A 53,752-nucleotide genomic window follows, 5' to 3' on the forward strand; every position below is an offset into this window, starting at 1 on the left:
GACCACCACGCCGAGGTGGCCGCCGCCCACCGCGCGCTGTGGCGCGCCGGGATCGCCTGCGACCTGGTGCTGCCCGGCGACCCCCTCGACGGTTACCGGCTGCTCGTGCTGCCCGCCCTCTACCTGGCCTCGGACGCCACCGCCGACTGGGTACGCGACCACGTCCTCGGCGGTGGCCACCTGCTGGTCACCTGGCTCAGCGGCGTCGCCGACGAACACGGCCGGATCCGCCTGGGCGGCTACCCGGGCGCGTTCCGCGACCTGCTGGGCATCCGGGTCGAGGAGTTCCACCCGCTCGCCGCCGCCGACCGGGTGCCGTTGACCGGCGGCGGAACCGGCCAGGACTGGACCGAGACCGTGCACCTGGCCGGCGCAGAGCCGGTCACGGCGTATCTCGGTGGGGTGCTGGACGGGCTGCCGGCCGTCACCCGGCACCGGCTCGGTGACGCCCTCACCTGGTATGTCTCCACCCGGCCCGACGACGACACCTACCGGCGGCTGCTGGCCGAGGCCGCCCGGCTGGCCGGGGTCGGCCCGGTCTGTCCCGAGGCGCCGGCCGGGGTCGAGGCCGTGCGCCGCCGCGACGGTGACCGGAGCTGGCTGTTCCTGATCAACCACACCGACCGGGCGCAGCGGGTGCCGGCCACCGGGACGGACCTGCTCACCGGAGAGGTCGTCAACGACGCGGTGAACATCCCACCCGGCGGCGTGGCGGTGCTGCGCGAGCCGCCCCGGTGACGGTCCGCCGCTGCGGGACCGTCTGGACGACGGTCGGCCCGTTCGCCGGTCGGCCAGCGGCGCGACATCACCCCGACCGGCCTTCGCGCGGCCGCCGCGCGCGTTCAGCCACGGCCGCGCACGAGCGGCAGGAACACCTCGTCCACGATCTCGACCAGCACCTCGTCGGGCACGGAGGGGATGCCGCGCATCGCGTACTCGGCGCGCAGCAGCATCATCGGCGTCGTCGCCACCCGCTGGTGCACGGCCGCGCCCGACGCCTCGCCCCGGGCCGCGGCCCGTTCCAGCATCGCCAGCCAGGCGCGGTCCATGGTGTCCGCGCCGGACCGCTCCCGCATGAGGGCGAGCAGTTCGGGATCGTCGGCCGCGGCGGCGAGCAGCCCGCGCAGGATCGCCCCGTGCGGCGACGACCACGTCTCGTTCGCCCGCCGCAGCAGTTCCAGCGCGTCGCCCCGCAGGGTGCCCGTGTCCGGGTTCGGCATCACGGCGTCGGACAGGTGACGGTACGCCGCGATGCCCAGTGCCGCCCGGTGCGGCCATCGGCGGTAGATCGCGTTCTTGTTGGTCCCGGCCCGGGCGGCGACCCGGTCCATGGTCATCCCCGCGTAGCCGGAGTCGCGCAGCTCTTCCGCCGCCGCGTGCAGGATCGCCCGCTCCAGCTCCTCGCCTCGGCGCCTCGTGGCCACGCCTTGCAGGGTACTAGACGTACCCTATAGGGTACGCGACGTACCTTATGAACGAGGAGGGCCGATGCGCGTCTTCGGCATGAACTACGACACCGGTTTCGTGAGCGCGGGGTCCACGACCCACGAGCCGTTCGACCACGAGACCGTGCGGCGCGACCTGCGCGTCATCCGCGACGAGCTGCACTGCGACGCGGTGCGCATCACCGGCGGTGTCCAGGACCGGCTCGAACTGACCGCGGGGTTCGCCGCCGAGGCCGGGCTAGAGGTGTGGCACTGCCCGTTCACCAACGGCCTCGACCGCGACGGGCTCATGGCGTTCGTGCTCGACGGCGCCGAGCGGGCCGAGCGGCTGCGGCGGAGCGGGGCCTCGGTCGTGTACCTCACCGGCTCCGAGATCTCCATGTTCACCGACGGCTTCCTGCCCGGCCGCGACCTGGCAGAGCGCATGGCACTGTTCACCGACCCGATGCGGATGCGGGAGGCGGTCCCGGCCGCGCAGGCCGCGGTGCGCGACTTCCTCGCCGAAGCGGTGCCCATGGTGCGGAAGCGGTTCGGCGGGCCCGTCGGCTACGCCTCGATCCCGCTGGAGGCCGTGGACTGGGCGCTGTTCGACATCATCGCCAGCGACGCCGGGTACCGCGACGCGACCAACGCCGCGGTGTTTCCGCAGAGCCTGGCGGCTGCGGTGGGGCAGGGCAAGCCGTACGCCGCGACCGAGTTCGGCTGCTGCACGTTCCGCGGCGCGGCCGACGTCGCGGGCGGGGCGGAGCCGGTGACGTACGACGAGCACGGCCGCGCCGCGAAGCTCACCGCGGGGCTGGAACGCGACGAGGAGGGCCAGGCCCGCTACGTCATGGACCTGCTGCGCGACTACGAGGCCGGCGGGGTGGAGGCGGCGTTCGTGTACACGTTCGCGAACCGGCACCTGCCGACCACTGACGACCCGGAGCGCGACTTCGACCTGGCTGCGCGCGGGATCGTGCGGGTGCTGCCGGACGGCTCGTGGACGCCAAAGGCCGCCTTCCACGCCCTTGCCGCGTACGGCCGCTCGCGCGTGCAGAGCCGGTCGGCCACTTAGGCGTCCAGGATCCGGGTCTCGATACGACGTAGCCCGTAGCCGTAGGACCTTCCTCAGCGTCGCGTCCCGGAACGCCGGCAACCAGTCCTCGCCACGGATGCGGGTGACCTGCTCGTCGGCGTGGTCGAACAACGCCTGGGACTCGACGACCGCGAACGCCCGCCCACGTACGGGCCGGTCAGGGGGTGGCGACGGCGGCGCGGGAGCGGTCCGCGGCGATACGGACCGCGAGGCCGGCCAGCACGCTGCCCATCACGTACCGCTGTGCCCGCGCCCAGGCCGGCCGGCGGGTCAGGAACGCCGACACCGTACCCGCGGTGAGCACGATCAGCCCGTTCACGGTCAGCGCGATGCTGATCTGGGTCAGCCCGAGCAGCAGGCTCTGCACCGCAACGTGGCCGCGCGCCGGGTCGATGAACTGCGGCAGCAGCGACATGTACAGGATGGCGATCTTCGGGTTGAGCAGGTTGGTGACCAGCCCCATGGTGAACAGCCGCCGGGGGCGGTCCGGCGACAGTGGCGTCGGGGTGAACGCCGACCGGCCGCCCGGGCGCAGCGTCTGCCAGGCGAGCCACAGCAGGTACGCCGCCCCGGCCAGCTTCACCGCCACGTACAGCGGGGGCACCAGCACGAACACCGTGGCGATCCCGGCGACCGCCGCGGCCAGGTAGACCAGGAAGCCGACGGCCACGCCGAGCAGCGACACCAGCCCGGCCCGTCGGCCCTGGGTGACCGACCGGGACACCAGGTAGACCATGTTCGGGCCGGGCGTGAGCACCAGACCCAACGCCACCAGGGACATCCCCAGCACCGCACCAACCGAGACCATGCGTCCTCCTCCGTACCCGACTCCCGACCCTACGCCCGGACCCCGTCGGTGGCGTGACGTCCGGGGTCGCCAGGAATGATGGGGCGGGCCAGACTACCGACATGTCGATCGTGCTACACGCCCCGCCCACCCCGTCCGCGCCCGGTCTGCTGCTGCGGCCGTGGCGTGTCGGCGACGCCGAGGCGCTGCTCGCCGCCTACCGGGACCCGGTGCTGCGGAGCTGGACCCGACAACCGGTGGACACCCCGGCCGACGCGCAGGCGTTCCTGCGTCGCAGCCGACAGGGCTGGGCGGCCAACCGCCGGTTCAGCTTCGCCGTGCTGGAGCCGACGCCCGACGGGGAGCAGCTGGTGGCGCACGTGCTGGTCAAGGAGGTCGCCCCGGGCCGGCCGGCGGCCGAGGTGGGCTACTGGACGGCGGCGCCCGCCCGGGGGCGCGGCGTCGCGCCGCGCGCGGTCGACGCGGTCAGCGACTGGGCGTTCGCCCGCTTCGCCGCCACCGGGCTGACCCGCCTCGAACTACTGCACCAGGTCGACAACGCGGCCTCCTGCCGGGTGGCGGAGAAGAGCGGGTACGTCTTCCAGGATGTGCTGCCGGCCCGGCCGCCGTTCCCCCGCGACGGCCACCGCCACGTCCGCCACCTGGCCTGACCGGCGACCGCCGACGTCGGCCCCGCCGGTGCCCCCCCCCGGGTCAGCGATCGGCCGGCTCGGCGCCGGTTGCCGCCGCGCCGGCCGGTGCCGGACCGAGCAGCCGCAGCAACAGTCGTGGCTCACCCGGCCAGGCGTCGAGGAGCACCTGCCGGGGCACCCGCCGACCGGCGTAGCGCAGCGCGAGGGCCACCACGACGATGTCGTCGAGTGGGCCGATGACCGGCAGGAACTCGGGGATCAGGTCGATCGGGCTGGCCACCCAGAGCCCGGCGAACACGATCGCGACCTTCGCCCGGCGCGGCACCCGGGGATCCTTGCGCAGCCGGCGCACCGTGGTCAGACAGTCGGGGATGAACGCGGCCAGATCGCGCAGGATGCCCGGCGGGAGCCGCCGGGCCAGCAGCACCAGCAGCGCCCAACTCGCCAGCAGACAGGCCACCGCGAGGCCGAGCCCGATCAGCCAGTCGCGCACGTCGGTGGTCCTCCCTCCCGCTCTACGGTACGGGCCACGCGGAATGTACGCCGCGTCGCACCCGGCCGCCCACGGGGAACAAACCGCCTGGACCGAGCGCTGCCCCGGCGACGGATACGGTGGGTGCGGGAGGTGACGGCGGTGGTGGCTGGCTGGGACGCGGCGGTCGAGGCGCAGATCCGCTCGGCGCAGGAGCGCGGCGAGTTCGACAACCTGCCGGGCGCGGGCAAACCGATCCCCGGGCGGGGCCTGCCCTACGACGAGTCGTGGTGGATCAAGAGCTTTCTGGAGCGGGAGCGGATCCCGGGCGACCTGCTGCTGCCCACCCCGTTGCAGCTGCGTCGACGGGTGGAGCGGTTGCCCGACGAGGTGCGGGACCTGCCGACCGAGGAGTCGGTGCGGGCGACGGTCTCCGCGTTGAACCAGGAGATCGTGGACTTCCTGCGTTCACCGAGCGGACCACGGGTGGTGGTCCGCCCCGTGAACGCGGAGGAGATCGTCCGACGCTGGCGGGAGGAGCGCGAGCGGGCAGCCGCCGAGCGGGTCGCCACCGCCGAGGCGGCCGACCGCACCACCGTGACGGTCGGCGCCCCGCGCCGGCGCTGGCGGCTGCCCTGGCGCCGGCACTGACCCGCCTCAGCCGAGCGCGGCCCGCCAGGTCCACGCGGTGCGCCGCGGCCGGTCGCCCAGTGGAGCCCGCCCGGTCATCCAGAGCAGCACCGCCACCGGGTCGCCGCCCGGCGCGTCCGGGAACAACCGGCCCAGCACCCCGGCGCACAGCTGCGGCGGCGGCGACCAGTCCAGCCGGAGACCACCGGTGATGTCACAGGTGTGCAGCAGAGTCTCCGCGACCCCCATCGCGGCGAAACCGCCCGGGTCGCACGGCCCCCAGTGCCAGGCTCGGGCCGCTGGGTCGGCACCGTCGACGGCGGCGGCGAGGAGTCCGGCGCTCGCGGTCACCACGGTCAGCAGGTCGGCCGGCGTCGCGTCGGTGCGTACCCGCAGGTCGACGGGGAGGTATTCGTCGGCCGGTAGGCCGGTCAGCTGGGCCGCGTAGGCGAACAGGTCATGGGCCACGTGCGCGGCGGTCGTCCAGCAGGACCAGGTCAGCTCCGCGGCCGCCACGGTCCAGTCCCGGTCCACGGCGGGCCGCAGTACCCGGTTCATCTCGGCGGCGGCCGCCCGTACGTGTGGCCCGGTCATCCCTGTCATGTCGTCGACTCTGCCAGCGCTCGCCGCCGGCCGGCCATCCGGCCCGGCCTGGGATGCCGTGCACCGAAATGCGCTCGCCGGGCGTCTCGCCCGCTTCCTACGATCACGCCCATGGAGTGGACGCGAGGGATCACGCGGGTGGCGGTACTGACCGGCGCGGGCATCTCCACGGATTCCGGCGTGCCGGACTATCGCGGCCCGGACGGAATCTGGACCCGGGACCCGGCCGCGGCGCAGGCCTTCACGTACGACCGGTTCCTGTCCGATCCTGTGCTGCGGGCCCGGTTCTGGGACACCTACGCCGGGCACGCCGCCTGGCTCGCGGAGCCGAACGCGGCGCACCGCGCGCTGGCGGAGCTGGACCGGTCCGGCACAGCGGTGCGGGTGCTCACCCAGAACGTCGACGGGCTGCACCAGCGGGCGGGCCTGCCGGCGCGCAAGGTCCTTGAGCTGCACGGCACGATCCGCGAGGTGCGGTGCACCGGCTGCGGTGTCCGTACCGCTACGGAACGCACGCTGCTCCGGGTCCGGATGGGCGATTCCGATCCGAGGTGCGACGGCTGCGGGGCCATCCTGAAACTGGCCGTGGTGCTGTTCGGGGAGCACCTCGACCCGCGGGTTCTCGACCAGGCCCGGCAGATCGCCGCGGCGTCGCAGCTGCTGCTGGCCGTGGGTAGTTCACTGCTGGTCGAGCCGGCGGCCTCGCTGTGCTCCATGGCGGTGCACGCCGGCGCGCGGCTCGTGATCGTGAACCGGGACGAGACGCCGTACGACGACCTCGCCGACGAGGTGGTGCGGGAGCCGATCGGGGAGGCCCTGCCCCGGATCGTGGCCGCGCTGCGCGCGAACCGGAAGCCCACGCCCACGCCGGCGGAGTGACCCGTCGCACACGCCGTCACAAGGACCGGCCGCGCGGTGTCTCAGGGCCGAACACGAGCGACGAGGGAGACACCATGGCCGGACCTCTGGTGAACGACCGTAACGCCATCAGCGGCCACGCCACTGACCCGGCGACCGAGAGTTTCCTCGCCCACCGGAACCTGCTCTTCACCGTCGCGTACGAGATGCTCGGATCGGCGGCCGACGCCGAGGACGTCCTCCAGGAGACCTGGCTGCGGTGGACCAAGGTCGACCTGGGGCAGGTGCGCGACCGGCGCGCCTTCCTGGTCCGGATCACGACCCGGCAGGCGTTGAACCGGCTGCGCACGATGAAGCGCCGCAAGGAGGCCTATGTCGGTCCCTGGCTGCCCGAGCCGCTGCTCACCACGCCGGATGTGGCCGAGGACGTCGAGCTCGCCGAGAGCGTGTCGATGGGGCTCATGATCGTCCTGGAGACACTGTCGCCGACCGAGCGTGCCGTCTTCGTGCTGCGTGAGGCCTTCGATCTCGGCTACGACGAGATCGCGGCCGCCGTCGGCAAGAGCCCCGCGGCCGTCCGCCAGATCGCGCACCGCGCCCGCCAACACGTCGATGCCCGCCGCCCCCGCGAGGTGGTCTCTCCGAGCGAGGCCCGGGCGGCGGTGGAGTCACTCCAGCGCGCGATCGAGACCGGCGACCTGCAGGGCCTACTTGACGTGCTCGCCCCTGACGTCGTCCTGGTGGGCGACGGCGGCGGCATCAAGCAGGCCGTGCCACGTCCGATCACCGGCGCTGACAAGGTGTCGCGTCTGTTCTTCGGTGGTCTGGGCCGGGTCGACGGCACACTCACCGTTGAACCGACGGTGGTCAACGGCAACCCGGCCCTCCTCGTACGACTAGACGGCGAGATCGACGGCGTCATGGCGATCCGGATCGAGAACGCCCGCATCACCGGCCTCTACTACGTCCGCAACCCGGAGAAGCTGACCCGCATCGAATCCGAGAATCGGCTCACCCTGCGTTGAACACCGGCGGCGGCTGACCCGTCCTGTTCCTCAGGCGCTGATCCCGGTTGCCCTACTGCCGTCACTGGGCCGGCCCACCCGCCCCGCTGTGTCCCCGGGTTACTGGGCAAGGGATACACCGACGCGCTCACCCGGCATGCCCGGGGCGCCAGCGCTCTCGATCGGGTTCCTGGTCGCCGCGGGAGCGGCCGCGTTCACCGCCGCCGCGCTACGGATCCGCCGGACGGCCTGGTAAACCACCTCCGTCGGAAAACCGTTTGAGCCTTCCTTCCGCGTTCGCGTAGGTTGCCTGCGGCCCGTCACTGTGAGGACAGAGGACAAAACCGCGTGACCCCGCCTGCTCTCTAGACCTGACACCTTCTTCCGCTCACCTGTAGCCGACGCTCCCGTCGGTTCTGCCGGGCTGCCCTTGCGCACCCGGTCATACGGCGTTTGAGGCCGCGCGTATTCGGCCTCGTGTCAGGTCTCGAGAGATCAGGTCTAGAGAGATCATGTCTTCACAACCTCATACTGTGCTGCCCTGGGTCGTTCGTCGGACCAGGCTGCCTCTGCTGTCGTTGCGGTGCGTGGACTGCCGCTCGGAGCGGGCCACGACCGGCGAGGGCAGGTTCCGCGTCAACGCCAACGGCAAGCTGCTGGACGTGTGGCTGCTGGTCCGCTGCGTATCCTGCGATCGGACGAGCAAGCTCGCCGTGCACGAGCGAGCGTCGGTCAGCTCCTTCGATCCGGCCGAACTCCATGGCTACCACGTCAATGATCAGGAACTGGTGGCGTCCAGGTTGTTGGACCCGCTACTCGCCCGGCGCGGCCGCTTCGCGCTGGACTGGACGGGGGCCTGGCGGCTCGACACCCCGTCGGGATGCCTCGACGAGGCGTGGCCGGTCCAGGTGGAGGTCGTCTTCGAGGATCCGGTGCCGGTGCGCCCGGAACGGCTTATCGCGCAAGGACTCGGCCTCAGCAGGAACGAGGTGCTGCGCCGGATCAAGTGCGATATCCCGCTGCGCCGTCGGACGAGCGCTGGATTCACCTTCAGCGTGATGGCCGGGGACTAGTGGGAATGTCGCCGGGCGGGCCACCGTGGCCCGCCCGGCGACATTAGTTGGGCTCACCGAACCAGCTGCGGCCCGCGAAGCGATGTCCACCCCCCGATGCCTCGGCGCGTCCACCGTGCCATCCGAGCCTGCCCGGCCTATTTATCGGATTGTCGTTAACAGTAATCCGATAAATAGGCCGGGCAGATGCGGACATATCGGTGCTACATCATAATGACAGTTCTTGTGCGTAAGGCGACAGGATGGTGCACAGGGCGGGCGGTTCAGGGCTTACCGAGGGCCTGGTGCCGGTCGACTGTGGTGGCGGACGCGGGTGGCGTCACAGTTCGGCGACGGCTTCGGCGGTGGCGGGCGGTGTGCCAACGGCTTCGACGGGGATGCGGGCGGCGGGCTGGGTTGTCAGGTGCGCGGCGCTGACGCGGTCGAGGCGGAGCCAGCGGATCGCTTGACGAGTGTGGCAGCGCCCGACGAGGTACCAGTGTCCATGGGTGCGGGCCAGGAGCACGGGATCGAAATGCCGGGTGGTGGGCGTGCCATGCCGATCGCGGTAGTCCACGACCAGGACGCGTTGTGTGTGGAGCGCCTGCTCGATCGCGTGTCGGGTCCGGGCGTCGCCGGGTGTGTCGGTGTGGTCGATCCAGATGCGACCGTTCAACGCGGTGGCGTTCTCTCGTGCGCGGGTGTCCATCACGCTGAGCACCTTGACCAGGGCGGCGCGGGCGTGGGTGTCGAAGGGCTGTCCGCGGTGGGCGGCCACGGCGGCGGCGAGGCCGGAGACCTCGGCGTCGGTGAAGTTCACCGGTGGGAGGGTCGCGGCGGCGTCGACGATGTAGCCACCACCGGGCCCGGGGCGGGCCCAGACCGGGAAGCCGCCGTGTTGTAGAGCGGAGATGTCTCGTTTGATCGTGCGGACGCTGACCTCGAAGACCTCGGCGAGTCGTTCCGCCGAGCGGCCGGCGGGCCCCGCGCGCCGCAGTTCCTCACGCAAGGCGTAGAGACGGTCGGTGCGGTTCATCCAATAAATAGTGACATACCGGTGACATCGCTGGCGCCGACGATGATCCCATGAGCACCTCACGCGATCCGATCATGTTCCTCAGCGGCGCCGGGCTTCCCGCCTGGATCTGGGACGACGTCCGCCGCGAGCTCGGCGAAGGGCAGCAGACCTGTGTCGCCTCCCGACCCCAGGGCGGCCGAGCCCGGTTACGCGACTACGCCCAGGCGGCCATCGACTCGGCCCCGCCGGGCGGGTACGCGATCGTCGCGCACTCGGCCGGTGGTGTGATCGGCGCCGAAGTCGCCCGGCTCGCGCCCGAACGCGTCAGCGCGTTCCTGGCGATCAGTGCCGTGATCCCGCGGCCGGGAGGATCGTTCGTCTCGGCGATGCCGGTGCCGAACCGGTGGGTGCTCAGTGCCGTGATGAGACTCGCCGGGACCCGGCCACCGGACTCGGTGATCAGACGCGGCCTCGCCCATGGTGTGGACGAGGAGGTCGCCGACCGTATCATCGCCGACTTCACCCCCGAGTCACCCGCCCTCTACCGAGACCGGACCGCGCCCCGGTCGTGGAGCGGGTGGCGCGGTTACCTGCGCACCGCCGACGACCATGAGCTGCCGATGGCGCTGCAACAACGATGCGCCCAGCAACTCGGCGCAGCCTGGCAGAACGACGTCAGTACGGGCCATCTTCCGATGCTCGAAGACCACCGAGCCGTCGCGGCTGCGATCACACGATTCCTCGACGCACGGCCGTGACATTTCATCGGCTGAGGGGCGGGCGGAGTCCTCGGTGAGGAGAGACCCCTCGGGCGATCGCCGCCGTGCTTCGCCGGTGGGCGCGGACCGGCGAAGCCGCCGGAGGCCTACTTCTACCCGACGGGCCTGGTCGTCATGCCCCGCAGTCCGGCAACCTCCGTAACAGCCGCCGGCCGGGACGGGTGTTGACCGACGTCACCGGGCCGGCGCAGATCAACGTCCGCCGGGACAGGGCTTGAGCAGGTAGCCGGTGGCGCCGGCCCGGATCAGTCCGGGTCGCGGCCGTACCGGGCTCGGGCCTGCGCGACCTCGGCGGCCCGGCGTTCCCGCCAGCGTCGCTGGGCCTCCTGGTTGCAGATCCGGCACACCTGCCGGTACTGGCCGGTCGCCTCGTCGACCTCCCGGTCGTGCCCGTTGCGGCACCGGTCGCCGCGGCGGCGGGAGCGGCAGTTCTCCGCCCGGCTCAGCTGGCGCAGGTGGGTGGGCTCGATGCAGTCCGGCACGCCGCACCGCTGGTCCACGTCCAGGTCGGGATCGTAGCCGCCGACGAACACCACGTACGCGGCGATGTGCGCCCACGCCCGCCCGGCCAGCTTCTGGTGGATGCCGCGTCGTTCGCCGTATCCGCGCACGATCAGGCAGCCGTCGTCGCGGCGGGCCGACCGGCCGAGCAGGTAGGCGCGCAGGCTCTCCTCGGTGAAGTGACGGGACAGGCCCTTGACCTGCGACAGCATGCGCCCAGGGTAGGGAACGGACGGCAACGGGACGTGGGCGACCCCGCCGCGCGGGGCCGCCCTTCGACGCCGTGCCGTCACCGTTCGGTGCGGTCCTCGATCTCGGTGCCGGACTCCCCGGGGCGGGCCCCGATCGCCTGCTCGGCGGCCCGGCCGCCGGTGCTCTCGTCACCCAGGTTGAGGTCGCTGCGGGGCATGCCCTCCGTCCCGGAGACCGTGCCGGTGCCGTCCGGTGGGCCGGCGGCGCGGGAATCCCCGGTACGACCCCGCGTCACGCCGCGGTCGTCGATGCGCCCGTGCGCGGTCTCGCCCGCCAGGTGGTCGGCTCGGGCCTTCGCCACGCGGTTGATGTCGTCGCTCATGTCGCCTCCCGTGTGGTGGCTGTCGAACTGGTCGGCAGCGCCGGTCAGTGGTCGGTGCCCGAACGTCCCGGTCTCGGCGTACCCGTTCGGGATGCGGCCGTCTGCGCGGCGGGGCCACCGACGGACTCGCGTCGCCCCACGCCCTGGCCGTGGTGAACGCCCTCGTTCGTGCCGGGAGCACCCGGTTCAGTCAGACTTGTGTCGATCGGCCCGCCGGTCGGCTCGGCCAGGCCGGCCCGGCGCAGCGCGGCGACGAGGTCGTCGTGTGGCATCCGGTCGCTGTCCGGGATCCCGGCGGCGTACGCGATGGCCCGCAATGTCGCCAGGTCTTCGTCTACGAAAGAATCGGCCATGCCGGTGCGTTCCCGGGCCTCGGCACGGGAAACCCGCCGGCGGTGGTTCGGTGCTCGACCCCGCCGCGCAGGCGGGCTCAGTTCTGCGGTGCGGGGCCGGTCGAGTCGCGTACGACCAGGGTCTGGCCGGTGGACCGGCGGCGCGGGCGGGTGGTGCGTGGCTTGAGGGCGAGGCCGAGCGCCATGCGCCCCATCTGCGTCATCGGTAGGCGTACCGTGGTGAGGCTCGGCGCGAGATCGGCCGCGACGGACACGTCGTCGAAGCCGGCCACCGACATCCGTTCGGGCACCGGCACGCGGTGGGCCCGTAGGGCGGACAGCACGCCGATCGCCATCGCGTCGTTGAGGGCGATGATCGCGGTGCTCTCCGGATGCTCGCGCAGGATCTGTTCGGCCGCGATCCGGCCGCCGTCGCGGGTGAAGTCGCTGTGCACGACGGGCAGCTCGTCGAGGGTCAGCCCGTGTTCGGCGAGCGCGGCGGCCACGCCGGTGAGCCGGTCGGCCACCGTGGTAAGTCCGGGGATCCCGGCGGCGACGGCGATCCGCCGGTGCCCGAGCTCCAGCAGGTGCGCGCCGATGGCGCGGCCGCCGGCCTCGTTGTCGGGTAGGACGGCGTCGACGCCCAGGCTGTGCCGGCCGACGACGGCGACCCGGCCGCCGGCGCGCTGGAACTCGGCGAGTTCGGTGCGCGCCTCGGTCTCCATGCGCTGGTCGTCGTAGCCGGACCCGGCGATCAGGATGATCCCGACGCGCTGGGCGATGAGGTGGCGCAGTTGGCGCAGCTCGTGGTCGGGGTCGCGGCCGGAGTGGGCGATCTGGACCAGCAGCCCCTCCTCGGCGGCGAGTTCGAGCACCCCGCTGGCGATCTCGGAGAAGTAGGGGTCGTCGATCTGGTGCACGATCAGACCGACGGTGGAGCTGGCCCCGCCGGCGAGGGTGCGGGCGTACGGGTTGGCGACGTAGCCGAGTTCGCGGGAGACCTGCCGGACGCGGTCGGCCACCTCCTCGCTGACGCCCTCCCGGCCGGCCAGGGCGCGTGAGGCGGTGGCCAGCGAGACGCCGGCGCGTTCGGCCACGTCGACGAGGCGCAGCCGGGGACCGGGTCTGGGCATCCTTGACTCCTCGGAAAACATTGATCCGCACCGCGCTCTTGCCTGTGGCGTAAGGCACAGCATAGGCTACGAAAGCGCTTACGTAAGCGCTTTCGTAGCGCGCGGCACCGCCGTTGCTCAACCGTCGCAAGGCGAGCCTCACCTCGGCCGTACGGCGACTGAGCGGTCATCAGTCCAGTTCAGACGTATCCTCCGACGCCAGCTACCGAGCACGGCCCCGCGCCTGGTCACGTAAGCGCTTTCGTCAGCGGCCATCACCGCGTACCGACGAATGGAGCACCGTCCGATGAAGAGAAGCAGACGGGCCGCCATCGCGGCCACCGCCCTGCTGGGGCTGGCCCTGACCGCCGTGGCGAGCCCCGCCCGCGCCGACCGGCCCGGGCCGCACGACGTGCACCCCGCACTGTGGTCACACCTGGTCGCCTTCTACGACTTCGACCACCCGGTGCCCGGCGACGCCGCGCTGGAGCGGGACCTGGGCCGCTCGGGCACCGAGATCGAGCTGGTCAACGGCGGCGCGGACATGCGGGTGCCGGATCGCGCGTACAAGGGCAGCGGCAACGCGCTGCAGACCCGGCAGGTCAACCCGGAGGTCGCCGGCAACGACGACTGGAAGGCCGGCATCTGGTCGTCCAGCGGCGTACGGACGCTGCGCGCGTTCAGCGGCGCCGAGGGCACCACCGTGATGGGCTGGTTCAAGCGCGAGATGGACGGCCCGGCGCTCAACTCCAACACCGCCAACCCGACCGACCGGTACAACGCGATCGGCCTGGCCGGTGTGCTGACCGGCGACTCCGACGGGCACGCCGTACGGGCGCTGCTCGAGCTCATCGACGTCAACGGCGAGCTGCGCCTGGTCGCCCTCGGCCGACGCCTCGACGGCGGGTCCTCGCAGACCTTCGCCGCCGTCGAGGACTGGCGAAACCTGCTGCCGAAGGGGGAGTGGGTGCACCTGGCGGCCACCTTCGACTTCACCAGCGGCACCATGGCGCTCTACCGCAACGGCGAGCCGGTCGAGGGCTTCTACACCACCGCCGGTGATCCGTGGAAGCTGTCCGGGCCCGGCCCGTACGTCACCAGCGCCACCGATCCGCGCGGCATCAAGATCGGCGGCAGCTTCCCGCAGAACACCCGTGAGAACAACCCGTGCGACTGCCGCATGGACGGCCTCATGTTCCTCGACAGCGTCATCCCGGCCGGCGACATCGCCAAGCAGTACCGCTACATGGCCCACTGACCGTCCCTCGGCACCGTTCCACCGAGAAGGAGAAACCGCGTGTTCATTCGCGCTGGCAGCGCCGGCCGGCTCCGCAGAGCCGCACTGACCGCCGGAGTCACCGCCGCCACCCTCGTCCTGTCCACCCTGGTCGCCAGCCCCGCCCGGGCCGCCGGCGCCGTCTACGACCCGATCCCCGAGACGCCGGACCAGTCGCGGCTGGGGCTGGTGCTGCAGGAGTACGCCAGCTTCCCGCAGTCGGACCCGAACCCGGCACCGACCGACCAGCGCCTGGTACGCAAGGCCCGGATCAACACCATCAGCGAGTTGCCCGACGGCTCCGGCCGCCGGGCCGTGCCGGACCTCAACGGCAACCTGTACCTGGTCGAGGACGGCGTGCCACACGTCTACCTGGACGTGGCGGCGGCCTTCGCGCCGCAGTTCTTCTCCGGCCGGGGCCTCGGCCAGGGCTTCGGGTACGTGGCGTTCCACCCGGACTTCGCGCGCAACGGCCGCTTCTACACCATCCACACCGAGCAGGCGTCGCTGGCCACCAGGACGCCGGACTACGCCCAGCCGAACACCATCTACCAGGGCGTCATCACCGAGTGGACGACCACCGACCCGGCCGCCGACACCTTCACCGGCACCCACCGGGAGCTGCTGCGCATCGGCTTCGGCGGCCAGATCCACGGCATCCAGGAAATCAACTTCAACCCGACCGCCAAGCCGGACGACGCCGACTACGGGATGCTCTACCTGGCCGTCGGCGACGGCGGGCAGGGCTACCGCAACGGCGACCCGCAGGACATGGGCCTGCCGCACGGCAAGCTGCTGCGTATCGACCCCCGCGGCACCAACTCGCCCAACGGCCGGTACGGGATCCCGGCCGACAACCCGTTCGTCGGCCAGGCCGACGCGCTCGGCGAGATCTACGCGGTGGGCTTCCGCGACCCGCACCGGTTCAGCTGGGACCGGGCCACCGGCCGGATGTTCCTGGGCCACATCGGCGAGCACGCCGTCGAGGCGATCTACGAGGTCCGGGCCGGGGACAACTTCGGCTGGAGCGAGCGTGAGGGCTCGTGGGTCTTCGACAAGGCGTCCACCAAGCCCTGCGACAAGCTCTACCCGCTGCCGGCCGACGACGCGAGCCACGGCTACACGTACCCGGTGGCCGCGTACGACCACGACCCGGCCCCGGGCTGGAACTGCACCTCCGACGTCGGCGTCGCGGTGGCCGGCGGGTTCGTCTACCGCGGCAGGGCGCTGCCGGCGCTGAAGGGCAAGTACGTCTTCGGTGACCTCGTCGACGGCCGCGTCCTCTACACCGAGGCGAACGAGATGCGCCGCGGCACCGGGCTCGCGCCGATCCACCGTCTCGCCCTGTACACCACCGCCGGTGACCCGGTGCGAATGCAGGACCTCTCGGCGCCCGGCGCGCCCGGCGATCCGAACCGGGTCGACCTGCGCTTCGGCACCGACGCGGCTGGCGAGCTCTACATCCTGGCCAAGGCCAATGGGAAGATCTGGAAGGTGGTCGGCACCAGGACGGTCGCGGAGGGCGAGGTGGGCAAGAGCAAGGTGGTCCACACCGGCGGCGCGGCGAACTGGGCGCCGGTGACCCCGTCGAAGTGGCAGTTCGACGGCGACCAGGTGATCCTCGCGGAGGAGGGCGTGAGCCGCCCCGGCCCGCGCCGGCCGTTCGAGTACGCCATCCTGACCAAGGGCCCGGCCTGGTCGTCGATGCAGATCGACGCCCGGGTACGCCTCGACACACCGGTCGAGGTCACCAACCGGGACGTGATCATCGTGTTCGGCTGGCAGTCGGACACGCAGTACTACTACGCGCACCTGTCCACCGACAACTCGATCTACCCGCACAACGGCATCTTCAAGGTCGACAACGCCGACCGGGAACGCATCGACCAGCAGTGGAACGGGCGCTCCCGCGGCGCCAACCCGGCCATCACCGACGCCGACTGGCACAAGGTGCGGGTCGTGCACCTGCCCGCCACCGGTGAGATCGCCGTCTACGTCGACGGGCACAAGGATCCGCTGCTGACCGCGAAGGACAGCACCTTCACCTCCGGCCGGGTGGGCTTCGGCTCGTTCGACAACATCGGCCGTACCCGTCTGTTCACGGTGACCGGTACGCCGGCCGCCTGACCGGCGACCAGCGCGGGGCGGCGGCGCGGATGTGCCGCCGCCCCGCCGCGTCTGAGCGAGGCGGGTGCGGTGGCGGCGGATGGGCACCCTGTTGGCCCCGTACGGCCGCGACGGGAGGTCGTTGACGCCGGTCCCGGTACCCTCACTCCATGATCGAAAAGGTGAGGGTCGCCGTCGTCGGGGTGGGTAACAACACGTCGGCGCTGGTACAGGGGATCTCCTTCTATCGCGACACCGGCAGCCTGGTGGGCATTCACCGGCCGGAGATCTCTGGACTGGGCGTCGGTGACATCGACGTCGTCGCGGCCTTCGCCATCTCCGACGCCAAGGTGGGTAAGGACCTCCACGAGGCGATCTTCCTGCCGCCCAACAACTTTCCCCGTCTTGCCGCGGAACTTCCGCCTTCGGGCGTGACGGTGCAACGCGGTCTCGTGGACTCGACGGAGATCGAGCGGGTGGCGCACGCCCTGAAGGGCGCCGAGGTGCTGCTCTACTCGGCGCCGAGCGGCAGGCCGCAGACCGCTCAGGCGTACGCCGAGGCGGCCCTGACGGCGGGCGTGGCGTTCGTCAACACGACCTCGGACGCGGTCGCCCGGGAGCCGTCATGGCTCCGGCGCTTCGAGGAGGCCGGCCTGCCGTTGATCGGCGATGACCTGGCCAGCCAGTTCGGCACCTCCGTGCTGCATCACACCCTGCTGCGGCTACTTGAAGAGCGCGGCCTCACCCTGGTCAGTTCGTATCAGGTCAACCTGGGCGGCACCGAGGACTTCCGTAACCTGGTCGAGAACTCCAACACCAAGAAGCAGTCCAAACTGAACGCCCTGGGGTCGGACAAGGTTCAACTGGCTCCCCTCGGGTATCTGCCGCAGCTGGGATCTGAGAAGATCGCCCACCTCAACATCGAGGCGAAGGGCTGGGGCGAAACCGCGGTGAGCCTGGACGTGCGGTTGAAGGTGCACGACCCCAGTGGCGCCGCCGGCGTCAACATCGACCTGATCCGTATCGCGGCCACGGCCCTGCGGGCGGGGCGCGGCGGCTACCCGGCCGAGGCGGCGACGCTGTTGAAGTCCCCTCCCGGGACGGCGGTCTGACGCCCCGACGAGCGGAGGCCGGCCGGGCAGCGATCCGGCGGCTAACAGCCGACGGCGGACATCTGCTCGTTGCCCAGCCGGCCTGCCAGCACGGCACCGGCCTCGGTCAACCACCGGGCCGGGTCGTGCAGCGCCGCCTCGACGGAACCGGCGAGTTCCACCAGGGACACCGACGCCGACACCGAACCGGGGACCGGCCCGCTGACCTGTCCGGCGGCCACCCCGACGCGAAGTCCGGCAGCCTCGGCCGCCGCCAGCAGTGACCCGACGACCTTGCCGGTCAGTGAGGTCTCGTCGAACCGGCCCTCCCCGGTGAGAACCAGGTCCGCGTCGGCGAGCGCGTCCGGCAGCCCGACCAGTTCCGCGATGGTCGTCGCGCCCGGGACGATCCGCGCACCCCACAGCGCCGCCAGCCCGTACGCGGTGCCGCCCGCTGCGCCGGCTCCCGGCTTGTCGGGGTCACCGCCGACCAGGCCGGCGAGCCGGCGCAGCGCCGCGTCCAACAGCGTCACGTCGGCCGGTTGCGCGCCTTTCTGCGGCCCGTACACGGCGGCGGCACCGGCCGGCCCGGCCAGTGGCGCGGTCACGTCGACCAGCAGTTGGACACCGCCGGGCGGCGCGGGGAGCAGTTCGCCGGTGTCGACGTGGGCCAGGTCGGCCAGCGCGGCGCCGCCGAGCGGCAGTTCCCGGCCCCGCGTGTCGCGTAGCCGCAGGCCGAGGGCGCGCAACGCGCCGGTGCCGCCGTCGGTGGACGCGGAGCCGCCGAGGCCGATGACGAGGCGGGTGGCCCCGGCGTCGAGGGCGGCCCGGGCGACCGCGCCGAGCCCGTACGTGTGCGCGCCGAGCGGATCCGGGGCGGCCATCAGCGGCAGGCCGCTGGACTGGGCGAGTTCCAGCACGGCTGCCCCGTCGGGCAGCGCCAGCCAGACGGCGGTCACCGGACGCCCGTCGGGTCCGGGCACGGTCACCGTGCGGCGTTCGGCCTCGGGCAGGGCGGCGGCGAAGGCGTCGACCGTGCCTTCGCCGCCGTCGGCCAGGGGGATCAGCCGTACGTCGTCGCCGGGCCGGCGGGTGAGCCAGCCGCCCGCCAATGCGCGGGCGGCGGCGTCGGCGGTGACGCTGCCCTTGAACGAGTCCGGCGTGACGACGATCCGCATCAGTCGGCCAGCACCAGCCGGACGTAGCGGTCCTTCATGGTGGCGAGGACCTCGTCGGGGTTGGTCGCCCATACCTCGGCGTTGAAGATCTCGACCTCGGTGTCGCCGGTGTAGCCGGCCTGTTCGACGGCCCGGCGGAACGGCGGGAAGTCGATGTGGCCGTCACCCATCATGCCCCGGCCGAGCAGCACGTCGGCCGGCAGCGGGGTGAGGAAGTCGCACACCTGGAAGCTGGCGATGCGCGCACCGGCGCGGGCGATCTGCCGCCACACGTCCGGGTCCCACCAGATGTGGAAGGTGTCGACCACGACGCCGACCTGCTCGACCGGGAACAGCTCGGCGAGGTCGAGCGCCTGCCCGAGGGTGGACAGCACGGCCCGGTCGGCGCAGTACATCGGGTGCAGCGGCTCCAGGGCCAGCCGGACGCCGTGTTCGCCCGCGTACGGGGCCAACTCGGCGAGCGCGTCGGCGACCCGCTGCCGGGCGCCACGCAGGTCGCGGGAGCCCGGCGGCAGCCCGCCGACGACCATGACCAGGCAGTCCGTACCCAGGCCGGCCGCCTCGTCGATCGCGCGCCGGTTGTCCGCCAGCGCGGCCCGGCCGGCGTCGCCGTCGGCGGTGAGGAAGCCGCCGCGACACAGCGACGACACCCGAAGCCCGGCGTCGGCGACGAGTTTCGCGGCAGCCCGCACCCCGATCTCGGCCACCGGTTCCCGCCACAGCCCGATCGCCGGGATGCCGGCGCGCACGCAACCGGCGACGGCCTCGCGCACCGACCACGACTCGGTGGTGCGCTGGTTGAGCGACAGCCGCGCCAGGCGCGGGTCGACGGCGTTCACGCCGGGGCTCCGCTTCGCCACGCGCCGCCGCTGGTCCGCTGACTCACGCGGTCACCCCCGCGACGGACAGGTACCCGCGCATCCGCGCCACGGCCAGGTCGGGGTCGAGCAGGAGGCCGGCGGCGTCGGCGAGGCGGAACGCCCGTACCAGGTGCGGCACACCGCGCCCGCTGTGCAGCCCGCCGACCATGGTGAACCCGGGCTGGAAGCCGTTGAGCCAGGACAGGAACGCGATGCCGGTCTTGTAGTACTGCGTCGGCGGGGCGAAGACGTGCCGGGACAGCGGCACGGTCGGGTCCAGGATCTCCCGGAAGCCCGCCGTGTCCCCGGCGTCGAGGCGGTGCAGTGCCGCCGACGCGGCCGGGGCGATGGCCGCGAACGCGCCGAGCAGGGCGTGGCTGAACCGCTGGCCGTCGCCGGCGATCAGCTCCGGGTAGTGGTAGTCGTCGCCGGTGTAGACCTTGACGGTGGCCGGCAGCAGCGCGCGCAGCCGTACCTCCCGCTCGGCGTCCAGCAGCGACACCTTCACCCCGTCGATCACGTCGGCGTGGGCCGCCACCAGCGACACGAACGTCTTGGTCGCCTCGTCGAGGTCGGTCGAGCCCCAGTAGCCGGTCAACGCCGGGTCGAACATGTCGCCGAGCCAGTGCAGCACCACCGGTGCGCTCGTGCCCCGCAGCACCTGCTCGTAGACGCGCAGGTAGTCGTCCGGGCCGGTCGCGAGGGCGGCGAGCTGCCGGCTGGCCATCACCACCGCGGTCGCGCCGCACTCCTGCACGAAGGCGACCTGCTCGGCGTACGCGGTGACGACCTCGTCGAGGGTGTCGGGCACGCCGGTGAGCTGGTCGGTGGCCGCCCCGGCGACGATGCGTCCACCGCAGGCGGCGGCCTCGGCGGCGCTACGCCGGATCAGTTCCCGGGTGGCGGCCCAGTCCAGCCCCATCCCGCGCTGGGCGGTGTCCATCGCCTCGGCGACGCCGAGCCCCCACGACCACAGGTTGCGCCGTACGCCGAGGGTGGCGTCCCAGTCCAGCCGGGCGGGCTGGCCGGGGGCGTTGTCGGCGTACGGGTCGGCGACCACGTGCGCCGCGGCGTACGCGATCCGGCTGGCCGGCGGCCCGGCCGGCCGCTGCCAGCCGGCCGGCTCCCGCAGGGTCAGCACCTCGGTCCCGCCACCCGTGCCGGGCAGGGTGATCCGGGCGGTCACAGGCTGATCTCCTCGATCTCGACCCGCCGCCCCTCCCGGGCCGAGCGCAGCCCGGCCTCGGCGAGCTGCACGCCGCGGGCGCCGGCCAGGAAGTCCCACGGGAACGGCTCGTCGTCGACGACGTGGCGCAGGAACGCCTCCCACTGCACCTTGAAGCCGTTGTCGAAGTCCTCGTTGTCGGGGACGGTCTGCCACTGGCCGCGGAAGTTCTCGGTGGCCGGCAGGTCCGGGTTCCACACCGGCATCGGGGTGGCGCCCCGGTGCTGGATGCGGCACTCGCGCAGCCCGGCCACGGCGCTGCCGTGGGTGCCGTCGACCTGGAACTCGACCAGCTCGTCCCGGTAGACCCGCACCGCCCAGGACGAGTTGATCTGCGCGGTGATGCCGCCGGCCAGCTCGAAGATGCCGTACGCGGCGTCGTCGGCGGTGGCCCGGTAGGTCTGGCCGGTCTCGTCGACGCGCTCGGGGATGTGGGTGGCGATGTGCGCGGTCACCGCGGTAACCGGGGCGAAGATCTGCTCCAGCACGTAGTGCCAGTGCGGGAACATGTCCACGACGATGCCGCCGCCGTCCTCGGTGCGGTAGTTCCAGCTCGGCCGCTGGGCGTTCTGCCAGTCGCCCTCGAACACCCAGTAGCCGAACTCGCCGCGTACGGACAGGATGCGGCCGAAGAATCCGCCGTCGACCAGCCGCTTGAGTTTGCGCAGGCCGGGCAGGAACAGCTTGTCCTGCACCACGCCGTTCTTGACGCCCCGGGCGGCGGCGAGCCGGGCCAGCTCCAGGGAGCCGGTCAGCCCCTCGGCGAGCGGCTTCTCGGTGTACACGTGCCGGCCCGCCTCGATCGCCGCCCGGATGGCCTTCTCCCGCTGCGCGGTCACCTGGGCGTCGAAGTAGATGTGGTGGGAGTCGTCGGAGAGCGCGGCGTCCAGGTCCGTCGTGTACGACGTCAGCCCGTGCCGGGCGGCGATCTCGGCGAGCTTGGCCTCGTTGCGGCCCACCAGGGTCAGCTCGGGCCAGATGCGGCTGCCGTCCCGGGCGGGCAGGCCGCCCTGCTCGCGGATGGCGAGCAGGGACCGGACGAGGTGTTGCCGGTATCCCATCCGTCCGGTCACGCCGTTGAGGATGATCCCGATAGACGTGCGCTCCACGTGTGTTTCCTTCCCAGGTCCGGTGGTTATTCGGCGGTCGTCGTCGCACCCAGGAGGTCCCGGATGCGTCCCGTGGCGTGCGCGAAGGCGGGCTCCGACATCGTCTGGCCGTAGTCGCGCTCGACGGGGAGGTCGACGTCGATGACCTCGGCGACGGTGCCGGGTCGAGGGGTCATGACGATCACCCGGTTGGCCAGGTAGACCGCCTCGGCGATGGAGTGGGTGACGAGCAGGACGGTGGTGCCGGTCTCCCGCCAGATGCGCCGCAGCTCGACGTTCATCTGCTCGCGGGTGAGGGCGTCCAGGGCCCCGAACGGCTCGTCCATGAGCAGGACCGGGGGGCGGTGCAGCAGCGCGCGGCACAGGGCCACGCGCTGCTGCATCCCGCCGGACAGTTCGTTCGGGTACGCGTCCTCGAAGCCGGTCAGTCCGGTCATCGCGATCAGCTCGTCGACCCGCTGGCGGGCCTCGGCCCGGGGCATGCGCCGCATCTCGGCCTGGAGCAGGATGTTGCGCCGGGCGGTACGCCACTCCAGCAGTGCGGCGCGCTGGAAGACGTACCCGATGTCGCGCCGCGGCCCCCGCACGTCCTCGCCGTGCAGGCGGACCTGGCCGGACGACGGCCGCAGCAGGCCGGACACCAGCTTGAGCAGCGTGGACTTGCCGCAGCCGGAGGCGCCGACGATCGAGACGAACTCGCCGGGTTCGATCCGCAGCGAGACCTCGCGCAGCGCGGTGACGTCCTTCTTCTTGGTGCGGAAGCGGACCGCGACCTGGTCGATCTCGACCGCGGCGCCGGTCGCCGTGGCGTCCGTGGGCCGCTGCGTGGTGGTGTTGCCGACCGTCATCGGGTTCATCCCTTCGGCGCGAAGCTCGCGTCCCAGTAGGTCGCCGGGGACTCGGCCTTGCTGATCACGCCGGCCTCGGCGAAGACGTTGATCGTCTTCGTCCAGTCGGATTCGTCGTTGACGCCGGGGGCCTTGCCCTTGGTGGCGTCGGTGTGCAGCAGTTGCAGCGTGGCGTTGAACTGTTCGGTGAGCACCTTCTCCGAGGGCAGCTGCTGGGAGGCGCCCTGCATGGCCTCGACCGCGCCGGTCGGGTTGCCCTCGGCGGCCGCCCAGGCCTCGCTGCTGGCGGCGACCATCCGCTTGACCAGGTCCTGCTTGTTCTTGATGGTGTCGGCCGAGGCGATCAGGCCGTTGCTGAAGAAGGTCAGGCCGTGGTCGGCGAACTTGAGGTAGGAGACCGGCTTGCCGGCCTTTTCCTGCATGGTCGGGCCCTGGTCGGTGGCGAAGCCGAGCAGCGCGTCGGTCTTGCCCGACATGACGGCGGCCATCTTGCCGGCCGGGTCGGTGTTCTGCAGGGTCACGTCACCGTCGCTGAGGCCGTTGGCCTTGAGGAAGGCCGGGAAGGTCTTGCTCAGCGCGTCGCCGGCGGTGGAGGCGATGGTCTTGCCCTTGAGGTCGGCGGGGGAGTTGATGTTCTTGTCGGTGAAGAACTGCACCGACGACGGGGTGGTCTGGAGGAAGACGCCGACGCTTTTGACGTCCATGCCCTGGCCGACGGCGGAGAGCAGGGCGGGGGTGTCGGCCCAGCCGAAGTCGGTCTGCCCGGCCGCGGTGGCCTGGATGGTCTTCTGCGAGCCCTGCCCGGCCTGGATGGTCAGGTCGATGCCGTGCTTGGCGAAGATGCCCTGCTTCTTGCCGAAGTAGAACGGCGCGTGCTCGCCGTACGGGTACCAGTTGAGGGTCAGGGTGACCTTGTCCTGGCCCTGGGCGTTCTTGCTCTGCTCGTCGGAGGACGAGCCGCAGGCGGTGATGGTGACCAGTGCGAGGGCCGGCACGAGCGCGGCGGCGATGCTGCGCAACTTCATGGGGCGGGGTCTCCTATTCAGAGCGACGTCGTAGCGGCGTCGGTACGGCGGCTGGCGTGCCATGGAAGGACGAACTTTTCGAGCACTTCCACGACCACGAACAGGACGACGCCGAGCAGCGACATGATCAGCAGCCCGGCGAAGAGCGTCGGGGTGTCGAGGTTGCCGTTGGCCTGCAGGATCACGTAGCCGAGGCCCTCGTTGGCGCCGACGAACTCGCCCACCACGGCGCCGGTGACGGCCATCGTGGCGGCGACCTTGAGGCCGGCGAACAGGTGCGGCAGGGCGGCCGGGAAGCGGATCTTCGCGAAGGTCTGTCCCGGGCCCGCGCCCATGGTCGCCGACAGTTGCAGCATCTCCGGGTCGATCGACTTGAGGCCGGTGACCGTGGAGATGACGATCGGGAAGAAGGCCATCAGCACCGCGACGACGACCTTCGGGGAAAGCCCGAAGCCGAGCCACACGATGAACAGCGGCGCGATGGCGATCTTGGGGATCACCTGGGCGAACAGCAGCAGTGGGTAGAGGCTCTTCTCGACCGTCGGGGAGTAGACCATGACGACGGCGGAGAGCACGCCGACCGCGATCGCGATGGCGAAGCCCAGCACCGTCTCGTAGGTGGTGATCCAGGTGTGGTGGGCGAAGTAGCTGCCCTGGTCGAGGACGACGTCCAGTGTGGCGCCCGGTGAGGGGACGAGGTAGGGCTTGACCAGCTCGGCCGCGGTCACCGCCCACCAGACGACGAAGATCGCCGCGAGCACCGCGGCGGGACGCCAGGTGCCCTGGACGAGGCGGAGCAGGCCGGCGCCGGCCGGGTCCCGGCGGCGGGCGGCCGGCACGGGGGTGCGGGCCGGCGCGGTCGGCTCCGGTTGCTCGATGGTGCTCTGCGCGGCCATGACCCTCCGTTCTCCGTGGCTGGCCGGCGGTTCCGGGATCCCAGCCGTTGGGTAGGCGCGTGCCATCGCTCAGGGCCGAACCGATCCGGGGGAGTCTCGGGGCGACCCTGAATGCGCTTTCAGTAAGCGCTTTCAGGGTGCTACGGTAACCACGCCGAAATCTTCCGGTCAAGAAGTTCCGCAGGGGGAAAGTCCATGCAGCCACGGACGCACGTGACGCTGGAAGACGTGGCCAGAGCCGCCGACGTCTCGCTCGCCACGGCCTCCCGGGCACTCAACGGCATGCGGGTTACCCCGCAGCTGCGGGACCGGGTGCTGGCGGCGGCGGAGCAGCTGGCGTACACGCCGAACGCCCACGCCCGCGCCCTGGCCGGGGCGTCGCACCGCACGGTCGGCGTGATCTGCCACGACGTCAGCGACCCGTACTTCGCCGCCGTGGCCGGCGGCGTCATGCGGGTCGCCGGGGACAAGGACCTGCTGGTGATGCTGGCCAGCACGTTCCGCGACCCGGAGCGGGAGATCGCGTACGTGTCGATGCTGCGCGCCGAGCGGGCGCTGGCCATCCTGCTCATCGGTTCCGGGTTCGAGGACCCGCACTGGGAGCGGGCCCTGGACGCCGAGCTGAAGCCCTACCTGGACGGCGGCGGCCGGGTCGCGGTGGTCAGCCGGCACCGCAGCCTCAAGGTCGACAGCGTGCTGCCGGAGAACCGGGCCGGGGCGGCCGCGATGGCCCGCGCCCTGCTCGACCTGGGGCACCGCCGGTTCGCGGTGCTGACCGGGCCGCCGGCGCTGACCACCGTCACCGACCGGTTGGGCGGCTTCCGCGACGAGCTGAGGAAGGCCGGCGTGTCGCTGGCCCCGGCCGACATCGTGGAGGGCCCGTTCACCCGCGACGGCGGCTACGGCGCGATGACCGAACTGCTGGCCCGGGGACTGACCGCCACCTGCGTGTTCGCGCTGACCGACGTGATGGCCATCGGCGCCTGCGCGGCGCTGCGCGACCACGGACTGTCCGTGCCGGGCGACGTCTCCGTCGCCGGCTTCGACGACATCCCGATCGTCCGCGACCTCACCCCGCCGCTGACCACCGTCGCGCTGCCGTTGCAGCAGCTCGGGGAGAAGGCGATGGAGCTGGCACTCACCGACAACACCGGGCGGCGACGCCGGATCCTGCGGATGGGCGGCGAGGTGGTCGTCCGGGCCAGCACCGCCAAGCTGGCCTGACCGGGACAATCAGGAAAGGTGCCATCATGACCGCTGCCGCCACCGCCCTGGCCGGGCTGACCGTCGACTCGGTACGGACGTACGCCGTCGCACTGCCCACCGTGCGCTCGTTCGGGGTGTCCGGCGGGTCGGTCGCCGTCGCCGGGCGGCCCAGCATCCGCGTCCTGGTCAAGGTCACCGCCGACGGGCTGACCGGCTGGGGTGAGGCCACCCCGATCCCCGCCTGGACGTACGAGACCGCGGAGTCGATCGTCACCACCGTCGACCGGTACCTCGCCCCGGCGATCCTCGGCCGCCCGGCCTGGGATCTCGACGGGGTGACCGCGGCCTTCGACCGGGCGGTCAACCGGGGCTTCACCATCGGCGCCCCGTTGGCCAAGTGCGCCGTCGATGTCGCCCTGCACGACCTGCTCGGCCGGGCGCTCGGGGTGCCCCTGGGTGTGCTGTGGGGGCAGCGCCGCCAGGACACGATCGAGCTGGGCTGGATCGTGTCGGGACAGACCGCCGCCGAGGTGGCCGACGCGGTCGCCGAGGGACGCGCGAACGGATACCGGGCGTTCAAGGTGAAGGTCGGCCTGCACCGCGAGGCCGAGGACGCCGCCGTGGTACGGGCGGTCCGCGAGGCCGCGCCCGACTCCGCGCTCTGGGTCGACGCCAACCAGGCGTACACGGTCGACGCGGCGCTGCGCATGGCCCGCCGGCTGGTCGACCTCGACGTCACCGCGTTCGAGCAGCCGCTGCCGGCCAACGACGTCGCCGGGCTGCGCCGCCTGCGGGAGTCCTCGCCGGTGCCGGTGGCGCTCGACGAGAGCCTGCGCCACCCCAGCGACCTGGCCACCTTCGTCAAGCTCGACGCGGTGGACGTGGCCATCGCCAAGGTGCAGCGCAGCGGCGGGTTGACCCTGTCGCGGCGGTTGTGCGCGCTCGCCGAGGACGCCGGCGTGCGGCTGATGGGTTCCGGTCTCACCGACTCCGACCTGGGTCTGGCGGCGTCGCTGCACCTGTTCGCGGCGTACGGCATCGACACGCCGGTGGACCTCAACGGGCGGCAGTTCCTGGAGTCGTCGTACGCCACCGGGGCGACCGTGGAGATCAAGAACGGCGTCGCGCGGGTGCCGACCGGGCCGGGCCTCGGCGTGGACGTCGACGAGTCGGTGGTGCGGGACCTCGCCGTCGACGTCCTCGCCGGATAGCCGTCGCCAAGCTCCGCGCCGACGGGTTCGAGGTCCGCGAGGAGGACGTCGCCCGCCTCTCCCCATCCGTGCGGCAGCACATCAACATGCTGGGCCGGTACTCCTTCCAGCTCCCGGAGCTGCCCGGCGGGATGCGGCCGCTGCGCGACCCGGACACGTCCGGGGACGAGTGACGAGCGCGGGCCCTCGCGACCGAGCGCCAACGGATCAAGGGTGCCGGCGCGTACGGCGGTGGTCGCCAGAGTGGTGTAGTGCATCGTGAAGCGGCCACCCAGAGCGTCGATAGCGTGTCCTACCGCACCCAGTATCTCGGCCAGCTGATCGGGGCGGAGCCGGGTGAGGCCGCCGGTCGAGGGGAGCAGATCCAGCCACTGGTCGCGCGTGTAGGACTGCTCCCAGTCGAATCGCCACTGTTCCGGGTCGTTGAACTGTTTGGTCTCGCGGATTTTGTCGGCGATCGTCGCGTACCCCGCCTGGTACATCTCCAGCGGACGTCGCGCTGGCTGTCGTGCACCGGCGGCCACGCTGAACCCGGCTTGTAGCCCCCAACGGTCCTTCTCCGGCTTCTTGTGCCGGGACAACCTCTGGCGCGCCGGCGCGCGGTCAGCCGCGGGTGGCGCCGAGGCCGAGCAACACCGCCAGGCCGAGGGCGCTGCGCGGGGCGTACGGCACCCGCCACAGCCCGCCGTGCGCCGCCCCGTACGCTTCGTCACGCCACGGATGGTCCTGGACCGGGCCGCCCCCGGTGCGCAGGTCGTGCACGAGCAGCGCGGCCATCAGGGTGTTGCTGGTGGCCGGCTCGAACACCTCGATGCCGAACCGGTGCGCGCCCGCGTACGCGGCGGCCAGCGCCCGGTTGCGCAGCACCGAGCGGGTCCGCGTCGGCGGGGCGACCTTGAACGACACGGTCGCCCCGGCGGCGCGCGCCTCCGTCGCCCGCCAACGTTGCAGCCGCTTGGCCAGGGCGTAGTTCGGGCCCTGCTGCGGGACCAGGCTGTCGTTGACGCCCGGGTCGGCGCCGGGCGGGTAGTTGCGGTGCAGCAGCCGACCGCCGGAGAGCACGCGCAGCGACCGGCGGGCGAGGCCCCGGGCGGCGTACCCCCGGTCGGCGTGCGCGACCGCCTCGGCCGGCACGGCGTACACGTCGGTGGGGGTGGCGAGGAAGGCCAGCGCCACGTCGTCGCGGTGCCGGCGCAGGTGCCGGGTGAGCGCGTCGACGGCCATGGCGACCCGTACGTTGGTGGCGCCGTCGGCGTAGACGTAGTTGCCGAGCACGAGCCGGCCGTCCAGGCCGAGCAGCCACTCGGCGACCTGGGGCAGGCGGTGCAGCAGGTCCGCGCCGGCGCCCGCGGCGAGGGCCTGGTCGTCGTCGCCGGTGCCGGGGCGTATCGGCAGATGCAGCCGGCCGCCGTACCGGTGGGCGGTGCGCAGCAGCCGCCGCCAGATGTCGGGCCGGGGCAGGTCGACCGCGACGACCTCGCCGCCCCAGCGCAGCACCGACGGCAGCGGGCCCATCTCGGCGCCGGCGCCGAGCACCACGACGCGCTGGTCGCGCAGGTCGAGCCAGTCCGGGTTGGCGATGACCGCGCGGACCGCCTCGGCGCAGGACGGCTCGATCACCCCGGCGGCGACCCAGGCGTCGAGCCGGCGGTGCAGCGCGTCGCCGCGCAGCCGCTGCCCACGGTACGGCAGCGCCAGTTCCCGCTCGGGCTCCCCGACGCCGGCCACGGTGGCGGTGTCCAGCGGTTGCCCGGCGTCGAGGGCGAAGACCTCGTCCAGCGGATGCTCCGCGCCACCCTCGTCGAGCACCCGCATCCGGGTGTGCAGCGCGGCGAGGCCGGCGCGGGCGACGCTGACCCCGGCGTCGCGGGAGAGCAGGCCCGCCTCGACCAGCCGGCGGAAGTGCCCCAGGTAGCCGTGCCGCCAGTTGGTCTCGTGCTCGGCCGAGCGCGCGCCGACCGGGTCGACCGCGCGCAGGGCGTCGGCGACGACGGCCCGGCCGAGCGCGCTGGTGCTGCGCGCGCCGCCGGTCATCGGGAACACCACCCCGGTCGGGCCCTCCACGGCCACCACCTCTCTCACCCCGGCCGATGCCGGCCGCGGCGTCCACTCTGCCGCATCGGGCGCCCAACGGTGGAGCCGGCCTGCCGGGTCGGGGAGGTTCCCACGCGGCCCGCTCGACCGGCTCGGATCACGGCTTGCTCACGGCGCGGTCACGAGGTTCACGCTTGCGTATCGGCTCGGCCACGACGGGCACCGCCACACTGTCGATCTGCGTCAATGGCCGGGACGGGTCCGGCGCGCCGCGTCCGGATCGCCCGCCCCTGCCTACCCCCGGAGGATCAGATGGTCCACATGCGACGAGCGCCGCTGCCGCTGCTGGCGGCGCTGGCCCTCACGATGGCGGTGTCCGCCTGCTCCGTCGGCGGCGCACCGCGAAGCGACTCGGCCGGCGGACCGGTCCGCCACCACGAGGGCGCGCCCTGGTCCGGTGGCGACGAGACGGCGACGAAGGACGACCCACGATCCACCTTTGGCGTCGACGTCGACACCGCGTCGTACGGCTACGCCCGCCGCCTCATCATGGACGGGCGACTTCCCGAACGCACCGCCGTACGACCCGAGGAGTTCGTCAACTCGTTCCGGCAGGACTACGCGGAGCCCGCGGGTGACGGCTTCGCCGTACACGTCGACGGCGCCCGGCTCCCCGACACCCACGAGGCGTCCGGGGCGGTCCGGTTGATGCGGGTCGGCCTGCAGACCCGCGCGGAGGACCGGGAGAGCCGTCCGGACGCCGCCCTCACCTTCGTGGTCGACGTCTCCGGGTCGATGGACGAACCCGGCCGGCTCGACCTGGTGCGCGACGCGCTGCACACCCTCGTGGACCAGTTGCGCCCCACCGACTCCATCGCCATCGTCGCGTTCAGTCGCGAGGCCCGGGTGGTCCGGGAGATGACCCGCGTCTCCGACGCCGAGGAGCTACACGACGCCGTCGACTCCCTCCGTACGCGGGACAGCACGAACCTTGAGGCCGGGCTGGTGCTCGGCTACCGGGTGGCCCGCGACGGGTTCCGAACCGGCGCGACGAACCGGGTGATCGTGCTCTCCGACGGGCTCGCCAACACCGGCCGGACCGAGGCGGAACCGATCCTGCGCCGGGTACGCGACGAGGCGGCGAAGGAGATTGCCCTGCTCGGCGTGGGGGTGGGCAGCGAGTACGGCGACGAGTTGATGGAGCAACTGGCCGACCAGGGCGACGGCTTCGTGGTGTACGCCAGCGAGCGCGCCCAGGCCCGGAAGCTGTTCGTCGGGCAACTGCCGGCCACGCTGAGCGTACGGGCGTTGGACGCCAAGGTGCAGGTGAGCTTCGACCCGAAGACGGTGCGGTCCTACCGTCTCATCGGATACGACAACCGGGCGCTCGACGACGAGGACTTCCGCGACGACTCGGTCGACGGCGGCGAGGTCGGTCCCGGGCACAGCGTCACGGCGCTCTACGCGGTGCGGCTCGCCGACGAGGCGTCCCCGTCGGCCCGGGTCGCCCGGGTGCAGGTGCGCTGGACCGATCCGCACGACCGCAGGGCCGCCGAGGCGTACGAGTCGGTGACCGTCACCGATTTGGACCGGGCCTTCGGCGCGGCGTCGCCACGGTTGCGGACCTGCTACGCGGCGGCCTACTTCGCGCAGGCCCTGCGGGGCGGCCCGTACGGCCGGGAGGTACGCCTGGGCGACCTGGCGGCGATCGCCGAGGAGGCGGCCGCCGCCAGCGAGGACGCGGAGGTGAGGGACCTGGCGCGAGTGATCCGCCGCGCCGCGGAACTCAGCTGATCGCCCGCGGCAGCGCCCCTGGCGCCGGTGCCCGCCGGGGGCGTTCCGGGGTCAGCCGCGCTTCGCGGTGACGTAGTCGCGGGGCCGGGTGCGATCGGGGTCGACGCCGACCAGCTCGGCGAAGCGCGGATCGACGGCGAGCAGCGGGCGCGGCCCGAACACCGCCATCGCGGTCAGCAGGTCCTCGGTGCCCCGCTCGCTCCACGCCGGCCGCTGCTCGGGCGCCAGCTCCGCGTACGCGCGGCGCTGCCGGCGCAGCACCCGCCGGGCGGCCGCACCGGTCTCCGGCACCTCGCACAGCCACCAGCCGGCGAGCAGGGTGGCCAGGCAGCACAGCAGCAGGCCCGCCACGGAGGCCGGGCCGCCGGCCGAGCGCCCCTCCACCGCGCTGTCCACCAGCCGGGTCACCCCGACCACGGCGACCGCGAACAGTGGCAGGGTGCCCAGCGCCAGGCGCCGCCGCTGTCCTCGGGTGAGCAGCCAGCCGTCGCGGACCAGCCGGCCCACCAGCCGGCGCAGCGCGCGGCCCACGCCGGGGTCGGCGAGCACGGCGGCCCAGGTCTGCGGCCGGCGCAGCGCGGTGTGCAGGGCGCGTACCAGCGGGGCGGACCCGGATGGCGCCGGGCCGTCCAACGACAGGGTCGCCAGCTCTCCGAGGTGCACCACCCCAGCCCGGCGCAGCGTCGCCACGCCCACCTGGCAGGCCAGCCCCGCCCGGTCGGTCAGGTACGCCAGTTCGACGGTCGACAGCGGCTCGCCCTGGGTCCGCCACCCCACCAGCGCCCGCACCGCCAGGGCGATCGCGAGGGCCCCGGCCACCCCGGCGAGGTAGTCGAGGAGGAAGACCGGACCGCTGACACCCCACAGCATGTCGACAAGTATTCATCGCCGTCCGGCTCCGGCCCGAACCGCCCGGGTCTACGGCGTCAGGCGGTCACGGGGCGTGACTGTAGCGCCCATGATCAAGGTGCGCAGCGGAATATTGATCAGCCGGCGTGGCGTACCTCGGTGTCCCAGATCTGTGACCACGGCCGCCGCAGCCCCCGGCAGACGTAGACCGGCAGACCGTTCTCGTCGTTGGCGACGTCGACCCGCAGGTCGATCCGGCCGGCCTCGGTGACCTCGGTGAACCAGCCTCGAAGCTGGTCGGGGCGGGCCCAGCCGACGGCGATCACCACGTCGGCGTCGGCCGGCGGGCGGCCGAATCCGGCCATGCTGTTGTGCCCCGAGTACGCCCGCGGCAGCCCCCGCTGCGGCCCGTACCGGGCCACCGCGCCCGCCTCGCCGTAGTTGCCGGTCAGGATCACCGCGCGTGACCGCTGCGGCGGCGGGAGGCCACGGTGGACGGCGGCGAGCGAGTCGGCGAACGCCGGCCAGCCGATGGTCTCGCCGGCGTCGTAGTTGACGTCGACCACGAAACCGGGCAGCCGGTCGGCGGGCAGGGTGGGCAGCAGCAGGATCGCGCTGCCGGCCAACGCCACGGCGGCACCGGCGGCGACCAGCACCCGCCGGCCCCACACCGCGCCCCGGCCCGCCCACTCGGCGGTGACCACCGCGCCGGCGGAGGTGACCGCCAGCAGCAGCGGCGCGTCGTAGTAGCCCTTGCCGCCGCCGAGCAGCACGATCGCGAACACCACCGGCCAGGCCCAACCGATCGCCCGGTACGCCCGCCAGGCCGGCCGGCGCAGCAGCGCCACCAGCCCGGCGACCCAGATCGGCACCGCGCACGGGCTGATGATGACCAGTTGCAGCACGACCGCGTCGAGGCGGCCACTGTAGGAGCTGTCGCCGCCGGCGATCGAGGACGCCACGGACAGCTGGGGGAAACCGTGCGCCGCCTGCCACACCAGGTACGGCGCGGCGAGCACGACGACGATGCCGGCGGCGGCGTACAGCCACCGGTCGCGCAGCAGCCGGCGCGGCCCGGCGATCACCACCCCGGCCAACAGACCCACGGCGAGCAGGGCGGGCAGCAGCTTGTTGAGCATGCCGACGCCGAGCACCACGCCAACGCCGAGGAGCCACCGGCTGTCGCCGGTGCGCAGCATCCGCACCACGCACCAGGTCGCGGCGAGCCAGACCACCAGGTCGACGGTGGTGGTGCTGAGCAGGTGGCCGGGGCCGAGGACGATGCCCGCGACGGCGCCGAGGAACGCGGCCAGCAACTGCGCGCCCCGGCCGCCGCCCAGCTCCCGCGCGATCGCCGCGACCAGCACCACCGCCGTGCCGGCGAGCAGCGCCGACGGGGTACGCAGCACCACCAGGTTGCCGGGCGCGATCGTGTCCATCAGCCGGGCCAGGGCCGGCACCAGGGGCCCCTGGTCGGCGTATCCCCAGTCGAGGTGCCGGCCGCAGAGCAGGAAGTACAGCTCGTCGCGGTGGTAGCCGTAGCGGCCGGCGAGTAGCAGCAGCACGGCGGTGACGGCCGCGCCGACCAGCCACGGCCCGGCGGCACGCGGACCGGGCGCCGGGGGGAGCACGTTCGCCGGAGGCGTTTCGGTCGTGGAGCGGTCGAGTTCGCTGACGGGTTCGGCCACGTGCCCATCTTCGTCGTCTTTCGCCACTGTGGGGGTCCGTGGCCGGTCCCCTGTGGTCACGGATTGGGAAAACCGGATCGCGGACGGTCAGGCGGGCGGATAGCGTGCCCGGAATGCGGATCCGCGAGTTCACCGAGTCCGACTGGGTGCAGGTCTGGCCGATCATCGAGGACGTCATCACCGCCGGGGAGACGTTCCCGTACGACCCGGCGTGGCCCGCCGAGGTCGCGTACGACGTGTGGGTGGAACGACCGCCCGGACGCACGGTGGTCGCCGACGAGGACGGCCGGATCCTCGGTACCGCCAAGATGGGCGCCAACCGGTCCGGCCCCGGCTCCCACGTGGCGACCGCCAGCTTCATGGTCGCCGCCGACGCGCGCGGCCGTGGCGTGGGCCGGGCCCTGGCCGAGTACGCCCTGGACCGGGCCCGCCGCGACGGCTACGCGGCGATGCAGTTCAACGCGGTGGTGGAGACGAACGAGGCGGCCGTGGCGCTGTACCGGCGGCTCGGGTTCGCGGTGATCGGCACCGTGCCGGAGGCGTTCACCCACCCGAGGCTGGGCCGGGTGGGCCTGCACGTCATGCACCGCCCGCTGTGACCCGGACGAGTTTGCCTTCCGGCGTGTCGACCGGCCAGCCCAGCCGGCGTACGCCGGGCACGGCGGCGGTGCTGACGCAGGCGAGCAGCACCAGCGGCGCCGCGTACGTGGCCAGGGCCAGGTTGCCCAGCAGCACCCGCCCTCGCCGGCGACCTGCGCATGGCCCCCGCCTCGATCACCGCCCGGGTGGACGCGCTGGTCCGCCGCGGGTTCGTCCGGCGGATCCCGTCCGACGTGGACCGGCGGCGGGTCGACGTCGAGCTGACCGACGCCGGGTCGCGCCGCCTGGCAGCGCGCCCTCGCCGTGGTCGGCGACGAGGAGCACCGGGTGCTCGGCGCGCTGACCACGGACGATCGGCGGCTCCTGTCCGACCTGCTACGCCGGGTCATGCTGGCCGCCGAGCACCGGCGAGCGCGACCGCCTACTTCGACGCGCCGCCGGCCCGGCCCTGACCCGGCAGAGGAGCGGCTCGGGTAGCTCTTTCCGGTCGGACGGAGGCGGGGGCGGCATGCTCAAGGGGTGGCACGGCTGGATCGGCACGTTCACTGGCGTGGCACTGATCACGGTGGCCATGCTGCCGTTGGCCGCGCTGACGGTGTGGGCTCTGGCACGCGGTCGGCGGGCCACCGGCACCACGCCGACATGGGCGTGGCGGAGGTCGCTGGCCGAGGTCGGCATCGTCTACGGAACGGTGCCGTGGGTATGGATGATCATGTTGCCGGGCGACCGGGCCGGGGCCGTGTCCGGTCGGGTGAGCCTGGTGCCGCTGCGGGATCTGCTGACGATCGCCACCGCCGGGCCGCTGACGGCGGCGGTCCAGGTCGTCGGCAACCTGCTGGTGTTCGCGGCGCTGGGGTTCCTCGCCCCGCTGCGGTTCGCGGCGCTGGCGTCGGTACCACGGATCCTGGCTCTCGCGGCGGGCTGCTCGGTCCTGGTCGAGGCCGCGCAGTACGTCCTGCGGCTGGACCGGGTGTCCTCGGTCGACGACGTACTGCTCAACGCCGCCGGAGCCGGGCTGGCCGCGCTGGCGTCACGGCCCTGGTGGCGCGCTACGGCCAGAGCGTCGTCGGATCGACTCCGATCGGCCCCGGTGCCGGGCCGCTGAGCCGACCACGTGGCCCTGCTCCGACATCTGGTCGACGACCTGCCCCTCGCCGGCGACCGCGGCCGTGACCGGAAAAGCCGTTGACCGTCCGGCGAGGATCAGGCGGTGACGACCTGGACCACGAGCCTGACCTCTCCCGACGCCCCCGACGCGGCGGCCCTGCTGCGCGAGTACATGGCGGAGATGGTCCGCCGCTGGTACGGCCGCCCGGAACGCCCGGACGAGGTGACCGAGGCGCTGGCCGAGATGCCCAGCGACGACCTCGCCCCGCCCACCGGGCTGCTCCTGCTGGCCCGCCACGACGGGCAGCTCGCCGGCTGCGCCGGCCTGCGCTGGTGTCCCGGCTGGGCGGAACTCACCCGGGTCTACGTCCGTCCCGCGCACCGCGGCGCCGGCGGCGGGGCCGCCCTGCTGGCCGCCGTCGAGGCGTACGCCCAGGCTGCCGGGGCGGACCGGATCCGGCTGGACACCCGGGCCGACCTGGTCGAGGCCCGCGCCCTGTACGCCCGGCACGGCTACCGTGAGATCCCGGCCTACAGCGACGGCCCATACGCCCAGCACTGGTTCGAGAAGCCGCTGACGGCCCCCGTCGGCTACGCCGTCGGCGCGGAATAGAGCCGGGTCAGGGCGTGCGCGGTGGCGGTGAGCCGGTCCCGCAACTCCGCCGGCGCCAGCACCTCCACCTCCGCGCCGAGCTTCAGCAGCTCGGTGTGGGCATGCTTCACCGACTCGATCGGCACGCTGGTCTCCAGCCAGCCGTGCTCGTCCGGCTCGCCGGCCGCCGCCCGGGCCGCCCGGCTCATCTCCGGCGGGAAGACGTACGCCGAGAACTCCAGCGCGGCCACCGTCATCCGGACCCGGGCCTCGGCCCGGTAGACGTCCCGCTCGTACCGCTGCGTCCACTCCCGCCAGTACTCGGCCAGGTCGAAGTCGGCCGGCCGCTCGTAGCGCTCGTCGCGTACCACCAGGTCGAGCACCGCGCCGACCCGGTAGGTGCGCAGCTGCTCGCCGCACCGGGCCACCAGATACCAGCGTCCGGCCTTGAGCACCACGCCCAGCGGGGCCACCACCCGGGTCACCTCGCGCGGCGCCCGCCACCGCCGGTAGCGCATGTCCACCAGCCGGTCCTCCCAGGCGGCCCGGGCCAGCGCGGCCAGGTGCGGGGTGGGCTCGGGGTGCCGGAACCAGCCGGGCGCATCCAGGTGGAACCGCTGCCGTATCCGGCCACCCCGGTCGGCCAGCTCGTCGGGGAGCGCGGCCAACAGTTTCAGCTCGGCGGCGGCCACCACCGGCCCCAGGCCCAGCTCGGCGGCCGGGCCGGGCATCCCGGCCAGGAACAACGCCTCGGCCTCCGGGGCGGTCAGCCCGGTCAGCCGGGTCCGGTAACCCTCCAGCAGCCGGTACCCGCCGGCCGGGCCCCGCTCGGCGTACACGGGCACGCCGGCCGCGCCGAGCGACTCGACGTCCCGGTAGACGGTCCGGACGGAGACCTCAAGGGCGTCGGCGAGTTCCGGGGCGGTCATCCGCCCCCGCGTCTGCAGGAGCAGCAGCAGGGAAACCAGACGGCTGGCACGCACCCGCCGACCGTATCCCGGCCGGGAAACCGGTCGCGGCGGGCCCCGCCGGCTGGCGGAAGATTCAATCTGATCTTCATGGGCGCGCCTCGTCGCGATCCACCCCGCCGGCTGAGAGTCTTTCTCGCATGCTGCGTCCCGACGTTGTGCCCCGTTGGTCGGCCCGTCCCACGCTGCGCGGCGGGCCGGCCGACTTCACCGAGGCGTGGCTGCGCAACCGGCGACTGTCGGAGCACACCCGCGACGCGTACCGGCGGGACGTCGCCGGCTGGCTGAGCTGGTGCGCCGGGCGCGGCCTCGATCCCCTGCGGGCCACCTTCCTCGACGTCAACGCCTACGGCCGGGAACTGGAGGCCACCCTGGGCGCGCGCAGCGGCCGGCCGCTCACCCCGGCCACCGTCGCCCGCCGCCTGTCGGCCCTGTCCAGCTGGTACGACTTCCTGGTCAAACTGCGCGCGGTGGAGGCCAACCCGGTCACCGCCGCCGACCGTCCCCGTGTCGACCGCGACCACTCGGCCACGGTCGGCCTGACCCCGGAGGAGGTCGACGCGCTGCTCGCCGCCGCCGAGGCGGACACCGGCCCGACCGCCGCCCGTAACCGGGCCACCATCGCCCTCCTGGCGGACCTGGGGCTGCGGGTCGGCGAGCTGATCTCGCTGGACCTGGCCGACCTGGGCGCCGAGCGGGGGCACCGCAGCATCCGGTTCGTCGGCAAGGGCGGCAAGGTCCGTCGCCGGGCGCTCACCCCCGGCACCGCGTACGCCGTCGACGCGTACCTGGCCGCGCGGGCCGCCGCGCAGGGGGTGACCGTGCCCGAGCTGACCGGGCCGCTGCTGGTCACCGCCACCGGCGCCCGACTGGACCGGCACTCGGTGTTCCGGCTGGTCCGCCGGCTGGCCCAGGCCGCCGGCATTCCCGCCTGGGCGAAACTGTCCCCGCACTCGTTGCGGCACGCGTTCGCCACCGCCGCCCGGTCCGAGGGGGTGCCGCTGGAGGACGTGCAGGACGCCATGGGGCACGCCGATCCGCGCACCACCCGCCGCTACGACCGGGACCGGCACAACCTGGACCGCGACCCGGCGTACGTCATCTGGGCCGCCCGGGCCCGCCGCCGCGGATAGTCCGTTCGCCTACGGCTGCGCGCGCGCGCCGAGACGGCCGAGAGCCGCGCGGCCTCACGCCCGGAACGTGCGGCGGTAGGCGTCCGGCGGCACGCCGATCGTGCGGTGGAAGTGGCGCCGCAGTGTCGTCGCCGTGCCCATGCCCGCGGCCGAGGCGATGGTGTCGATGCTGTCGTCCGTGATCTCCAGCAGCTCCTGCGCGCGGCGGATCCGCTGCGTCAACAGCCACTGCAGCGGAGTGGTGCCGGTGACCGAGCGGAAGTGGCGGGCCAGGTGGCGCGAGCTCAGGTTCGCCTGGCGGGCCAGGTCCTCCACGGTGAGCGGCTGGTCCAGCCGCCGCATCACCCAGGGGAGCAGCTCGGCCAGGGGATGGCCGTCCTGGGCGCGACCAGGACAAACTGCTGGCGCTGGCCCGACCGGGGCTCGACGCGCGGCAGGCGTCGGTCGACGACCCGGCCGCACTCGACCGTGCGCTGCACGGCGCGGCCGCCGTGATCAACTGCGCCGGCCCCTTCGCCACGACGGCCGCTCCACTGGTCGAGGCGGCGCTCCGCGCCGGCATCCCGTACGTCGACGTGGCGGCCGAGATCGAGGCGAACCTCGACACGTTCGCGCACTTCGCGGACCGTGCCCGCGCCGCGGGCACGGTGGTGGTCCCGGCGATGGCCTTCTTCGGCGGCCTCGGCGACCTGCTGGTCACCACCGCGATGGGCGACTGGACGGCGGCGGACGAGGCGCACATCGCCTACGGCCTGAGCAGTTGGCACCCCACCGGCGGAACGCTCGCCTCCGGCACCGTCTCGGGGCAGCGACGCGGGGGCCGCCGTGTCCGCTACACGGGCGGACGGCTGGAGTACCACGACGACGCTCTGCCGACCCTGGAGTGGCCCTTCCCGGCTCCGCTCGGCCCCCAGCACGTCATCGGGGAGTTCACCATGGCCGACGTCGTCACCGTTCCCAGCCACCTGGCCGTCCCCGAGGTGCGCACCTACATGACCGCCAGGGCAGCCGCGGACCTGTCCGCTCCCGACGCCTCGGCACCGACCGCCGTCGACGAGCGTGGCCGCTCCGCGCAGACCTTCGTCGTGGACGTCCTCGTCCGCCGCGGCGGCACGGAACGCCGCGTGGTCGCCGCCGGCCAGGACATCTACGCCATCAGCGCGCCGCTCGCGGTGGAGGCCGTCGAGCGCGTCCTCACCGGCCGGACCAGGGCCGTCGGCGTCGCCTCCGCGGGCGCGGCCTTCGACGCCCCGGACTTCCTCCGCGCCCTGTCCCCGCACCTCTCGCTGCACGTCCCGCTCGACACACGCGGCTGACCGGCGACCCGCGCCGGGTTCAGAGACCGACGGCCGGCTCGCCGTGCGCGGGGCCGGAAGCCGTCGCCAAAGGTGGTGCGCCGGCTCGCCGGGCGGCCACGCGCCCGGCGAGCCGGCCGTGATCAGCCCTGCGGACGGGGGCAGACGCAGAACGGCTGGCCGATCGGGTCGAGCAGCACGGTCCACCGTTCACCGCCCGGCTGGAACTCCGGCTTCGTCGCGCCGGCCGCCAGGAGTTCCTTCTCGGCGACGGCCGGGTCGTCGACGTGCAGGTCCAGGTGGTAGCGCTTGCCGGCGGCCTCGTCCGGCCAGGCCGGCGGAGCGTACCCGTCGACCAGGCCGAAGCCGATCGAGGTCCCGTCCTTGCTGATCATGGCGTATTCGGCCTGGCTGTGGGTGACCTCCCAGCCGAGGGCACGGGCGTAGAACCCGGCGTGGGCGACCGGGTCGGAGCTGTCGAGATTGACCATCGCGAGGTCGGCGTGCACTGTCATGCCGCCCATCCTGTCGACAGATCCTGACATCCTCTGACAGGTACCAGAGCGGATCTTCTCAGCAGAGCAGATCCAGGTGCCGGTGGGCGTCGGCGGCGATGTCCTCGTGCCGCAGCCGGCGCCGCGCCCAGAGCCGGGCCGCCACCTCGGCCTGCTCGTCACCCCACGCCGCCTGCTCCACCAGCAGCGCGGTGGTCAGCGCGTACGCGGTCCGCAGCGCCAACCCCGCGCGCCGGCCACCACCTCGACCGCGGCCGGGGCGGCGGCGACCTCGCCGAGCCGGTCACGCAGCTCGTCGGTGGCCGTGGCGAGGGTGTCGGCCAGGGCGGGGGAGAGCGGTCGGGCCAGGTCGACGGCGGCGGCGAGCCGGCGCAGCAGCGGGACGCCGGCGTCCTCCCGGGCGACCGCGCGCAGCACGTCCAGGGCGAGCACGTTGGTGGTGCCCTCCCAGATCGGCAGCACCTGCGCGTCGCGCAGCAGCCGCGGCACCCCGGCGTCCTCGACGTAGCCGGCGCCGCCGAACGCCTCCACGTACTCGCTGGCGGAGGCCACGGCCAGCCGGCCGGTGGCGAGCTTGGCCAGCGGCGCCACCACCCGCAGCTCGGCGGCGGCGTCCGGGTCGCCGCCCACCTCGACCCGCCCCAGCAGCGCGAACGCGTGCCCGGCGAGGACGAACGCGCCGGCCGCGTCGACGGCGAGAGCGCCGAGGGTGGCCCGGTGCAGCGGTGAGTCGGCGAGCCGCCCCCCGGCGACCTGCCGAGCCTGCGCGTACGCGCGGGCGTAGGCCAGGCCCCGGCGCATGCCGGAGGCGGCGGCGGAGGCGTTGTGCACCCGGGTCACCACCACCAGGGTCATCGTCCGGACCAGGCCGGGCACGGCCGGGTCACCCAGCGGCAGCGCGTACGCGTCGCGCAGCCCGATCTCGGCGGTGGGCAGCGCCCAAGTGCCCAGCTTGTCCTTGAGCCGGTGCACGGTGACCCCGGGTGCGGGGGCGTCGGCGGCGACGGTGGCGCCGGCCAGCGGCGAGTCGGCGGCGTAGCGGGGCACCAGGAACGGCGCGAGCACCCGGCTGCCGCGGCCGGCGCCGTCCGGACGGGCCAGCGCGACCGCCACGGCCGAGTCGGCGGCGGAGCAGAACCACTTCTCGCCGCTCAGCCGCCACGACCCGTCGGCGGCGGGCCGGCCGACGGTGCTGGAGCGGGACAGGTCGGAGCCGCCCTGCGACTCGGTCATCCACTGCCCGCTGACGATCGCGGTGTCCGGGTCGGTGGCGGTCAGCCGGGGCAGCCAGGCGTCACGGACCGCGGCGTCGACCTCGGGGAGGCTGAGCAGCGCGGCGGCGCCGTCGGCCATGGCCACCGGGCAGGAGAAGGTGGCCGACTCCGGCGCGTACAGGTGCAGCAGGGCGTGCTGGACCACCCGGGCGGAGGCCCCCCAGGTGGCGCGGGCGTCGGGCAGGTAGGGCAGCGCGACCACGGCGTGCCGGGCGGCGGCGGCCCGCTGGGCCTGCCAACCGGCGGAGGTGTCGATGCGGTCGACGCGGGCGCCCCACGGGTCGTAGCGGACCAGGGCCGGCGGGTGGGCCTCGGCGTCGGCGTGCGCGGCCCGCAGCGGCCCGGTGACGTCGACGGCCAGGTCGGCCAGGCGCCCCTTCGCGGCGGCGTGCCCGGCCGGGCCGAGGTGCCGCTCCAGCCAGGACCGCAGCAGCGGATCCCCGGTGTACGGGTCGTCGGGAGTGGGCACCGGCTGCACGTAACGGGTCATCGGCGGCTCTCCTTGAGGGGTTTGGGCCGACGGTAGTCGATGCGATGGCACCGGCGACAGGCCGCAACTTCCTGCGCGGCGCCCACGCGGCTGCCTACGGTTTGGAGTTGATGGGCAGGGAGCGGGAGTGGAGCAGGCCGGCCCGGCGGGTCCGGCGGGGCCGAGCCGGGCTGCTGTTCGGCGGCCTCGGGCTCGGCCTGTGCCTGATCGGGGTGGCCGGACTGGCGTTGTGGAACGTGCAGGTGCTGTGGCGGGCCGACCGCCCGGTGCGGGAGACCGCCGACAACTTCCTCCACGAGGTCGCCGCCGGGGAGACCGACCGGGCGTACGACAAGCTGTGCCGGCAGGCGCGCGGCAAGTGGAGCGCGGTCGGCTTCGGCAGCTGGGTGCGTACCCCGCCGCAGGTGCGCGGCTACGAGATCACTGACGTGTCGGTGGCCACCCAGCGCGGCGTCCCACACGCCAGGGTGACGGTGCGGCTGACCCGCGACGGCGGGGCCAGCGAGGACCGGACACTGCCGATCGTGCAGGAGGACGGGAGGTGGCGGATCTGCGGGGACCCGTTCTGAGGGTCAGCCGCGCGGGCCGAGGTCCCCGGAGCGGTAGTGCCGACGGCAGAGCACCTGGTATCGCACGTCGGCAGAATCCACGGTGTCGCCGATGACGACCTGTTCACCCTCGCGGACCACCCGCCCCTCGACGACCCGGGCGTTGAGCAACCCCTCCCGCCCGCACCAGCACAGCACCTCGACCTGGATGCGGGCCACCTCGTCGGCGAGTTCGAACAGCCGCCGCGCGGCGGGGAACAGGCAGGACCGGAAGTCGGTGGCCAGCCCGAAGGCGTACACGTCGACGTCGTAGTGGTCGACCAGTTCGGCCATCTGCTCGACGTGGTCCAGGTTGTAGAAGGACGCCTCGTCGCAGATCAGGTAGTCGACGCGTCCCCCCTCGGCGGTCGCGTCGCGGACCAGGTCGCGCAGGTCCAGGTCGTCGGTGACCTCGATGGCGGCGTGGGCCAGGCCGATGCGGGTGGTGACCCGCGGGCCGAGTGAACGGTCGATGCGGGTGGTGACCAGACCGCGACGGCCCTGCCGGGCGTGGTTGTAGTTCATCTGCAGGGCCATCGTGGACTTGCCGCAGTCCATCGGCCCCCAGAAGAACCGCAACGCGGCGGCGTGCAACGGCCGCCCGTCGACGCCGCGTGCGGCGGCGCAGCCGCCGGCACGGTCGTCGCCGGGGCCCGGGAGGGGCCGGGCCAGGCAGGTCGGGGCGGCAGCGGCGTCGTCGGTCACGTCCGGGCAGCCTAGTCCATCGGCCACCCTTGATCATGCGGGCGCGCGGCCGCCCTACAGCACCCGGGGTGGCGTGTTGCCGGCGGCGACGATGGCCCGGCGCATCGGCACGGCCGCCAGCAGCGCGAACCCGACCACGAAGAAGATCAGCAGGGAGACCAGGCCCACCCGGTACGAGGCGGTGAGCTGGAACACCAGCCCGAAGGCCAGCGGCCCGAGCCAGCTGGTGCCCTTGTCGCTGATCTCGTAGAAGCCGTAGTACTCGCCCTCCTTGCCGGCGGGGATGAGCTGGCTGAACAGCGACCGGCTCAACGCCTGGCTGCCGCCGAGCACCAGGCCGATGCAGGCGCCGAGGATCATGAACGGCACGGGCGCCTTGGCCGGCAGCCGGAACGCGGCGACGATCACCCCCGTCCACAGCACCAGCGACAGCAGCACCGTCTTCCAGGCGCCGATGCGCCGCGCGAGGGCCCCGAGGGCGAGCGCCCCGCCGAAGGCGAGGAACTGCACCAGCAGGATCGTCACGATCAGGGTGCTCTGCTCCAGCCCCAGCTCCTCGGTGCCGTACTGGCTGGCCAGGGTGATGACGGTCTGGATGCCGTCGTTGAAGACCAGGAAGGCGAGCAGGAAGAACAGCGTCAACGGGTACGCCCTGATCTCCCGCAGGGTGCGGCCGAGCTGCCTGAACCCGTCGGTGAGCACGTTGCCGCCGCCGCGCAGCGCCTCGGCGGTGGGGTGCTCGCGCAGCCAGCGCAGCGGCAGCAGGGTGAACGCCGCCCACCACACCCCGGCCGAGACGATGGACCAGCGGGCCAGGTCCAGGGTGCGCTGCGGGTTGCCGTCCTCGCCGAGCATGCTGACCGCGACCAGGTTCAGCGCGAGCAGCAGCCCGCCGCCGAGGTAGCCGATGGCCCAGCCGCGGCTGGAGATGCTGTCGCGGTCGTCCGGGCCGCCGAGCTGCGGCAGGAACGAGTTGTACACGACGACGGCCGCGCCGAAGGCGATGTTGGCGATCAGGAACAGCGCCCCGCCGAGCAGGTACCGCTCGCCGGTGACGAAGGCGAACGCGATGGTCGCCCCGGCGCCGGTGAACGCGGCGGCGCCCAGCAGCCGCTTCTTGTGCAACGACCGGTCGGCGACCGCCCCGATCACCGGCAGCACGAAGACGGTCAGCAGGACCGACAGCGACACCAGATACGGGTAGTAGGAGCCGGGGGAGACCCGGATGCCCAGCGGGTGGACGTACCCGTCGCAGCTGTCGGCGCCCAGCTCGCAGCCGGCGGCCAGCTTCGTGACCGTGGTCAGGAACGGGCCGAGGAAGACCGTGATCACCGTCGTCTGGAACGCGGAGTTCGCCCAGTCGTAGAAGTACCAGCCGGTGCGCTCGCGGCGGGTGCTGCCCGGGCTGGCGGACCCGGCGACGGTGGGGGCGACCGTTTCGGCCATCGGCTTCCTCTGGCTCAGGCGGCCCAGTGGCCGCGACTGCGGTAGACGTCGCGGAGCACGCCGACGTGATCGGTCATGATGCCATCCACACCGAGATCAAGTAAGTGGTGCATCTCGGCGGGTTCGTCGATGGTCCACACGTGCACCTGCAACCCGAGCCGGTGGCAGTACGCGAGGAACCGGCGGTCGACCACCGGGATGCCCCCGTACCGGACGGGGACCTGGGCGGCGACCACGGACGGGGGCAGCCGCAGCGACCGCCCGTACAGGGAGGCCATCCGCAGCCGGGCCACCCCGCGCATGCCGAGGCTGGTGGCGATCTTCGGCCCGGCCAGGGCACGCAGCCGGGCCAGCCGGGCGTCGCTGAACGAGGCGAGCAGCACCCGGTCGCCGGCGCCGGCCCGGGTGACCGTGTCGAGCGCCGGCTGGACGCCGCCGTCGGCCTTCACGTCGATGTTGAACCGGACCTCCGGCCAGGCGGCGAGGACCTCGTCGAGGCGGGGGACGACGGCGGCGCCGCCGACGCGTACCGAGGCCAGGTCGGCCCAGCGCAGCTCGGCGATACGGCCCCGCTCGCCGGTGACCCGGTGCAGTGTGGCGTCGTGGAAGATCACCGCCACGCCGTCGGCGGTGGCGTGCACGTCGGTCTCCACGTACCGGTAGCCGAGCGCGACGGCCCGGGCGAACGCGGCGGCGGTGTTCTCGTCGCCGTCGGCGGCGCCGCCACGGTGGGCGAAGGCCAGCGGCGCGGGGGCGTCGAGGTAGCCGTAACGGGGCTGCACGCCGGAAGTATGCCGGGCGCGGGTGGCGTCCGGGTGACCGCCCGGCATCCGACCCACGAACTTCCCTATCGCTCCCTATTATGCGTACGATAGGGAACGATGAGTGATGACCTGTATTCGGTCGAGCAGGTGGCCGACCTGCTCGGCCTGCACGTACGCACCGTGCGCGGCTACATCCGCACCGGCCGGCTACGCGCGGTGCGCATCGGCAAGCAGTACCGCATCTCCCGCGCCGACCTCGACGCGTTGACCGGCCGGCCGGAGCCGGCACCACCCGCCGGTCCGCCGGCGCTGGAGGTGTCCAGCATCGTGCAGGTCGACGGCATCGGCCGGGCCGCCGCCGACCGGCTCGCCACGCTGCTGCTCGCCGGCGTCAACACCGGCCACGACCCCGCGCGCCCGCTGCGCGTACAGACCGTCCACGACGAGGAGCGACACCGCATGAAACTCGTGATCCTGGGTGACGCCGCCGCCACCGCCGACCTGCTGCACCTGGTCGACGCGGTGCTGCGCGGCGACAACGGCCTGCTCTCCGGGGAGGTGCCCGGTGCCTGACCTGATCCAGGAGCGTGCCGGGGTGCCGGTGCTGGTCTGTGACCCGGCCGGACCGCCGGTGGCCACCGCCGAGCAGGCCCTCGACCTGATCGGCGCGGCCTTCGCCGGCGCCGAGGTGGTGGCCGTGCCCGCGGACCGGCTCGCCCCGGACTTCTTCACCCTGGGCACCCGTTTCGCCGGCGAGGTCATGCAGAAGTTCGTCAACTACCGGCTGCGGCTGGTCGTCGTCGGGGACATCACCGCGCATCTCGCGGCCAGCTCGGCGCTGCGCGCCCTGGTGGCCGAGTCGAACCGGCACGACCACGTGTGGTTCGTGCCCGACCTCGACGCCCTCGACGCACGGCTCTCCGCCGGCGGGTGACGGCTCGCCCCATCCCAGGCCGACGCACGCGCGTTGGCGTGGACTACCGGCCCCGGGGAACGACGGCGACGCGGGTGTTGCGGACGGTCGGGTTCATCAGCTCGGCGATGACGGCCTCGGCGTAGCGGGCGTGGGAGAGTCGCGCCGTCGCCTGCTGCCGGGTGACGGGCTCTGCGATCAACCGGTAGCCCCGCTCGGCCTCCTGCTCGGTGCCGAATCCGGCCGGCGGCGCCAGGATGGCCCAGTCGAGTGCCGTGGCCCCCAGTGCGGGCAGTTCCCGTGCGTGCGCCTCGGCGAATGGTGCCAGCCGGGGTGGAAACAGCGTGGGGTCGTCCATGACGAGATCGCCCGAGTCCAGCCTCAGCGTGGCCGTCAGACCGACCGCGACCAAGCGTCGATGCCGCCGGGTCCAGTGCTCATCCAGCCCGGTCACGATCTTGGCGTAATAGTCGAGGTCGAAGCCGTCGAACGACGGTGGCGGTGCGGTGAAGGGCGTGACGGCCAGCACGACGGCGTCGGCGGTACGCAGCACCGGCGCCAGCTGCTCGGCATGTTGAGCGTCTCCCTGGGCGGTCCGCAGCATCGGGTGCGGCGGCAGCTGGTGCCGGGCCGGATCGCGGAGCACGGCGGTGACGCGCTGCTCCGCCCGGAGCAGGGCGGCGGTGACGGCACGGCCGACACGGCCGGCGGCACCCAGGACAGCGACGTGTCGGAACGCGGTAGGCATGCCCGGACAGTAGGCGACACGCCCCTGGTAACCGCAACGTAACCACCTACGCTGGATCGATGGCCAGGACCACCGGGGCGTTGCCGACGTTCGATCCCGCTTGCCCCATGAGCACCTTCCCGATCCAGGTCGGCGGCAAATGGACCGGGATGATCGTGCTGTGCCTTGAGGCCGGTCCGCGGCGCTTCGGCGTCCTGAGGCATCATCTTCGTCCGATCAGCGCCAAGGTCCTCGCGCAGACCCTGCTCGCCATGGACCGCGACGGGCTGGTGCGTCGGCGCCCGCTCGCGGGCACCGACGACGGCGGCGTCGAGTACGAGCTGACGCCGCTCGGCCGGACGCTGCTGGGCGTGATCGAGCACGTCCGGGCCTGGTCGCGAGACAACCTCGGCGAGCTCACGCGCGCGAGGGACGCCTTCGACGAGGCCAACGCCCCGTGGCAGGGCGAGGCTCGGGCGAGTGCCCAGGAAGCCGCGGCCCACTGACGCCGCTCCGGCCCGGCCGGCCCCCTGCCGGCCAACCCTCGGCGCGCCGGCTGGCAGGTCAACCGCCCGCCGCCCGCCGACGGTGGGAGCGGGTGGTGTCGATGGGACGGCCGGGGTCGACGTGGCGGGGCCGGTCCGGTTCGTCGGGGCGCAGCGGCGCCAGGTTGTCGGTGATCGCGTCGATGATCCGGTCGGTGGCCCGCCGGGCCGCCCCGGGCGTGGCGGGCGGCACGTCGGCCAGGGCCACCGGGGCGCCGAAGTGCACCCGGATCACCGGCCGCCGCACGATCGCCCGGACGACTCCGCCGAGCATGCCCTTCGGCGCCCGGTACGGCAGCACCTCGTGGGAGCCCCACTGGGCGACCGGGACGACCGGGGCGCCGCTGGCGAAGGCGAGCCGGGCGGCCCCGGTCTTGCCCCGCTCCGGCCACATGCCGGGGTCCAGGCCGATCCGCCCCTCCGGATACAACAGCACCACCGAGCCGCCGGCCACGGCCGCGGCGGCGGTTTCCAGCGACTGGTGCACGGAGCTGGTGCCCCGGTCCACCCGGATGTGCCCGGCGCGGCGCATCAGCGGTCCGACCACGGGGGTGCGGAACAGCCCGCCGGTGGCCATGATCCGCGGCGCGACGCCGCGGACCCGGCAGGCGGCGGTCAGCACCACCGGATCGAACGGGCTGATGTGGTTGGCGGCCAGGATCAACGGCCCGTGCCGCAGCTCGTCCGGCACGTCGCCGGTGACCTCGAGACGGCCCAGCAGGCCGACGACGCCGCGGGCGAGCAGTTGCGCGGTACGCCACAGCAGTGGCGCGCGCCAGGGGGCGGTCGCGGTGTTCATCAGTCGTGGATGGTCGCACGCGGACGGCCGGCCGGATGATCCGGACCCGGGCCCTGCGGCAGAGGTGATCAGGGTCATTGGTCCCGGGTCGGGTCGGGCCCCCCGACCCTGCCGATTCTTCTACGACGCCGGGTAGTATCTACTACGTCTCGTAGTATGCACAGCCTGGGGGTTGCAGGTGGACGCGTTGGACGTCGCCCGCTGGCAGTTCGGTGTCACCACCGTCTACCACTTTCTCTTCGTGCCGTTGACCATCGGCCTGTCCATCCTGGTGGCCATCCTCCAGACGATGTGGCACCGCACCGGCAACGAGCGATACCTGAAGCTGACCAAGTTCTACGGCAAACTCTTCCTGATCAACTTCGCGATGGGCGTGGTCACCGGCATCGTGCAGGAATTCCAGTTCGGCATGAACTGGAGCGACTACTCCCGCTTCGTCGGCGACATTTTCGGCGCCCCCCTGGCCATCGAGGCCCTGGTCGCCTTCTTCCTCGAATCGACCTTCATCGGCCTGTGGATCTTCGGCTGGGACCGGCTGCCCAAACGACTGCACCTCGCCAGCATCTGGGCCGCCGCCATCGGCACCAACCTGTCCGCGTACTTCATCCTCGCCGCGAACTCGTTCATGCAGAACCCCGTCGGCTACCAGATCAACCCGACCACCGGCCGTGCCGAACTGACCGACTTCCTCGCGGTGCTCACCAACAAGGTCGCCCTGGTCACCTTCCCGCACACCCTCGCCGGCGCGTTCCTGGTCGCCGGATCGCTGATCGTCGCCGTCGGCCTGTGGCACGTCATCCGCAACCGCGACAGCGCCGACACCGGCGCCTACCGCTTCGCCACCAAGTTCGGCTCCTGGGTCGTCCTGGTCTCCTCCGCGCTGGTGCTGCTCACCGGCGACATCCAAGGCAAGATCATGACCGACGTGCAGCCGATGAAGATGGCCGCCGCCGAGGGCCTCTACACCACCGAGAGCCCCGCCTCGTTCTCCGTACTCACCGTCGGCAGCCTCGACGGCAGCCGCGAGGTCTTCGCCATCAAGATCCCGTACCTGCTGTCGTTCCTCGGCACCGGCGACCCCAACGGCACCGTGCAGGGCATCAACGACATCCAGGCCCAGTACGCCACCCAGTACGGCCCCGGCAGCTACACCCCGATCATCCCGGTCACCTACTGGAGCTTCCGCTTCATGATCGGCCTCGGGCTCGCCGCCGCCGCGATCGCCCTGCTCGTGCTCTGGACCCAGCGCAAGGGCCGCACCCCGACCAGCAAGTGGCTGCTCCGCGCCGGCCTGATCATGCCCGCCCTGCCCCTGCTGGCCAACTCCTTCGGCTGGATCTTCACCGAGATGGGCCGCCAGCCCTGGATCGTCTTCGGCGAGATGCTCACCCGTGACGGCGTCTCCCGCACCGTCTCGCTGACCGAGGTGCTCACCTCGTTCACCGCGTTCACCCTCATCTACGCCGTCCTCGCCGTGGTCGAGTTCAAACTGCTGCTCCGCTACGCCAAGGCCGGCGTACCCGACGTCACCCCGACGCCCGAACCCGACGACACCGACGACGCCGAGCGCCCGCTCGCCTTCGCCTACTGACCGGAGCCCACCGTGGAACTGACGACCGTCTGGTTTCTCCTCGTCGCCGTACTGTTCACCGGCTACTTCATCCTCGAAGGCTTCGACTTCGGCGTCGGCATGCTGCTGCCCGTCCTCGGCCGTGACGACCGGGAACGCCGCGTCCTGATCAACACCATCGGACCCGTCTGGGACGGCAACGAGGTCTGGCTCATCACCGCCGGCGGCGCCATGTTCGCCGCCTTCCCCGAGTGGTACGCCACCCTCTTCTCCGGCTTCTACCTGCCGCTGCTGCTCATCCTGCTCGCCCTCATCGCCCGCGGCGTCGCCTTCGAATACCGGCACAAGCGCCCCGAAGCATCCTGGAAACGCCGCTGGGACCAGGCCATCTTCTGGGGCTCGGCGATCCCGGCCGTGCTGTGGGGCGTGGCGTTCGCCAACATCTTCCGCGGCGTGCCGCTGGACGCCGACCACGAGTACGTCGGCGGACTGCTCGACCTGCTCAACCCGTACGCCCTGCTCGGCGGCCTGACCACCCTCGGCCTGTTCCTCACCCACGGCGCCGTGTTCCTCGCCCTCAAGACCAGCGGCGACATCCGCGACCGCGCCGGCGCCCTCGCCGTCAAGGTCGGCGTCGGCACCGCCGTCGTCGCCGTGGCCTTCCTCGCCTGGACGCTGACCATCCGCTCCAGCACGGCCGCCGTCGTGCTCGCCGTCGGCGCGGCCCTCGCCCTGGTCGCCGGTCTCGCCGCCGCACGGGTACGCCGGGAAGGCTGGGCGTTCACCGGCACCGCCGTGGCCATCGCCCTCGCCGTGGCCACCCTGTTCGCCGCGCTGTTCCCCAACGTGCTGCCGTCCACCCTCGACGCCGCCGGCACCCTCACCGCCAGCAACGCCGCCTCCACCCCCTACACCCTGAAGATCATGACCTGGGTGGCGGTCATCTTCACCCCGATCGTGCTCGCCTACCAGGGCTGGACCTACTGGGTGTTCCGCAAGCGGATCGGAGTGGCGAACATCCCGCAACACTGACCAAACCCACCCACGTACGAACGCGGGGCCGGTGCGAGAGAGCCGCACCGGCCCCGCGGCGTTGCACGGGGGACGTCAAACCAGGTCGACGCGCTCGAACTCGATCGGATAGCCGGCCCGGGCGAAGGTGGCCGCCATCGGCGCATTGCCCTGATCGGTGGCCGCCACGATCACCTCGGCACCCACCTCGACCAGCCGGTGCGTGGCCTCGACCAGCAGGTCGTAGGCGTACCCGTGGCCCCGCTGCCCGGGCAACACCCCGACAAACCCGACAACGTGATCGGTCTGGTTGCGGGCCGGCACGATTATCCCGGCCAACTCCCCACCCTCGGTGTAGGCGAGCTGCCACCAGTCCCGAGGGCTCGGCATCCACCGCAGCAGGTCCAGTTCCTCCCGGGCCGCAACGTCCGGGCCCCGGGTGGCGGTCACGTGCCGGGTGTGGGCGTCCAGGCTGCCCTCGCCGACCCGACGCAGCACGTCCAGGATCACCGCGTCGTCCGGCTCGGGCCGGAACACCAGCCGCCCGGGCCGCGCCGGCAGACCACACCCAAGCGTCCACCGGTAGCGGTACCGCTCGACCAGCACCCGCATGCCGGCGGCCCTCGCCGCGTCGATCCGGGCCTGCCCCTGCGCCCGCACCGCCGGGTCGTCCCGCCAGCCGTGGGGGAGCAGGATCGAATACTCGGCCCGCAGCGGCGCGGCCCGCAACAGCGCGACCGCCGCAGTCGGGTCGGTGAAGTCGAACCAGTCCAGCGCCAAGGGCGCCGGATCGTCCGGCCCGGCCCACCACGCGGCCCGGGCGACAACCACGCCGCCGCGCAGGGCCACCCACGTCCACTCCGGGCGGTAGCTGCCGCCGGCGTACGTCTCGCCCAGCACCGCCCGCCCGACCAGTCCCGGGTCGGCAAGGGAGTCGAAAAGCTGTTCCTCGCCCGCGACGAGCGGGCGGATGACCAGATCGGTCATGAGAATCCTTCCAGGAAGCGGTGCGCTCCCCGGATCAGGAACCCGACGTCCCCGCAGACGGGTGGGAGCGCATGACAGTCGTACGTGCCATGGCGCTCACCTCCCTCCGGTCTCGTCGAGGACGCGACGGAACCGTATCAGACGGTCCGAGCCCCAGCCGAGGCGTTATCGGCCGGGGCCGGCAACCCACTCAGGGGGTCTCGCGCAGCTCCGCCAACCGCGCCTCGATCTCCGCCAACTCCGCACGCAGCTTCTCCGCCTGCTGCTCAGCCTCCGCCCGCTCGGACGCCAGGATCTGCTCCACCGCCTCCTGCACCCCCGGCACGTCCACCAACGCCACCATCCGCAACGCCTCCGCCGGCTTCACCACGTACGGCTTGGCCAACGCCTTGGCGCCCTGCTGCGCCGCCACCGTCCACTCGCCGTCGGCGTACGCCAACGTCACCGTCAGCCCCGCCGGACTCTTCGGCTTCGCCGCCTTCACCGCCCGACGCGCCGGCTGTTTCGTCTCCACCTGCTGCTCCACCTTCGGCTCCTCCTGACGCGGCGCCGGCACCCGCGGCGTGTCCAACACGAACTCCGGCTCCACCACCGCCGGGGGCTCCTCGACCTCCGGCTTCGGCTCCGCCGGCTTCCGCCCGGCCCCCTTCGGCGCGATCGCCAGATCGGCGGGGGAGAAGGGCAACTCGTCCCGGCCGAACCGCACCACCACGAACTCCTCGGACACCGCCGGATCGGTCAACCCCACCACCTGCCCGACCTGACCCGCGATCTGCCCCGCCGCCGCCGTGAACACCACCTTCGGCTTCCGGCCCCCCGCCAACGCCTCCCGGATGCCCTGCACCTCGTCAGTGGACAAACCCTGTCCCGCCATCACAGCCCTCTCCCGTACACACGTTTGATCGCAGCCTTGATACCAGCCCGCTGTGACACCACGGAGATCAACCCCCCAACGCCCGCAACGCCGCATCCGCGTGCTCGGACATGCTCAACTCGCTACGCACCACCGCCAACACCCGCCGATCCTGACCGATCACAAACGTCATCCGCCGCGTGCTCAACGCACCCAACGGCAACCGGCGCCGCACCCCGAACGCCTCCGCCACCACACCGTCGACATCCGACAGCAGCGGATAGTCGAACCCGTGCCGCCGGGAGAACTCCGCCTGCCGCGCCACCGGATCACGACTGATCCCCACCCGCTGCGCGCCGACCGCCCCGAACTCCGCCGCCAGATCCCGGAAATGGCAACTCTCCGCCGTGCACCCCCGCGTCATCGCCGCCGGATAAAAGAACAACACCACCGGCCCCGCCGACAACAACTCCGACAACCGCCGCGGCGTACCCGTCTCGTCCGGCAACTCGAAATCGTCGACCAGATCCCCGACACCCACACCCACCGCGCACCTCCGTCCGACAGCCCGACACCACGGGAGCGTAGGCGATCGAATCCGCGCCGCCGTCGATGCGCCACCCGCCGTCACCCCTGTGACCGGGCTCTCCACGACCGGACCGCGCCGGCCACGGTAACGTCACCCGCACCACCAGGGCAGGGGAGCGGACCATTGACCAACGTCACCATCGTCACCGGCGGTAGCCGCGGCATCGGCGCCGCCACCGCCCGCCGACTCGCCGCCGCCGGCCACCACATCGCCATCGGCTACCACCACGACCACCACGCCGCGAAGGCCGTCCTCGCCGACATCCACGCCACCGGCCGCCGCGGCATCGCCGTCCCCGCCGACACCCGCGACCCCGACCAGGTCCAACAACTCTTTGACGCCGCCGCCGACCTCGGCCCACTCACCGGCCTGGTCAACAACGCCGGCATCACCAGCCCCATCGGCCCCTTCACCGACCTGCGCGTCGACGACCTGCGCCGGGTCGTCGACGTCAACCTCATCGGATACGTCCTCTGCGCCCAGCAGGCCGCCCGCCGGATGACCCGCGGCGGCGCCATCGTCAACATCTCCTCCGCCGCCGCCACCCTCGGCAGCCCCGGCGAATACATCCACTACGCCGCCGTCAAAGCCGCCACCGACACCCTCACCATCGGCCTCGCCAAGGAACTCGCCCCCCGCGGCATCCGCGTCAACGCCGTCGCCCCCGGCATCATCCGCACCGACATCCACGCCGTCTCCGGCGTACCCGACCGGGCCGACAGCGCCGCCGGACGCATCCCGCTGGGCCGCGCCGGCGAACCCGACGAGATCGCCGCCACCATCGCCTTCCTCCTCGGCCCCGACGCCTCCTACACCACCGGCGCCGTCGTACGCATCGCCGGCGGCCTCTGAACCCGCCGCCCGGTCACCGATTCAGATAGGCGAGCACGGCAAGCACCCGACGATTGTCGTCAGTCGACGGCGCCAGGTCGAGCTTGCCGAAAATACCCGCGATGTGTTTCGTGACCGCGCTCTCGCTGACATGGAG

61 protein-coding genes and 1 pseudogene (2 of these 62 cut by a window edge) are annotated in these 53,752 nt (G+C 72.9%); 28 read left to right on the top strand and 34 right to left on the bottom strand.

Translation table 11 applies throughout. From position 1 onward, the window contains the following. Positions 1-738 carry the 3' end of a beta-galactosidase gene (locus tag GA0070604_RS15665; RefSeq protein ID WP_091118611.1) on the top strand. The gene continues 1,275 nt to the left of window position 1, outside the view, so only the last 738 of its 2,013 coding nucleotides appear in the window; the start codon falls outside the window, past its left edge; the stop codon is at positions 736-738. 104 nt (positions 739-842) lie between these two features. On the opposite strand, the gene GA0070604_RS15670 is transcribed toward GA0070604_RS15665, so the two are convergent. Next, entirely contained in the window at positions 843-1,424 is a 582-nt protein-coding gene (locus GA0070604_RS15670; RefSeq protein ID WP_091118612.1) for a TetR/AcrR family transcriptional regulator, read from the bottom strand. A 64-nt stretch (positions 1,425-1,488) separates the two neighbouring features. On the opposite strand from GA0070604_RS15670, the gene GA0070604_RS15675 reads away from it, so the two are divergent. Beyond that, complete coding sequence (locus GA0070604_RS15675; RefSeq protein ID WP_091118613.1) at positions 1,489-2,502, top strand: hypothetical protein; 1,014 nt, start codon at positions 1,489-1,491, stop codon at positions 2,500-2,502. A gap of 178 nt (positions 2,503-2,680) precedes the next feature. Here the strand turns inward: GA0070604_RS15675 and GA0070604_RS15680 are convergent, their stop codons facing one another. Further along, the gene (locus tag GA0070604_RS15680; protein ID WP_091118614.1) at positions 2,681-3,331 is read right to left on the bottom strand and encodes a LysE family translocator; all 651 of its coding nucleotides are present in this window, start codon (positions 3,329-3,331) and stop codon (positions 2,681-2,683) included. A gap of 101 nt (positions 3,332-3,432) precedes the next feature. Between GA0070604_RS15680 and GA0070604_RS15685 the strand changes: the two genes are divergently transcribed. Beyond that, positions 3,433-3,981, top strand: coding sequence for a GNAT family N-acetyltransferase (locus GA0070604_RS15685; RefSeq protein ID WP_091118615.1), 549 nt, complete (start codon positions 3,433-3,435; stop codon positions 3,979-3,981). Positions 3,982-4,024: 43 nt separating this feature from the next. Here the strand turns inward: GA0070604_RS15685 and GA0070604_RS15690 are convergent, their stop codons facing one another. After that, the gene (locus GA0070604_RS15690) at positions 4,025-4,456 is read right to left on the bottom strand and encodes a YkvA family protein (RefSeq protein WP_091118616.1); all 432 of its coding nucleotides are present in this window, start codon (positions 4,454-4,456) and stop codon (positions 4,025-4,027) included. A 123-nt stretch (positions 4,457-4,579) separates the two neighbouring features. Here GA0070604_RS15690 and GA0070604_RS15695 point away from each other — a divergent pair, with 123 nt between their 5' ends. Further along, positions 4,580-5,086 carry a DnaJ family domain-containing protein gene (locus tag GA0070604_RS15695; protein ID WP_244161920.1) on the top strand — a complete coding sequence of 169 codons (507 nt, stop codon included), beginning with the start codon at positions 4,580-4,582 and terminating at the stop codon, positions 5,084-5,086. 6 nt (positions 5,087-5,092) lie between these two features. Here the strand turns inward: GA0070604_RS15695 and GA0070604_RS15700 are convergent, their stop codons facing one another. After that, positions 5,093-5,659, bottom strand: a complete 567-nt coding sequence (locus tag GA0070604_RS15700) for a hypothetical protein (RefSeq protein WP_091118617.1) — start codon at positions 5,657-5,659, stop codon at positions 5,093-5,095. 120 nt (positions 5,660-5,779) lie between these two features. Between GA0070604_RS15700 and GA0070604_RS15705 the strand changes: the two genes are divergently transcribed. From GA0070604_RS15705 to GA0070604_RS15715, 3 genes are all read left to right on the top strand, one after another. Next, a complete protein-coding gene (locus GA0070604_RS15705; protein ID WP_208602070.1) occupies positions 5,780-6,547 on the top strand; it encodes an SIR2 family NAD-dependent protein deacylase in 768 nt (255 codons plus the stop codon). A 74-nt stretch (positions 6,548-6,621) separates the two neighbouring features. Beyond that, entirely contained in the window at positions 6,622-7,551 is a 930-nt protein-coding gene (locus GA0070604_RS15710) for an RNA polymerase sigma-70 factor (protein ID WP_208602071.1), read from the top strand. A 566-nt stretch (positions 7,552-8,117) separates the two neighbouring features. Further along, entirely contained in the window at positions 8,118-8,603 is a 486-nt protein-coding gene (locus GA0070604_RS15715) for a DUF1062 domain-containing protein (RefSeq protein WP_244161921.1), read from the top strand. A gap of 319 nt (positions 8,604-8,922) precedes the next feature. On the opposite strand, the gene GA0070604_RS15720 is transcribed toward GA0070604_RS15715, so the two are convergent. Further along, positions 8,923-9,618, bottom strand: a complete 696-nt coding sequence (locus GA0070604_RS15720; RefSeq protein ID WP_091118619.1) for a helix-turn-helix transcriptional regulator — start codon at positions 9,616-9,618, stop codon at positions 8,923-8,925. A 50-nt stretch (positions 9,619-9,668) separates the two neighbouring features. On the opposite strand from GA0070604_RS15720, the gene GA0070604_RS15725 reads away from it, so the two are divergent. Next, positions 9,669-10,358, top strand: a complete 690-nt coding sequence (locus GA0070604_RS15725; protein ID WP_091118620.1) for an alpha/beta fold hydrolase — start codon at positions 9,669-9,671, stop codon at positions 10,356-10,358. Positions 10,359-10,624: 266 nt separating this feature from the next. Here the strand turns inward: GA0070604_RS15725 and GA0070604_RS15730 are convergent, their stop codons facing one another. From GA0070604_RS15730 to GA0070604_RS15745, 4 genes are all read right to left on the bottom strand, one after another. After that, complete coding sequence (locus GA0070604_RS15730) at positions 10,625-11,092, bottom strand: HNH endonuclease family protein (RefSeq protein ID WP_091118621.1); 468 nt, start codon at positions 11,090-11,092, stop codon at positions 10,625-10,627. Between the two features lie 77 nt (positions 11,093-11,169). Further along, complete coding sequence (locus GA0070604_RS15735; RefSeq protein ID WP_091118622.1) at positions 11,170-11,454, bottom strand: hypothetical protein; 285 nt, start codon at positions 11,452-11,454, stop codon at positions 11,170-11,172. A 44-nt stretch (positions 11,455-11,498) separates the two neighbouring features. Then, on the bottom strand, positions 11,499-11,807 hold the full coding sequence (locus GA0070604_RS15740) for a hypothetical protein (protein ID WP_091118623.1): 309 nt from the start codon (positions 11,805-11,807) through the stop codon (positions 11,499-11,501). Positions 11,808-11,884: 77 nt separating this feature from the next. Further along, positions 11,885-12,919, bottom strand: a complete 1,035-nt coding sequence (locus tag GA0070604_RS15745; protein WP_091118624.1) for a LacI family DNA-binding transcriptional regulator — start codon at positions 12,917-12,919, stop codon at positions 11,885-11,887. A 286-nt stretch (positions 12,920-13,205) separates the two neighbouring features. Between GA0070604_RS15745 and GA0070604_RS15750 the strand changes: the two genes are divergently transcribed. From GA0070604_RS15750 to GA0070604_RS15760, 3 genes are all read left to right on the top strand, one after another. Further along, complete coding sequence (locus GA0070604_RS15750) at positions 13,206-14,156, top strand: LamG-like jellyroll fold domain-containing protein (protein ID WP_091127165.1); 951 nt, start codon at positions 13,206-13,208, stop codon at positions 14,154-14,156. Positions 14,157-14,195: 39 nt separating this feature from the next. After that, positions 14,196-16,301 carry a PQQ-dependent sugar dehydrogenase gene (locus GA0070604_RS15755; protein WP_091118625.1) on the top strand — a complete coding sequence of 702 codons (2,106 nt, stop codon included), beginning with the start codon at positions 14,196-14,198 and terminating at the stop codon, positions 16,299-16,301. A 149-nt stretch (positions 16,302-16,450) separates the two neighbouring features. Beyond that, positions 16,451-17,392 (top strand): inositol-3-phosphate synthase, encoded by a 942-nt coding sequence (locus GA0070604_RS15760; RefSeq protein ID WP_091118626.1) that lies wholly within the window; start codon positions 16,451-16,453, stop codon positions 17,390-17,392. 41 nt (positions 17,393-17,433) lie between these two features. Here the strand turns inward: GA0070604_RS15760 and GA0070604_RS15765 are convergent, their stop codons facing one another. Genes GA0070604_RS15765 through GA0070604_RS15795 form a run of 7 tightly spaced genes read right to left on the bottom strand, consistent with a single transcriptional unit; the run spans position 17,434 to position 24,512 of the window. Further along, positions 17,434-18,549, bottom strand: coding sequence for a glycerate kinase (locus tag GA0070604_RS15765; RefSeq protein ID WP_208602072.1), 1,116 nt, complete (start codon positions 18,547-18,549; stop codon positions 17,434-17,436). Next, a complete protein-coding gene (locus GA0070604_RS15770; protein WP_244161922.1) occupies positions 18,549-19,388 on the bottom strand; it encodes a sugar phosphate isomerase/epimerase family protein in 840 nt (279 codons plus the stop codon). The genes GA0070604_RS15765 and GA0070604_RS15770 overlap by 1 nt, the downstream gene beginning before the upstream one ends. Before the next feature lie 43 nt (positions 19,389-19,431). Further along, positions 19,432-20,595, bottom strand: coding sequence for a dihydrodipicolinate synthase family protein (locus tag GA0070604_RS15775; protein WP_091118629.1), 1,164 nt, complete (start codon positions 20,593-20,595; stop codon positions 19,432-19,434). Beyond that, positions 20,592-21,743, bottom strand: a complete 1,152-nt coding sequence (locus tag GA0070604_RS15780) for a Gfo/Idh/MocA family protein (RefSeq protein ID WP_091118630.1) — start codon at positions 21,741-21,743, stop codon at positions 20,592-20,594. The genes GA0070604_RS15775 and GA0070604_RS15780 overlap by 4 nt, the downstream gene beginning before the upstream one ends. A gap of 26 nt (positions 21,744-21,769) precedes the next feature. After that, on the bottom strand, positions 21,770-22,591 hold the full coding sequence (locus GA0070604_RS15785; RefSeq protein WP_091127166.1) for an ABC transporter ATP-binding protein: 822 nt from the start codon (positions 22,589-22,591) through the stop codon (positions 21,770-21,772). Positions 22,592-22,596: 5 nt separating this feature from the next. Beyond that, on the bottom strand, positions 22,597-23,616 hold the full coding sequence (locus GA0070604_RS15790) for an ABC transporter substrate-binding protein (protein ID WP_091118631.1): 1,020 nt from the start codon (positions 23,614-23,616) through the stop codon (positions 22,597-22,599). Between the two features lie 17 nt (positions 23,617-23,633). Next, positions 23,634-24,512 (bottom strand): ABC transporter permease, encoded by an 879-nt coding sequence (locus tag GA0070604_RS15795; RefSeq protein WP_091118632.1) that lies wholly within the window; start codon positions 24,510-24,512, stop codon positions 23,634-23,636. Positions 24,513-24,707: 195 nt separating this feature from the next. Here GA0070604_RS15795 and GA0070604_RS15800 point away from each other — a divergent pair, with 195 nt between their 5' ends. Together GA0070604_RS15800 and GA0070604_RS15805 are read left to right on the top strand one after the other, a co-directional pair. Beyond that, on the top strand, positions 24,708-25,736 hold the full coding sequence (locus GA0070604_RS15800; protein ID WP_091118633.1) for a LacI family DNA-binding transcriptional regulator: 1,029 nt from the start codon (positions 24,708-24,710) through the stop codon (positions 25,734-25,736). Positions 25,737-25,762: 26 nt separating this feature from the next. Then, positions 25,763-26,929, top strand: coding sequence for a mandelate racemase/muconate lactonizing enzyme family protein (locus GA0070604_RS15805; protein ID WP_091118634.1), 1,167 nt, complete (start codon positions 25,763-25,765; stop codon positions 26,927-26,929). A 603-nt stretch (positions 26,930-27,532) separates the two neighbouring features. Here the strand turns inward: GA0070604_RS15805 and GA0070604_RS15815 are convergent. Beyond that, the gene (locus tag GA0070604_RS15815) at positions 27,533-28,993 is read right to left on the bottom strand and encodes a hypothetical protein (RefSeq protein WP_244161923.1); all 1,461 of its coding nucleotides are present in this window, start codon (positions 28,991-28,993) and stop codon (positions 27,533-27,535) included. A gap of 291 nt (positions 28,994-29,284) precedes the next feature. Here GA0070604_RS15815 and GA0070604_RS15820 point away from each other — a divergent pair, with 291 nt between their 5' ends. Continuing rightward, on the top strand, positions 29,285-30,757 hold the full coding sequence (locus GA0070604_RS15820) for a vWA domain-containing protein (RefSeq protein WP_167363484.1): 1,473 nt from the start codon (positions 29,285-29,287) through the stop codon (positions 30,755-30,757). A gap of 51 nt (positions 30,758-30,808) precedes the next feature. On the opposite strand, the gene GA0070604_RS15825 is transcribed toward GA0070604_RS15820, so the two are convergent. Both GA0070604_RS15825 and GA0070604_RS15830 read right to left on the bottom strand, forming a co-directional pair. Then, on the bottom strand, positions 30,809-31,627 hold the full coding sequence (locus GA0070604_RS15825) for a TIGR04222 domain-containing membrane protein (RefSeq protein ID WP_091118636.1): 819 nt from the start codon (positions 31,625-31,627) through the stop codon (positions 30,809-30,811). Between the two features lie 116 nt (positions 31,628-31,743). Then, complete coding sequence (locus GA0070604_RS15830; protein ID WP_091118637.1) at positions 31,744-33,294, bottom strand: glycosyltransferase family 39 protein; 1,551 nt, start codon at positions 33,292-33,294, stop codon at positions 31,744-31,746. 113 nt (positions 33,295-33,407) lie between these two features. Between GA0070604_RS15830 and GA0070604_RS15835 the strand changes: the two genes are divergently transcribed. Then, entirely contained in the window at positions 33,408-33,893 is a 486-nt protein-coding gene (locus tag GA0070604_RS15835) for a GNAT family N-acetyltransferase (protein WP_091118638.1), read from the top strand. Here GA0070604_RS15835 and GA0070604_RS32460 read toward each other — a convergent pair. Further along, positions 33,874-34,029 (bottom strand): hypothetical protein, encoded by a 156-nt coding sequence (locus GA0070604_RS32460; protein ID WP_167363485.1) that lies wholly within the window; start codon positions 34,027-34,029, stop codon positions 33,874-33,876. The genes GA0070604_RS15835 and GA0070604_RS32460 overlap by 20 nt on opposite strands. 14 nt (positions 34,030-34,043) lie before the next feature. On the opposite strand from GA0070604_RS32460, the pseudogene GA0070604_RS34345 reads away from it, so the two are divergent. The 4 genes and pseudogenes from GA0070604_RS34345 to GA0070604_RS15850 form a co-directional block, all read left to right on the top strand. After that, positions 34,044-34,133, top strand: a pseudogene (locus tag GA0070604_RS34345) (hypothetical protein); the annotation flags it as partial. A gap of 64 nt (positions 34,134-34,197) precedes the next feature. Beyond that, positions 34,198-34,371 carry a hypothetical protein gene (locus GA0070604_RS33580; protein WP_244161924.1) on the top strand — a complete coding sequence of 58 codons (174 nt, stop codon included), beginning with the start codon at positions 34,198-34,200 and terminating at the stop codon, positions 34,369-34,371. 73 nt (positions 34,372-34,444) lie between these two features. Next, positions 34,445-34,999, top strand: a complete 555-nt coding sequence (locus GA0070604_RS15845) for a VanZ family protein (RefSeq protein ID WP_244161925.1) — start codon at positions 34,445-34,447, stop codon at positions 34,997-34,999. Between the two features lie 105 nt (positions 35,000-35,104). Beyond that, a complete protein-coding gene (locus GA0070604_RS15850; protein WP_091118640.1) occupies positions 35,105-35,614 on the top strand; it encodes a GNAT family N-acetyltransferase in 510 nt (169 codons plus the stop codon). Here GA0070604_RS15850 and GA0070604_RS15855 read toward each other — a convergent pair. Further along, on the bottom strand, positions 35,593-36,576 hold the full coding sequence (locus tag GA0070604_RS15855; protein WP_091118641.1) for a helix-turn-helix transcriptional regulator: 984 nt from the start codon (positions 36,574-36,576) through the stop codon (positions 35,593-35,595). The genes GA0070604_RS15850 and GA0070604_RS15855 overlap by 22 nt on opposite strands. A 125-nt stretch (positions 36,577-36,701) precedes the next feature. Here GA0070604_RS15855 and GA0070604_RS15860 point away from each other — a divergent pair, with 125 nt between their 5' ends. Next, positions 36,702-37,694, top strand: coding sequence for a tyrosine-type recombinase/integrase (locus tag GA0070604_RS15860; protein ID WP_091118642.1), 993 nt, complete (start codon positions 36,702-36,704; stop codon positions 37,692-37,694). A gap of 54 nt (positions 37,695-37,748) precedes the next feature. On the opposite strand, the gene GA0070604_RS15865 is transcribed toward GA0070604_RS15860, so the two are convergent. After that, complete coding sequence (locus tag GA0070604_RS15865; RefSeq protein ID WP_244161926.1) at positions 37,749-38,036, bottom strand: helix-turn-helix domain-containing protein; 288 nt, start codon at positions 38,034-38,036, stop codon at positions 37,749-37,751. A 65-nt stretch (positions 38,037-38,101) separates the two neighbouring features. Here GA0070604_RS15865 and GA0070604_RS15870 point away from each other — a divergent pair, with 65 nt between their 5' ends. After that, the gene (locus GA0070604_RS15870) at positions 38,102-39,010 is read left to right on the top strand and encodes a saccharopine dehydrogenase NADP-binding domain-containing protein (RefSeq protein WP_244162205.1); all 909 of its coding nucleotides are present in this window, start codon (positions 38,102-38,104) and stop codon (positions 39,008-39,010) included. Between the two features lie 122 nt (positions 39,011-39,132). On the opposite strand, the gene GA0070604_RS15875 is transcribed toward GA0070604_RS15870, so the two are convergent. From GA0070604_RS15875 to GA0070604_RS15880, 3 genes are read right to left on the bottom strand one after another with little or no spacing between them, the layout of a single operon-like run. Then, entirely contained in the window at positions 39,133-39,504 is a 372-nt protein-coding gene (locus GA0070604_RS15875; RefSeq protein WP_091127168.1) for a VOC family protein, read from the bottom strand. 58 nt (positions 39,505-39,562) lie between these two features. Beyond that, positions 39,563-39,727, bottom strand: a complete 165-nt coding sequence (locus GA0070604_RS32465) for a hypothetical protein (RefSeq protein WP_167363486.1) — start codon at positions 39,725-39,727, stop codon at positions 39,563-39,565. Then, positions 39,700-41,268: an acyl-CoA dehydrogenase family protein gene (locus GA0070604_RS15880; protein ID WP_091118644.1), complete on the bottom strand. Its 1,569-nt coding sequence runs from the start codon at positions 41,266-41,268 to the stop codon at positions 39,700-39,702. Before GA0070604_RS15880 ends, GA0070604_RS32465 begins: the two co-directional genes overlap by 28 nt. Before the next feature lie 44 nt (positions 41,269-41,312). Between GA0070604_RS15880 and GA0070604_RS15885 the strand changes: the two genes are divergently transcribed. Beyond that, positions 41,313-41,837: an Rv0361 family membrane protein gene (locus GA0070604_RS15885; RefSeq protein ID WP_377592989.1), complete on the top strand. Its 525-nt coding sequence runs from the start codon at positions 41,313-41,315 to the stop codon at positions 41,835-41,837. A 3-nt stretch (positions 41,838-41,840) separates the two neighbouring features. Here GA0070604_RS15885 and GA0070604_RS15890 read toward each other — a convergent pair whose 3' ends face one another. Genes GA0070604_RS15890 through GA0070604_RS15900 form a run of 3 tightly spaced genes read right to left on the bottom strand, consistent with a single transcriptional unit; the run spans position 41,841 to position 44,788 of the window. Further along, the gene (locus tag GA0070604_RS15890) at positions 41,841-42,560 is read right to left on the bottom strand and encodes a thymidine kinase (protein WP_091118645.1); all 720 of its coding nucleotides are present in this window, start codon (positions 42,558-42,560) and stop codon (positions 41,841-41,843) included. Between the two features lie 54 nt (positions 42,561-42,614). Continuing rightward, complete coding sequence (locus GA0070604_RS15895) at positions 42,615-44,006, bottom strand: MFS transporter (protein ID WP_091118646.1); 1,392 nt, start codon at positions 44,004-44,006, stop codon at positions 42,615-42,617. A gap of 14 nt (positions 44,007-44,020) precedes the next feature. Then, complete coding sequence (locus tag GA0070604_RS15900; protein WP_244161927.1) at positions 44,021-44,788, bottom strand: glycerophosphodiester phosphodiesterase family protein; 768 nt, start codon at positions 44,786-44,788, stop codon at positions 44,021-44,023. 99 nt (positions 44,789-44,887) lie between these two features. Between GA0070604_RS15900 and GA0070604_RS15905 the strand changes: the two genes are divergently transcribed. Both GA0070604_RS15905 and GA0070604_RS15910 read left to right on the top strand, forming a co-directional pair. Continuing rightward, positions 44,888-45,343, top strand: a complete 456-nt coding sequence (locus tag GA0070604_RS15905) for a helix-turn-helix domain-containing protein (RefSeq protein ID WP_091118648.1) — start codon at positions 44,888-44,890, stop codon at positions 45,341-45,343. Continuing rightward, complete coding sequence (locus GA0070604_RS15910) at positions 45,336-45,704, top strand: DUF4180 domain-containing protein (protein WP_091118649.1); 369 nt, start codon at positions 45,336-45,338, stop codon at positions 45,702-45,704. Before GA0070604_RS15905 ends, GA0070604_RS15910 begins: the two co-directional genes overlap by 8 nt. A gap of 43 nt (positions 45,705-45,747) precedes the next feature. Here the strand turns inward: GA0070604_RS15910 and GA0070604_RS15915 are convergent, their stop codons facing one another. Next, on the bottom strand, positions 45,748-46,431 hold the full coding sequence (locus GA0070604_RS15915; RefSeq protein ID WP_091118650.1) for an NAD(P)-dependent oxidoreductase: 684 nt from the start codon (positions 46,429-46,431) through the stop codon (positions 45,748-45,750). Between the two features lie 59 nt (positions 46,432-46,490). On the opposite strand from GA0070604_RS15915, the gene GA0070604_RS15920 reads away from it, so the two are divergent. Continuing rightward, a complete protein-coding gene (locus GA0070604_RS15920; protein ID WP_091118651.1) occupies positions 46,491-46,916 on the top strand; it encodes a winged helix-turn-helix transcriptional regulator in 426 nt (141 codons plus the stop codon). 58 nt (positions 46,917-46,974) lie between these two features. Here the strand turns inward: GA0070604_RS15920 and GA0070604_RS15925 are convergent, their stop codons facing one another. Further along, the gene (locus GA0070604_RS15925) at positions 46,975-47,754 is read right to left on the bottom strand and encodes a lysophospholipid acyltransferase family protein (RefSeq protein ID WP_091118652.1); all 780 of its coding nucleotides are present in this window, start codon (positions 47,752-47,754) and stop codon (positions 46,975-46,977) included. A 178-nt stretch (positions 47,755-47,932) separates the two neighbouring features. On the opposite strand from GA0070604_RS15925, the gene GA0070604_RS15930 reads away from it, so the two are divergent. Then, the gene (locus GA0070604_RS15930; RefSeq protein ID WP_091118653.1) at positions 47,933-49,345 is read left to right on the top strand and encodes a cytochrome ubiquinol oxidase subunit I; all 1,413 of its coding nucleotides are present in this window, start codon (positions 47,933-47,935) and stop codon (positions 49,343-49,345) included. 12 nt (positions 49,346-49,357) lie between these two features. Then, positions 49,358-50,356: a cytochrome d ubiquinol oxidase subunit II gene (gene cydB, locus GA0070604_RS15935; RefSeq protein ID WP_091118654.1), complete on the top strand. Its 999-nt coding sequence runs from the start codon at positions 49,358-49,360 to the stop codon at positions 50,354-50,356. Positions 50,357-50,431: 75 nt separating this feature from the next. On the opposite strand, the gene GA0070604_RS15940 is transcribed toward cydB, so the two are convergent. The 3 genes from GA0070604_RS15940 to GA0070604_RS15950 all read right to left on the bottom strand — a co-directional run bounded on the left by GA0070604_RS15940 (position 50,432) and on the right by GA0070604_RS15950 (position 52,722). Next, positions 50,432-51,322, bottom strand: a complete 891-nt coding sequence (locus GA0070604_RS15940) for a GNAT family N-acetyltransferase (protein WP_091118655.1) — start codon at positions 51,320-51,322, stop codon at positions 50,432-50,434. Between the two features lie 190 nt (positions 51,323-51,512). After that, positions 51,513-52,196 (bottom strand): hypothetical protein, encoded by a 684-nt coding sequence (locus GA0070604_RS15945; RefSeq protein WP_091118656.1) that lies wholly within the window; start codon positions 52,194-52,196, stop codon positions 51,513-51,515. A 67-nt stretch (positions 52,197-52,263) separates the two neighbouring features. Continuing rightward, on the bottom strand, positions 52,264-52,722 hold the full coding sequence (locus GA0070604_RS15950; protein ID WP_091118657.1) for a peroxiredoxin: 459 nt from the start codon (positions 52,720-52,722) through the stop codon (positions 52,264-52,266). Positions 52,723-52,887: 165 nt separating this feature from the next. Between GA0070604_RS15950 and GA0070604_RS15955 the strand changes: the two genes are divergently transcribed. Next, on the top strand, positions 52,888-53,616 hold the full coding sequence (locus GA0070604_RS15955; protein WP_091118658.1) for an SDR family oxidoreductase: 729 nt from the start codon (positions 52,888-52,890) through the stop codon (positions 53,614-53,616). A gap of 13 nt (positions 53,617-53,629) precedes the next feature. On the opposite strand, the gene GA0070604_RS15960 is transcribed toward GA0070604_RS15955, so the two are convergent. Then, positions 53,630-53,752 carry the end of a LuxR C-terminal-related transcriptional regulator gene (locus tag GA0070604_RS15960; protein ID WP_091118659.1) on the bottom strand. The gene runs 519 nt beyond the window's last position, so only the last 123 of its 642 coding nucleotides appear in the window; its start codon lies beyond the right edge, outside the window — the gene reads right to left on this strand; the stop codon is at positions 53,630-53,632.

This window comes from Micromonospora eburnea (genome assembly GCF_900090225.1).
Taxonomy (GTDB): domain Bacteria; phylum Actinomycetota; class Actinomycetes; order Mycobacteriales; family Micromonosporaceae; genus Micromonospora; species Micromonospora eburnea.

Coding starts and splice junctions, on each gene's coding strand:
- GA0070604_RS15745 (WP_091118624.1), bottom strand. CDS start 12,919: ATGCCCAGACCCGGTCCCCGGCTGCGCCTCGTCGACGTGGCCGAACGC.
- GA0070604_RS15820 (WP_167363484.1), top strand. CDS start 29,285: ATGCGACGAGCGCCGCTGCCGCTGCTGGCGGCGCTGGCCCTCACGATG.
- GA0070604_RS15740 (WP_091118623.1), bottom strand. CDS start 11,807: ATGGCCGATTCTTTCGTAGACGAAGACCTGGCGACATTGCGGGCCATC.
- GA0070604_RS15675 (WP_091118613.1), top strand. CDS start 1,489: ATGCGCGTCTTCGGCATGAACTACGACACCGGTTTCGTGAGCGCGGGG.
- GA0070604_RS15725 (WP_091118620.1), top strand. CDS start 9,669: ATGAGCACCTCACGCGATCCGATCATGTTCCTCAGCGGCGCCGGGCTT.
- GA0070604_RS15915 (WP_091118650.1), bottom strand. CDS start 46,431: ATGCCTACCGCGTTCCGACACGTCGCTGTCCTGGGTGCCGCCGGCCGT.
- GA0070604_RS15825 (WP_091118636.1), bottom strand. CDS start 31,627: ATGCTGTGGGGTGTCAGCGGTCCGGTCTTCCTCCTCGACTACCTCGCC.
- GA0070604_RS15880 (WP_091118644.1), bottom strand. CDS start 41,268: ATGACCCGTTACGTGCAGCCGGTGCCCACTCCCGACGACCCGTACACC.
- GA0070604_RS15885 (WP_377592989.1), top strand. CDS start 41,313: ATGGCACCGGCGACAGGCCGCAACTTCCTGCGCGGCGCCCACGCGGCT.
- GA0070604_RS15765 (WP_208602072.1), bottom strand. CDS start 18,549: ATGCGGATCGTCGTCACGCCGGACTCGTTCAAGGGCAGCGTCACCGCC.
- GA0070604_RS15895 (WP_091118646.1), bottom strand. CDS start 44,006: ATGGCCGAAACGGTCGCCCCCACCGTCGCCGGGTCCGCCAGCCCGGGC.
- GA0070604_RS15785 (WP_091127166.1), bottom strand. CDS start 22,591: ATGACGGTCGGCAACACCACCACGCAGCGGCCCACGGACGCCACGGCG.
- GA0070604_RS15940 (WP_091118655.1), bottom strand. CDS start 51,322: ATGACCGATCTGGTCATCCGCCCGCTCGTCGCGGGCGAGGAACAGCTT.
- GA0070604_RS15920 (WP_091118651.1), top strand. CDS start 46,491: ATGGCCAGGACCACCGGGGCGTTGCCGACGTTCGATCCCGCTTGCCCC.
- GA0070604_RS15710 (WP_208602071.1), top strand. CDS start 6,622: ATGGCCGGACCTCTGGTGAACGACCGTAACGCCATCAGCGGCCACGCC.
- GA0070604_RS15800 (WP_091118633.1), top strand. CDS start 24,708: ATGCAGCCACGGACGCACGTGACGCTGGAAGACGTGGCCAGAGCCGCC.
- GA0070604_RS15865 (WP_244161926.1), bottom strand. CDS start 38,036: ATGCGGCGGCTGGACCAGCCGCTCACCGTGGAGGACCTGGCCCGCCAG.
- GA0070604_RS15700 (WP_091118617.1), bottom strand. CDS start 5,659: ATGACCGGGCCACACGTACGGGCGGCCGCCGCCGAGATGAACCGGGTA.
- GA0070604_RS15705 (WP_208602070.1), top strand. CDS start 5,780: ATGGAGTGGACGCGAGGGATCACGCGGGTGGCGGTACTGACCGGCGCG.
- GA0070604_RS15750 (WP_091127165.1), top strand. CDS start 13,206: ATGAAGAGAAGCAGACGGGCCGCCATCGCGGCCACCGCCCTGCTGGGG.
- GA0070604_RS15805 (WP_091118634.1), top strand. CDS start 25,763: ATGACCGCTGCCGCCACCGCCCTGGCCGGGCTGACCGTCGACTCGGTA.
- GA0070604_RS15680 (WP_091118614.1), bottom strand. CDS start 3,331: ATGGTCTCGGTTGGTGCGGTGCTGGGGATGTCCCTGGTGGCGTTGGGT.
- GA0070604_RS15905 (WP_091118648.1), top strand. CDS start 44,888: ATGAGTGATGACCTGTATTCGGTCGAGCAGGTGGCCGACCTGCTCGGC.
- GA0070604_RS15730 (WP_091118621.1), bottom strand. CDS start 11,092: ATGCTGTCGCAGGTCAAGGGCCTGTCCCGTCACTTCACCGAGGAGAGC.
- GA0070604_RS15795 (WP_091118632.1), bottom strand. CDS start 24,512: ATGGCCGCGCAGAGCACCATCGAGCAACCGGAGCCGACCGCGCCGGCC.
- GA0070604_RS15945 (WP_091118656.1), bottom strand. CDS start 52,196: ATGGCGGGACAGGGTTTGTCCACTGACGAGGTGCAGGGCATCCGGGAG.
- GA0070604_RS15860 (WP_091118642.1), top strand. CDS start 36,702: ATGCTGCGTCCCGACGTTGTGCCCCGTTGGTCGGCCCGTCCCACGCTG.
- GA0070604_RS15790 (WP_091118631.1), bottom strand. CDS start 23,616: ATGAAGTTGCGCAGCATCGCCGCCGCGCTCGTGCCGGCCCTCGCACTG.
- GA0070604_RS15735 (WP_091118622.1), bottom strand. CDS start 11,454: ATGAGCGACGACATCAACCGCGTGGCGAAGGCCCGAGCCGACCACCTG.
- GA0070604_RS15760 (WP_091118626.1), top strand. CDS start 16,451: ATGATCGAAAAGGTGAGGGTCGCCGTCGTCGGGGTGGGTAACAACACG.
- GA0070604_RS15875 (WP_091127168.1), bottom strand. CDS start 39,504: ATGACAGTGCACGCCGACCTCGCGATGGTCAATCTCGACAGCTCCGAC.
- GA0070604_RS15685 (WP_091118615.1), top strand. CDS start 3,433: ATGTCGATCGTGCTACACGCCCCGCCCACCCCGTCCGCGCCCGGTCTG.
- GA0070604_RS15835 (WP_091118638.1), top strand. CDS start 33,408: ATGCGGATCCGCGAGTTCACCGAGTCCGACTGGGTGCAGGTCTGGCCG.
- GA0070604_RS15925 (WP_091118652.1), bottom strand. CDS start 47,754: ATGAACACCGCGACCGCCCCCTGGCGCGCGCCACTGCTGTGGCGTACC.
- GA0070604_RS15720 (WP_091118619.1), bottom strand. CDS start 9,618: ATGAACCGCACCGACCGTCTCTACGCCTTGCGTGAGGAACTGCGGCGC.